The organism is Curtobacterium pusillum (assembly GCF_013359865.1).
Lineage (GTDB): Bacteria > Actinomycetota > Actinomycetes > Actinomycetales > Microbacteriaceae > Curtobacterium > Curtobacterium pusillum.
In genome coordinates this window covers 1-57,671 of record NZ_JABMCE010000048.1, presented here as the reverse complement: position 1 = coordinate 57,671, position 57,671 = coordinate 1, and the positions used below count along the sequence as shown (strand labels likewise).

Sequence of the window (57,671 nt, the reverse complement as noted above, 5' to 3'; positions counted from 1 at the left end):
TGCTCAGGTCGATGGTGTCGAGGTAGATGTGGATGTCGGTCGGCCCGGGGCGTTCGTGGAGCTGGTTCGGTGTCAGCTGCCACAACACGTACGTCACGACGAGGACGATGATCGCGATCACCAGCGCCGCTGACACGACCGCGACGCGGAGCGCAATCCCGACCACCGACCGTCGGTAGGTCAACCGGTCCGGGTCGGTCTCAGGACTCGACCGGAACGACCATCGAGCCAGCTTGTCTGCGACCGTTGACCGCCATCCTGCCGACATGAGACCCCTTCCGGACAAGCGACGCCGGAACGCGAGGGGGTGCGTTCCGGCGTCGCCGTGTTGGCTCGATCCTGCCTCACTCATGGCAACACCGGTGCACGGATCCTCACCGCCGCTGGTCAAGGAACGGCCAAGAAACCGATCTCCCCACCAGTCAGGCGTGATTCTTGGTGGAGTCTTGCGCGCCGCTTTCTACCGTCGGAGCATCGCCGGTCCCGCACACCGCGGCACGGCCCGTCCCGACGAGGAGAACGCCATGTCCCACTCGCCCGCAGCGCCGATGCCAACCCGGAGCCGCTCGAACAAGGTGCCTGATCCGACCGCGTCGTTCTGGATCATCAAGGTCCTCGCGACCACCGTCGGCGAGACCGCGGCGGACCTCCTCAGCGACACCGTCGGTCTGGGCTTACCGCTGACAACGCTGATCATGGCGGCCGCGCTGGCCGTGTTCCTGGTGCTGCAGTTCCGTGCCCGCAGCTACCGGCCGCCGCTGTACTGGATCACCGTGGTGCTGATCAGCATCGTTGGCACCTGCGTCACCGACAACCTCACCGACGGCCTCGGCATCCCCCTGGCCGTCAGCACCACCGTCTTCGGCGTCGCCCTGCTGGTCGTGTTCGCGATCTGGTACCGCGTCGAGGGCACCCTGTCGATCCACAGCATCGACACGGTCCGCCGCGAAGCGTTCTACTGGCTCGCGATCCTGTTCACGTTCGCACTCGGTACCGCTGCCGGTGACCTGATCGCCGAGCAGACCGGCCTGGGGTACTTCCCGTCCCTGCTGCTCTTCGCCGGCGCTATCGCCCTGACCGCTGCGGTCTGGTTCATCGGCCGTCGCGGTCCTGTCCTGTGCTTCTGGATCGCATACATCCTCACCCGTCCCCTCGGGCGCGTCCACCGGTGACCTGCTGTCCGCGTCCACGAAGGACGGCGGACTCGGGATCGGGACCGTCACCACGAGCGTCGTGTTCTTCGTCGTCATCGCCGCGATCATCAGCTTCCTCGTGATCCGGCTCCGCCGCGAGGAACCCGCGCAGCGGAGCCGACTCACCGTCTGACCCCGTTCGCTGGTGCCGCCGTCGACTCGAACGGCGGCTGCACCAGCCCGTCCCGTGAAAGGCACCTCGTGCTCCACACCGTTCCGCTCGCAGTGAGCGTCGTTCGACGCAGCCTCCGTGCTGCATGCGTTCGGCCCGTTCGTCCTCGCCGGGATCGCGCTGCTGATCTTCATCGAGTCCGGGGTCCTGTTCCCCTTCCTGCCCGGAGACTCGCTCCTCGTCACCGCAGCGATCATCAGCAGCACGCTCGGTGTGACACCGTGGCAGGTCGCCATCGTCGCCGCGATCGCCGCGATCGCCGGCGACCAGGTCGGCTACTGGATCGGGAAGCGCTTCGGGCGACGCCTGTTCAAGGAAGACGCCCGCATCCTCACCACCGCTCGACTCGACGAAGCGGAGGCGTTCTTCACCAAGTGGGGCGGCCTCAGCCTGGTCCTCGGCCGGTTCGTCCCGATCGTCCGCACCTACGTCCCCCTCGCCGCCGGCACCGCGCAGATGCACTACCGCCGGTTCCTGCTCTTCAACCTCATCGGCGCGATCTCCTGGGCCTGCGGCCTGACCGTTGTCGGTGTGCTCCTCGGCGGCATCCCGCTCATCGCTCACAACATCGACGCGCTGATGTTCGTCATCATCCTGGTCTCGATCCTCCCGATCGTCATCGGCGCACTCCGCCGCCACGTCGCTCGGAAGAACCGAGACACGTCCGCATCCGCGCCCGCATCCGCTGAGCGGACGGCTCGCGAGCAGTGAACACCACGCGAGGCGAGCTGAACCGGGTGCCGAAACCCACCGCATCGTTCTGGCTGATCAAGGTCCTCACCACCGGGATGGGTGAAGCACTCTCCGACTTCCTCGTCACACGCTTCGCCCCCGTCCCGACCGTGCTGATCACCGCGGTCCTCTTCGCGGTGATCCTCATCGTCCAGCTGCGGGCGGACCGATACCGGCCCTGGTTGTACTGGGGCACCGTTTCCATGGTGGGAGTCTTTGGCACGATGGTCGCCGACGTCACCCACGTCGCGCTCGGCGTCCCCTACGCGGTGTCGACGCCCGTGTTCCTCGCCGGGCTCGTCGCCGTCTTTGTCTTGTGGCGTCGCGTCGAGGGAACGGTCGACGTGCACACCATCACCAGCATCCCCCGGCAACTGTTCTACTGGGCCGCCGTGATCACCACGTTCGCAATGGGGACCGCCGCCGGAGACCTCGCCGCCAGCACCTTCCACCTCGGCTACCTCAGCGGCGGCCTCGTGTTCGTTGCCGCGATGATCGTCGTCGTCCTCGCACGGGCAACAGCGGTCCTCGGCCCTGTCACAGCGTTCTGGACCGCGTACGTCCTCACCCGACCGATCGGCGCATCCTTCGCCGACTACATCGCCGTCCCACACTCTCGAGGCGGCCTCGACGCGGGCACCGGACTCGTCAGCGCGGTCCTCCTCATTGCCATTGCCATTGCCTTCACGGTGAGTTGGAAGAACTCGACGCAGCCAGCACCATCCGCCGGAACTGTCCGCTGATTCACCAGCTACCGGGACGCGGTCACGACACAAAGCGAAGGCAGAAGGACGACACAAAGCGAAGCTGCTCACATGACTGGTCCCGGGGATGTTCTCGATGAGGGCCCGGGATGCGAACGTAGGTGCGGCCTCCTACTGTCGCGGTCATGGGTCGTCTCCGTTCGGATCGTTGGTTGCCCGGCTCGCCGTTCTCGCTCAAGGAGGATGCCCGTGGCACGGAGATGCGCGAACTGCCGAAGTCGTTGCCGGTGCATGCGTGGTTCCAGTTGCCCGACCGCCTGATTCGTCGAAGTGACGCCCATGCGTACCGCCTGACTCGGGACGCCGTCTGGGTGGAAGCCGGTCGCGGCGAGACCAAGCTCGCCGCCTGGGTGTGGCGCAGTTCGGGGAAGCACCGACGGCAAGGTGATGTGACTTCCACCTAATCGATTGGTCTTCGTCAGCTGGGCAGGTTGTAGCGGAGGTCGTAGCTGGTGTCGGCGGCGAACAGCAGCCAGTTCCGTACTTCTTCGAGCGAGGCCGCGTCGTCGCCGCTGCGGGAGTCGGCTCGGGGGAGCGTGTGATGGCCAGACCGCAGATGCGCCAGTCGGCGCTGCTGCATCGGAGCGCACTCCTCGGGTAGACGATTGGCCCGCAGAGCGTGAACCTTCAGACGGGCGGCTGACAAGTGGCCCACGGTGACCTACCGCGGTCGGGCGCTGCTGGCGATCTCGCCGATGATGTCCATGTGGATGTCCTTGATGTCGTGTGGTTCGCGGCCACGTCTCTGTAGACACCGAACGGTCTCGACTCTGAGGAGTCGAGACCGTTCGGTACTTGACAGTTACAGCCCGACGCCGTAGCGGATAGCCACGTAGGCTGCAACCGCGAACTTCATCAAGTCGATGATCGCTCGCAGGTCAGGCGACACAGAGATCACGGATCGCGAGGGCTTCAAGATCCGCAACTCGACACGCCCAAGGCGCGCACGGATGTTGGCCAAAGTGGGCAGTTGGGGCCTAAACTGATAGCCATGAGGGGCGGGAGTTGACATGTTCCTGACTTTCGTGGTAAGGGCTGATTTCCGATCCGTGCCGGCAAGCTAGATCCGGAATGCAGTCCCGCTGGCGCCTCCAGTCGGAATCGACTGGAGGTTCTTGCGTTACGAGGCTCGAAACTGTGTTCGGCCTCAACTCGATCCTACGACGGACCACTGCCCTGCCGCACTTGTGCCTGATGGAAGTGTTACAGCCGTGTAGTTCTCCACAACGTCTTCCACAGTCTGAACAGTTCGGGTAATCCGGAACATCAAGCATCCACGGCCGACCACCGACTCTTCCCCACACCCGTGGACGCGCTCGATCCACAAGTGTGGAATCTTCGTCTCGGCGTGTCGGATCCACTCAAAGTCGCGTGTCGGACTTGTCTGCGGGCGCGCAGAAGTGAGACGGTGCTCGGTTGCTGACCGAGGAGCACTCCCCTGCGTCCTCGTCAGTTGGGCAGGTTGTGGCGGAGGTCGTAGTCGATGTCGGCGAGGAACTGCAGCCGGTTCCGCACCTCCTCGAGGGACGCTGTGTCGTCGGCGTTGCGGAAGTCGGCGCGGAGAATCGTGTTCGCGGTGATGATGTCGTCGGTGCGGTCCGTGTAGCCGGCGGCGGCCGCGGTGAGGAAGATCGCGGGGTCCGCTGGCCGGATGAGTTCGGTGCCGGCGAAGCCGATCGTGTCGGGTTCGAACCCGAGCGCGGCCATGTCAACTTCTTCCTCGGTGAACGCGACGAGCCGGTACGGCATCTCCCGTCTACTGATGGCGGGGTAGCCGGGCCGGGCGGAGATGGCGCGCCCGGAGATGCGACAGCCCGCACCTATGAGCCGTTCCGCCTGCTCGGCCAGCGGCAGGTCGGACGTCCATCGTGTCCTGACGCCGCCCGGTCCTGGATAGCAGGCGATAGCGAAGTCCACGAGGCCACCGACCTGCCGTGACTCCCACCCGATGTCCGTGCGGTGCACGCGTTTCCCGAGGCGTGCGAGCGCGTCATCTACCTGTCCGGCAGTGAGTCCGGCCTGCACGAGCTTGTCGAAGGTGGAGCCGTTGACGGCGAGCAGCCGTGCGACGGCGAAGGTGACGTAGATGGGGGCGGCGTCCTTCCATCGTTCCTTCGTCCCGAGGGCTTGACTGCCGTCGATCCAGACGCGGCGCCGGTCGACGTCGACCAGCAGCACCGTCGCCGTCTGCTCCGCGAGCGCGATCTGCGTCGCAGTCACGGTCCGCGGGGCCAGCAGGAGCAGTTCCGCATCAGTCGGGTCGTCGTTGCGGGGGCGTTGGGTGAGGGTCGGGAAGCGTGCTCGGCGGCCGTCGGGGAGGCGGATCGTGTCGTGCGTCTCCACGACCGCGCGAAGCCCAGCGAGTTTCAGGACGGTGAGGGTGTCGGTGAGGTCGGTGGTGTCACCGAGCCCATACGGCATCGTGATCCGCGGCCGGCCGGCGTATGCGGCGGCGACCCATTCGAGCCTCAGTCCCATCAGCTTTGTTCTCCCGGGGTGTCGGGCCGGGTGATGGCGATCAGCCAGCGGGTTTCTTCGAGGAACGGTTCCCACCCGTCGCGGGTGTCCCCGTGTACTGGTTCGCAGATGTTGCCGGTGTCGGTGCTGCGGATGATGACCTGCCGCAGCTCGCTGCTAGGCGGGTCGCGGAAGAACACGTGCCCGTGCACCCCGGTGACGTCGTAGGAGACGTTGAGGAGGAACAGGTCCGGCCGGTTGGTCATGGTCGCCACCGTCGTCCGCGGAACAGGGCGATGATCGTCGTCAGCGGTCGGCCTTCCCGCATCCAGTCGAGCGGGGTCAGGATCCGGTCGTCGACGGCGAGGAAGTCCAAGGGTGTGGTGATGAACTCCGTCATTGCTGCCGCGTCGAGGAGCGGCTGCGGGGCTGCCGCGTAGAGGACGTCAAGGCCTGGCAGCAGCGAGGACGGGTCGCCGAACTCGGGGAGGGCGGGCTTCACGAGTTGCCAGTCCGGGATGCGTTCTTCGCCATCGAGGTCGAAGCTCGTCAGCCGGCACGACTCGAACAGCTCCCCGACCTCGTCAATGCTGACCTGCAGGGCCGCAGCGACTTCGGGTTCGGTGAGGGTCGTGTTCAGGAGGTTCCGGCGGATTCGGGCCTGTGTGGTCTGCCACCAGTCCTCGGGAACGTCCGCCGGACCAACAGCACCGTGGTCGGGGGCACGGGGGATCTGTCTGCCTTCGTCGGCGTAGGCGCTGAGCTGCTCGCGGGTGACTTCCCCGCGGGCGTACATCCACAGCTGCGACTGCCAGGGCATGTCGTCGGGGGACCCTTCCAAGTAGCCGGAGTGGATCACCGCCCGAACGGCTTTCTCCCGCTTCGCGATCTCGGAGGCGGGGATGAGGAGGGTCTGCACGATACGGTTCGCTTCCCGCACCGCCGGCACCGTCAGGTCCGACAGGACCGTGTTGGTCCTGTCGTAGAGCTCATACCCCGGCTCGACATCCACGGCGCGGACAAGGATCTGCGCCAGGTGTGCGTCCGGGTTCTCGGTGTCCTCGAGGAGGACATGCCCCGAGAGGATCCGGTCGTTCGAGAGATGCAGGGACACCAGATGCATCATCAGCAACTACCTCCAAAGGGACGGGCGTGAGCAGAGCGGATCAGGGCTGGGGGAAGTCGGCGGGAGTGCGGCCGATGCGTTCGGGCGTGTAGCGGAGGAGGAACCGCATGATGCGTTCCGCCTCGACCATCGCCGGGACCGAACGATCCTGCCCGTCCGGGTCCACGTTGGTGAGCCGGAACCAGGGCGGTTCATCCGTGTGGTCCACCAGGACCGCGGCGGGATTGTCGTCCGGGTGGGTGGGGTCGGTGAACATGACGGAGCCGAAGAATCGGGTGTCGTCGTACGCCAACGTCAGTGACAGCAGTTGCAGCATCAGCCCTCCCTGCCCTCACCGCTGCCGGGGTGCCAGCGAAGGTCATGGGCAAGGTCCGACTTGAAGTGCAGCAGCTGCCGCAGCCCGTTCACCGCATCCGTGTTCGCGGCCACCCAGCTGTCTTCGTAGAGAACGTGCGCGGTGATGAAGTCGTCCGCGCAGCACCCCTCAGCGCCGGTCAGGACGGTGGTGTCCTGCGGGATGACGACCGACACTGTCGCCTCATTCATAGTGGCGGGCTCGTAGCCGAGCGCCTGCATGTCGGGATGCTCGGCGAAGAACGCGGTCAATCGGTCTGGCGGGACGAGTACGCCGGACTGCTGCGCCGCCCACCGGTCCGACATCACCCCACCCAACGCAATCAGCTGGTCCGCCTGCTCGTCGATGGTGGTGTCGCGGCGCCAGCAGGTCCGGATTCCACCGACACCGGGGTAGGCCGCCAGCGCCCAATCGCACAGGGCGGCGCGATCGGCTGCTTCCCACCCGATCGGCGTGAAGAACACGTGTGTCCCGAGAGCAGGCATCGCGGCACGCACAACATCAAGTGGAATGCCGATGCGGTCCGCGATTGACTGAGAACCCCCGCCGTGGATGGCGATGGCGCGGGCGATCGCGAACACGGTCCGCCACCCTGGGGTCGCTTCCCGTTGCATCGACGTGCCGGACAGCTGCCGCCCGTCAGCCCACACCCGCCCGCGTTTCCCGTTCACGACCACCAGGTCGGGGTATCGGCGCACCAGTGACAGCACCCCGCCCTCGGACCCGCCGGGCAGGAGGATCACATCATCCACCCGGCCCTCGCCGCCGTCGCCGTCGGTGACGGTGGTGGTCGGGTCCGGGGTGGCGAGAAGCGCCGTGCGGCCGTCGTCGAATCGGAGCCGGTCGAACGTCTCCACGCGTGCGGTCAGCCCGGCAGCAGCGAGGGCGGTGAGGGTCTCGGTGATGTCGATCGTGTAGCCAAGCCCGAACGGCAGCGACAGCATCGACTGCTCATGCCGGATGGTCCGCACCCACTGCCGGTCAGACATCAGCCGCACCAGCCGCTTCAGGACCACGCCCCACCGCACGAAGCTTCGACAGTGCGTCCATCACTTGAGTCGCTGCCTCACGCAGCGGGTCCGCAGGATCCGACAATGGTGTTCCGTTCAGGAGCGTGAACACCCACCCGTCTTCGCTGGTGCGGACGTTGACGGTCCGCTGCAGGATCTTCGGCCCGGTGGAGTTCGTGAACGTCATTCCGGCCAACGTCGGCCAGATCCCGGCGTCGAACTGCGCCGACAACGACAGCAGCCGCAACGGCACCGGCTCGAATCGCAGCGCCGCCCCACGCTCAGGCATCGCCAGCCAACCGTGGGTCGTCTTCGGAGAGCCGCTCGAGCCCGAGCCCTGATGCGTCGAGGATGGCGTTCTCTGACTCTTCGGTGGCTACGAACGACCCGATTTGCGCGTTGATCGCGACAAGAGTCCCGATCCGACTCCGCGCGTCCAACACGACCGCGGCGACCTCCTCAGCCGTGCAGTCAGACGTGAGCTCCGGCTTCGATGGGTGCAGGGCAGGGAACTCGAGTTGCTGCACCGGCGGGTGCCACTTCACACCGATGCGCAGCACACGGCCGTCGGTGTCGTTGCGGTAGAACATCGACCCGAACGGGTGCCCCATGTCGAGCGTGAGGTCCGCACCGTACAGCGTCCAACCCTTGGCCGCGTAAGCGGGATCCCAACGCTGGACGGTGAGAGCACCGAGCCCCATCTTCAGGCCCGGGATCAGCGCCTGGCCGTCCTGCAGTTCGGCGTAGAGGGCCTGGAGGTTCGGGGGACTCTGGTCGCGCAGGTCCGATAACGGGATGCGCGCGATGCCACGAATCGCGGCGAGCTGCTGACGCTGCTTCGCGGTCAGCGCCGTCTCGTCGGGGCTGCCATTCACGAAGCAGACCCGTCACCGGTCTCGGCAGTCCTCTCGGGACGCCCGGTCGGACTGGTGATGGCACTCCTGGTGTGACTCGCGATGCGACGCATGTTGCGCACGCTACGAGGCCCGCGCCACTCATGGGGCCGTTCGAACGGCGCCGAGTCCACCAGCAGGAAAACCCGTCGCCGCCATGCGCTTCAGCGACTCCTGAGTCCCAGTCCGAACTCCCAGCCCGGACTCCCCACTCCGGGGGTCAGAAAACGCCGAACAGGCAACATTCTGGCCCACGAACGAGGGTCAAAACGGCTCCTAGAGTCCCAAATCAGGTCCGCGAACAGTGTCGGCGCCCCGCTCGCAAGCACGAGCTCGCATAGGGGTGGCACAAGCGAGCAACCGCCTCGCTCCGACCTGAAGGACACCACCATGGACCGCAACCTCACCATCAGCAACACCCCCATCACGACCTGCACGCAGACGACGCACCACATCCACAGCGTCGAGGAGCTGCAGCAGCTGCGCATCGCCCTCCGCCGAGCCGACCGCCGAGGCCGGCAGGAGTTCACCTGCCCGATGATCCGTGCCTGGCGCCGCCAGTTCGTCGACACCTACGCGGTGGACGCCACGTTCACCCCGACCGATGCGTCGCAGTCGGACAAGACGGAGCTGCACCGCAGCCGCGTGCTGGAGGCCGACATCCAGGTCGGCAACGTCCTGGTGCGCTGGCACTGCGACGGATGGCCCGTCGCCACGCCCCGCACCGCGGGGGAGACCAACCTGGACGGAGATGCGCTGCAGCCGGCCCCGACGCCTGCGCCGAACGACCCGAACTGCTTCGGGTACGCGCACCGTGTCCCCGCCGCGATGCTTCCGCCCACCCGCAAGGACGACCACCTCGAGGGTGCCCAGCGGCGCTCCACGCGGAACCTCAGCGAGCAGCAGAACGCCGACCAGCAGAGCGTTGACCACTGGGCTGCGGACGCGTCTACGCCGAGTCAGTGGAGCTACCTGCCGGGTGTCAGCCAGCGCGTCGAGCTCGACGCGACCCCGTCGCACGCTGCGGACAACTCGGCCGGCTCCCGCGAGTCGAACTACGAGCCCGGCTGGTACGACGAGCGACCGGCGACGGCGTTCCGACACGCGCCCTGGGTCATCGAGCTGATCGTCATGAAGCGTGACGCGTCCGAGTCTGAGCCGAGCCTCCTCGACCCTGATCTCCTCGACTGAGTCTCGTCGGCAGCGACGTCCGCCTGCGGTAACGGTGTGGCCGCTGTCGGCCAGCCGCGCCGGGCCGTCGAAGCGCCGCTCACCATTGGTGAGCGGCGCTTCGTCATGCCGGCGAAGCGTTACGGCCTGGTCCTGGTTCCTCCAGCTGAGAGTGCAAAATTGAAAGGAGGGGACGTCTGCTCTCGTGGTGATCTTCCGGCTGCTGCATCGACCTCGGCTGCTGCATCGACCTCGGTTCCAATGGCGGTGAGATCGACCAGAGATCGCCAGCTTGCGACGTCCCGCGTCGAGCGCACTCAGTTGAAGGATCCACCCGCGGCCGGCAGGTCGCTGCCCATCACCCTGACGCAGCATCTCGCTGACATGCTGTGGCTCACCGGCACCACGAGCCCCCGGATCCTCCGGGAGCAGCGAGACCGCTTCGAGAGCGACCCCGCCCTACCTGACCCGGACGACCCGATCTTCGCCCAGTCGTCTATGCGCTGGTGCCGCACCGCCGCCGACGCGGTCCTCCTCCTCGCCTACGAGCAAGCCGCAGGTCATACCGCGACCATGCTCTGGGATCTCGACCAAGACGAGCGCGTCGTCCTCAGCACCCGCGTCGACGAGTAGCCGCCAACGACGGACCGGGAAAGGCTGCGCCTCGAACCGTCCCACGCTCGACGAACCCGATTGCCGGTGTGGGCGCGCTGGACCCTGTGCATGCGGCCACTGTCCGGTTGAACGAATGAGCGTTATCGGCGCGAGCAGCGGCCGACCGATTGCGTTGGCTAACGGCCGTGGTTGAGCCGCAAGTTCGATCTGGCCGCCGATGGAGTAACGGGCTGACTACCCTGAGGCCGCGGTTCCGGGCCGTGCATGATTGTGCACGTCGTGCAGAATCTGCACGATCGCTGCGACGTCGCTTTCGTCGAACAGGTAGTCGATGCCGCTTGGGGCCCGATCTGTGTACGGCGACTCGTAGAGGCGCCCTGCTTCCATCAGCCCGTTCGCGGTGAGCTCGTCAACGATGAGATGAATGAATCGGATCTGTTCGACGGAGAATCGCGAGCCGTCGAGGAAGCGTTCGAAGGACTCGAGCGCCGCTTCCCGGTCAAGGCCCACGAGCGACCGGATGAACGATCCAAGCCCTTGGGCCTCCTCGGCCGCCAAGTCGATATCGGCCTTCGACCCTGCGCCGCTCGCCAAGAGCATCTGCTCCAGTGCGTCCAGGTCTTCCGACGTGAGCTGACGATTACGGCGCAGCCGCTGCAGCGCGAGGTGGTCCTCGTGCTGCCGTAGGTATGCGGTTGCCTTCACGCGGAATCGTTCGAGGTCGGTGCCCGGTGTCGTGTGCTGCAGCACGATTTCAGTGGCGTCGCCGAGTTCGTCGATGAAGTCGGTGTAGACGCGGGGGCGGGTGACGTTCGGTACGAATCGGACCAGCGCTCGGAGGCGAAGGCGTGCGATTTCGAGCATGCCGAGGGTCACGTCGAGCCACCAGTTGTCGCCGGCGACCTCCTCCAGAAGCACGACTTGTTCCGCGACGGACGGGATCGCGGTTTTCGCCAGGAGTGCGGTTGCGATGGCTTGCACGGTTTGACGGACCCGCTCGGAAGCGGTGGCGTCGCCGTCGAGCTGCGCAAGCTGTCGGCGCAGGATCAGCAGGTCGAAGCGCTTCGCGTCAGTGTCGTCGTCCACCACGCTCGACGGAAGACCGGCGAGGTGCTCGAGCGCTTCCGAAGCGCCCTCGGGCGTGAGCGCGTCCCACGCCGCCAGGTCGGCGTACTGCTCGACCCAGCGCCGCTCGGGACGGACGAGAAAGTTGTCGAGGTTCATGCCCGCGACCACCTCGTGCAGCGTGCCCGCGGCCGAGGCGCGAAGGTCCGCGTCGCCATGCGTTCGGTCGAGGGCGGTGATCAGTCCGAGCCGGGCTTCGAACAGCCGTTGGGTGAGGGACTTCTGCGTCGACCCTTCGGCGCCGGGAAGGTCCTGGCTGAAGAACTCGAGGTTGCCGCAGAAATCGAAGACCAGGAAGTCCTTCTTGGGGCGGCCTTCTCCGAACAGGTCGGGGCTGAGGCGGGTGCCGCGGCCGATCATCTGCCAGAACTTCGACTTTGATCGAACGGTCTTGAAGAACACGAGGTTCACGACTTCGGGCACGTCGATGCCGGTGTCGAGCATGTCGACGGAGATCGCGATGTGCGGCGCGTGGTCGGCGATGGAGAACTCGTCGATGAGGTTCTGGGCGTACGGGGTGCCGTGGGTGATGACGCGCGCGAAGTGTCCCGCGTGTTCGGGGTACTGCTCGTCGAATCGCTGCTGAATGAACTCGGCGTGGTCCTTGTTCTTCGCGAACACGATTGTCTTGCCGAGGCGGTCGCCGCCGGCGACTTTGTACCCGTCCGTCATCAGCGTCGCCAGCACCTTGTCGACGGTGTCCTCGTTGAACAGGAACCGGTTCACTTCTTCGGCGTCGACGGCGGTCGGCGTGCCGCCGTCGCCCCAGTCGAGGGCGTCCCAGTCGTCCTTCTCGGCCTCGCTGAGGTCGTCGTAGCGGATGCCCTGACGCAGGAAACGGGTGCCGACCGACACGCCGTACGGCGGGACGAGAAATCCCTCGGCAACGGCTTCGTCCAAGCCGTACGCGTCGGTGGGCACGCCGTCTTCGAGGTGGAATCGTCGGTAGGTGTTGTGGTCGACCTCGTCCTTCGGTGTGGCAGTCAGCCCGACCAGCATCGCGTCGAACCAGTCGAAGATCGCCCCGTACTTCTGGTAGATCGACCGGTGCGCTTCGTCGACCACGATGAGGTCGAAGAATCCCGGCCCGAATTGACGCGTCGGCCCGTCGTCGCCGTCGTCGGTGTGATTGATAAGGTTCATCATTGTCGGGTACGTCGAGACGTAGACGCGTCCTTCGGCGGAGCGCTCAGTGACCAGGTTCACCGTCGCGACGCTGGGCAGGTGCGCCTTGAATGCGTTCGCCGCCTGCTTCACAAGCGCGGTGCGATCGGCGAGAAACAGAATGCGCTTCGCCCAGTTCGCCTTCATCAGCTGATCAACTAACGCGATGACGGTTCGGGTCTTCCCCGAGCCGGTTGCCATGACGAGTAGCGCTTGCCGTTGCCGCCGATCGAACGTGTCGCCGACGGCCTTGATGGCGCGCACCTGGTAGTGCCGGCCAGCGATGTCCGTGCTTACGGGAGCGGCTGACAGCGGCAGACGGGAGGAGCGACGCTGGATCATGAGCTCGAGCTCACTGCGGGTGAAGAATCCTGCTACCTGCCGCGGCGGGTATCCGGCTGCGTCGTCCCAGAGCCAGTGCTCGTATCCGTTGGTGTAAAACACGACCGGCCGACGCCCGTACATCGCCTCGAGGCAGTCGGCGTAGAGCTTTGCCTGCTGCTGCCCGACAAGGGCGCTCTTAGTCGTACGCTTCGCCTCGACGACCGCGAGCGGCAGCCCGTCCGCTCCCCACAGCACATAGTCGACGAACCCAACGCCCGGTCCGTTCGGCATGCCCGAGACCTCGTACTCGCGATCCCGCGTCTCGGTGAGCGGCCATCCTGCCTCGGCCAGCAATACGTCGATGAACAGGTCGCGGGTCTCGGCTTCGGAGTAGTCGTGATCGTCGGTGGCGTGATTCGCCGCCTGCGCCACGGCTACCTGCGCGCGCAACTGCTCGATCTCGGCGGCCTGCGCCGCCGCGACCTCGTCGCGCTCGGCGAGAGCCTTGGCATGTGCTTCGTCTTGTGCGGCGAACTTCGCCGCGAGCCGCTGCACGTCCTCCCGCGTGAGCGGCGCTGCCTTGGCTGCGAGCGTGGAATCGAACGTCGCGCCAGTGGGTACACCTTCCGGATGCGCCGAATGCCGGAACACTGCCCACACCAGCACGTGATGCAACTCACGAAGCGCGGCCAGCGCCATGTCGGGCCGCACCGGTTGCTGCGCGTGCACCGCCTGATTGCCAAGCTTCCGGATCAAGTTCAGCTTCTGCTGAATCCCGAGCCCTGCGATTCGCGCGAAACCGGCGTCGTTGATACGCGCGGCGAGATCGTTCTGGTACGGGACCGGCAAGTCGAGGACCTCGTAGAGGCGGCCGACGAGCTGCTCTACCGCCCGGCGACTGTAGAAACACGCCGACCGCGGGTCGCTCGACAGGTGAGATTCCGCGTGGGACGCATCCGCGAACACTTCCGGCCACGCCGCGCGCACAAAGGCAAAGTTCGCGCTCACAGCTGTCCCTGGAACGCTCGCAATTGGAGGGCAGCGAAGAGCTCGTCCTCCAAGGCAAGGGCGTGCTCGACTTTGGCTCGCTGGAGCTCAATCCTGTCCACGTGGGCAGCAAATTTCCGCTGTGCAGTAGGACTCACGGCAGGAAGCCTCAAAGTCGCCAGCTTTGCCTTGGATACGTTCTTCATCGATCCCCCCGTTCCGCTTGACATTCGACTTATCCGGCGACGAATCGTGGGGGTTTGAAGCAGGATGCGATAGAAAGTTGGATTACTTGCCGTGTCGCGCCACTCGAATCGCCAGATCTTGTCGGGTAGAACCAGATTGTCAGCGACCTGACTAACGTAAGCGACCGCACCGACTAGTTCAGAAGTATTGGCGCGACTCATAAGCAGATCGCCTTCGCGAACGAAGTGAGCAGCCGGTGGCTGATAGTTAGAGGGCAGCGGCTTTGACTCGCTTGGGCGGAATTGCCCGCTTGTCACCGAGCTGATCTTGAGCACTCGATATGGCGTTTCGGCGCTCAAATCTTCAGCTACCAGATTTCGACCGCCAGTGAGAGACGCAATCTCGCCGAGTGACACCGTGTCCCCGGCATTGGCGGGGTCGCCAAACATGCTCATGAACACGCTTTGACTCAATGAGTTCATTTGTGCGAGGAGGTGACGGCGCTGGGTGCGCATCGCGTCCGCCTGGTTGAGGATCGCAGCAATCCGCCGCTGCTCCTCAACCGGCGGCAGGGGAATCTCGAATTCCTTCAGAGCCGTTGGGCTCAATCTGGGCAAGTTGGCCCCAGCAGCTCGGGACGCGGCGAATTCGATCATGCGCGTCTGTGCCAAGAAGTGCGCCAGGTAGTCGCGGTCCAGCCGAGGTCCGGGAAGTATCGGAAGGATGTCAGTACTGCAGACCCCACTGAACGTCGGCCGGCTGATCTTGCCGAGATTGGGGCGAAGCTTGCTGTACAGAAGGTGTTGAGCGGTGAAGGAGAATTTCGAGCTCGCTAGTGCCGCGCGGCCAACGGTGTCATGACCAAGGATTCTGCCACCTCGTTCGAGATGCTCAAGACCGAGGTATCTCGTGTTCGGATCGATTCGCGTTGGATCAACCGATCGGCGATCAACAAGCGCGACATCGCCGAGCCGTTCGACCTTCACGAAAGCATCGCCTTCAGCTCGGCCAGGCCATCCGCGATCTCGGCTTCCAGGGCCTCGATGTCGGCAATGATGTCGACTGGCGGCCGGTGCTTGACCTCGTCGTGGATGACTTCCTTGTATCGGTTCAGGGAGAGGTCGTAGCCCTGAGCCGCGATGTCCGCCTTGGGAACGGTGAATGACTGCTCGGTACGCGCCCTCTTGAGTTCGCTCGTGCGGCGGTCCGCCCAGCGAGCGAGCACATCCGGTAGGTCGTTCGCCTCGATCGGGTTCCGTTTGTCGTCGAGGGAGAAACCGTCGGCGTGCACATCGTAGAACCAGACGTCGTCAGTGCCGCCGGAGTTCGTCTTGGTGAAGAACAAAATCGCGGTCGACACGCCTGCGTAGGGGCGGAAGACGCCGGAAGGCAGCTTGACGACTGCGTCGAGCTTCTGGTCCTCCACGAGCACGCGCCGCAACGTCTTGTGCGCGGACGACGACCCGAACAGCACGCCGTCGGGTACGATCACGGCCGCTCGGCCGCCGGGCTTTAAGAGCTTCAGGAACAAGGCGACGAAGAGCAGCTCGGTCTTCTTCGTCTTCACGACGCGCTGCAGGTCCTTCGATGTTGACTCGTAGTCGAGCGACCCGGCAAAGGGTGGATTCGCGAGGATCAGCGTGTACCGCCCGGCGTCGTCGCTGGCACCTTCAGAGAGGGAATCGCGGTAGCGGATGTCGGGGGCTTCGATGCCGTGCAGGAGCATGTTCATGCTGCCGATTCGCAGCATGGTCGAGTCGAAGTCGAACCCGTGGAACATGCTTGTGTGGAAGTGCGAGCGCTGCGCGGCGTTGGTCAGCACACTTGGGTGCTGTCGCCGCACGTACTCGGATGCGGCGACCAAGAACCCGGCGGTGCCGGCCGCAGGATCGCAGATCTCGTCCGCTGGCTGCGGGGCCATCATGGCGACCATGAGGTCGATGATGTGGCGGGGTGTACGGAACTGCCCGTTCACGCCGGCCGATGCGATCTTCGACAGCAAGTACTCGTAGAGGTCGCCGTTGGTGTCGCGTTCGGCCATGGGGATGTCGTCGAGCATGTCGACGACCCGCGACAGCAACGCGGGTGTCGGGATGGTAAAGCGGGCGTCGCGCATTTGCTCGCCGTACGTGGAGCCATCACCGCCAAGAGCACGGAGGAATGGGAAGACCCCTTCCCCGACGATCCGCCACATCGCCTCAGGCCCATCGTTCTTGAACCGGCTCCACCGCAACTGCTCCTGGCCGGGCCCGTAGATCTCTCGGTCGATGCTGCCGCCGGTGACGCGCGCCTTCTTTTCCGCGAGTGTCTGGAGGTCGTCGAGCCGACGGACGAACAGCAGGTAGGTGATCTGCTCGATCACCTCAAGCGGGTTCGAGATGCCTCCGGACCAGAACGCGTCCCAGACTCGATCGATCTTGCTCTTGAGTTCTCCGGCTATCACTGTCTCACGATATCGGCTGCTCGCGCCGTCGCCACTGCCCACGTTCGTGGCACGTTGCTGCTCAGTGAGTGGACGGTCGGGTTGATGACCCGTCGCGAAGCGAGTAAGGCTCGCTCTAGTCTGTGCAGGTGACCAGCATGCCCCTCGGCGAAGACGACTCGACGCCAGAGCACCGACGCAACCTCCTCACCGCGGCGCTGGACAAAGCGCTCAGCGTCCAGGGCACCGTGGTTGCAGGAAACATCGCCCGTGCTCGGCAACGCAACCCGGAAGCGACTCCCCAGCAAGTCGTGCACACGCTCGAGAGCATGTATCGCACCGCCCTAGCCGGCACCGGCGCCGCCGTCGGCGCCGTCGCAGCCGCCCCCGGAGTCGGTACTGCCGCGGGACTGGCTCTCGCAGGAGGGGAGGTCCTATCTTCACTTGAACTGAGCGCGCTGTTTGCGCTCTCCGTCGCGGAAGTGCACGGCGTCCGTGTCGACGAGCTCGAGCGCCGTCGCACGCTAGTCCTAGGCGTTGTCCTCGGAGGCGGTGCTTCGCAGACGATCGAGAAGGTCGCGGGGCGGACCGGACCGCACTGGGCGAAAGCCATCGTCAACGCAATACCCGTGTCGCAACTCAAGCAGATCAACAAGGTCCTCGGCCAGAACTTTGTGACGAAATGGGGAACGAAGCAGGGGATCATCGTGCTCGGCAACGTTGTCCCGTTCGGTATTGGCGCCGTCATCGGGGGCGGCGCGAACCTGGGCATGGCCGAGTTGACGGTCCGCGCAGCTCGACGCGCTTTCGGGCCGGCACCCACCGCCTGGCCGGGCTCGTACGACACGTCGTCCGTTTCTGGGGTCGATCCCATGGGCGAAGAATGACCTGGGCATCGAATCTCCGCCGGAGCTCGTGAATTGGACGCGTGCAGAAGAGTCCTGGGCGTCTGAAGCGGCATCGTCAAGCAACCCCGACAACGAGCTTCAACATGAAGCCTTAATGCAGATCGCGGAACGATTTAAACTCACCCAGGCGTGGTGGGTGTCTAGCGAGCTCGCTCACCGACACAGCCACTTCAAGATCGCCGAGACATGGCCAATGGATGGCTTCTACCATGGTCTTGAAACTTTCGACCCGCGTTCAGGCAGCTCGGTGTTCATGAACCTCAACGGCAGCATTCACCTGACGCGCGGAGACGACCGAGCCGTCGACGGCATCGGCTGGCAGGCACTCTTCGAGGCTGAGGATCCCCACGAGGTGGTGAAGCTCATTGAAACCGCGGTGGGATGGACGACGGCCTCTGCCGACCCCACTACACCTCGATCTCTGACCTATCGAATCATCGCCGCCGTCCTGGGCCGCACGATCAACGACCGAATCAGGTTCACTGTTGGCACGCACTGGTATGGCGCGTCGTACTTGACTCCTGAGGCGACGCCGGCGTGGGTCAGCGAGTTCGAGGGCCTCGAATCGGCTGTCCGGGCATGCCCGGACGAATCTGGCCTGCCGTTACGACACTTTTAGATGATCCGTCGGGGCGATCAGCCGTCAGCGGTGCTCGCTGACGACGCCACCCTCTACGCAGCCCACGATGGCCCGACCTCGCTGATGCCCTCGTACCGAAAGACCCGATCACTTGAGGACCCGGTCAACGTCGTTCTGGGTGCCACCGCCTCCTAGCCCGGGAAGCAAGCAGGCGCAAACGATCCTTCACGCCAGAACCTGGTACTCGTAGGCCTGCCGGACGAGGCCGAGTACGTAGCTGAAGTCCGTCGTGTCATCGAAAGCGACCTGTGTGTTGCCGACTCCCCAGTGGCCGATCCCGCTGACGTCGCGAACGACTCGGCGCTCGTCGCGGAGCGCCATGATCGGGATGTTCAGCACGAGGAGGAGCCGCGACGCCTGCGGCACGACGTCGAGGAACGTCGTCTCCGTTCGGAAGGCCACGCGCACCTTCAGGAAATCAAGGGAGACGGAGGGATCGAACGACATGACTTCGTTGCGAAGCCGCTCAAAGTCCCTACGGCGCTCCGGCCGGAACAGATTCGGGTGGTCAGCGATCGTGTACTGCGACTCTGTCCGGCTCTCCTGGTACGTCGCGAGCACCTCGGGCGGAAGCGCGGGCCGAGGCCAGATTCGCAGCGCCTGCTGAGCCAGCCGCGCGGCGCGGGTCCGGATCGCGGACTCGTCCCAGATGTCGAGCTGCCCAATGCCTTGATTGAGGCGAAGCGGGCTCTCCCTGAAGCCACCTTCCATGTCCCTCTTCTCACGGAACGCCCGGTCTGAGTGTTCGGAGTTGTATCCGGTCAGAGTGAGATTGCCGAGGGTGTGCAGGTACGCCGACTGGATCTCCTGCCATCTCTCGCCGAGGTCGGCTCGCCACTCCGGACGGAGTGACTCGTTCTGCGGAAGGATGTGCTCGATTGTGTACTCGTCCGTCGCGACGGGTTCCTTCCGGCCGTGATTCTCCAACGACCGGAAGAAGTATGAGCGCCGCTTGAAGTGGTACGCGTCGAAGGACTGCAGCTTCTCCTCGAACTCGGCGTCGGTCGGGAACGTCCGGTATCCCTGCAGGCGCAGGAAGTGTGCTTTGACGCTTTCGACGTAGCGGTCCTTCCGGAGGGCGCGCGCCAGGCTCTGGAACGTGGTGGTCAGCGAGTTAGTGGCCCAGCCAGTGACGGCGCGTCGCACGACGTACGAGGTCACCATGTGGACGATCTCGAGCAGCTCGTCCTTGTTGATCACCTCGAAGTCGTAGTCCGTGTATGCCTCGAGGAGGAAGGGGTAGACCACGTCCGCGCGGATCTGGACGAGATCGTCGAACGCTGCCCGTAGTGCTTTGTCGGGTTCGCGGCCGAGCGCGATGGCGCTGTACCGGCGGGAGTACTCGCGCAGCTCATGGACGAGGACATCGATCAATTCGCCGCGCTGCATTCGAACGGCTGCGTAGTCCTTGAACGCGTCGTAGATGTCCCCGAGTCGCGGGATGCTGCCGGTGACGGCGGCAAGGTAGTGCCGTACGAAGTCATCGAACGCCGACTCGGAACCGGCGCCGGTGAAATCGAGCTCCATTGGCCGCCAGTAACCAGTCCAAAGCCGTTCCTGCGCGTCCGTCGTCAGCCCCATCAGCACAAAGTTGCGGATGAGATCCGCCTGCGAGAGCCGCTTGCCGGTTGAGTTCATCGCCTCGAACACGAGCTGCGGGTGATCGATCCCGAGCTGCAGGTGCACGTCGACCACCTGCAACTTCGCCAACCCGCGGCACACCGTCGCCAGATCGGTGGACGACGCCCCGACCTGGGCACGGAAGAACTCGAAGTTGTCGAACACGCGGCTAGTCGACCCTGCCGCAGGCTGGGTGCGATCAATGACCGATTTCAGTGCGCCCCGATCGTCCTGCGAGAGCAGGAGTTTGTATCGCCGTTCGTCGATCTTAAACCGATTCGTGAGGTAGGAGTCGCGGATCTCCTCAGCGGAAAAGCCTTCAAGTGGTTCGCGATCCTCGGCCGCTGGGCCCTCCAGGTGGGAGACGAGCGCTGCAAGGATCAGGCTGACGGTTGTGACGCGTTGTTGACCGTCGATGATGAGGCTCGGCGCCTGGTTGGTCTGCGTGCCCGCGGCCTTCTCCACGTACACGACCGAGCCCGTGAAGTGAGCGCCGAGCTCTTCGTTGCCGCCAGCCCGAAGGATGTCCTTCCAGAGCTGCTCACACTCGGCACGACCCCATGCATACGCCCGTTGATAGATGGGGACCTCGAACTGACTCGTCACCTTGAGTAGATCGAGGAGATTCGCGTCGACGGCCTTCACGGCTTTCAACCTACCGGCATCCCGCCCCCTCGCAACACCCGCTCGACCACCCCTCGAAATGCTGCGAGCCGTCAGTGCAGTTGGGACACGGGATGAGCCTCGATGCCGCGTGGAGATCCGATCCTGCCGGTGGTGCTGCCTACGTGGCAGCTACGTCTCTTGCCGATAGAAGGCCCTATCGTGGGCCTATGGAGTTCGACGCCGACGCCCAGTTCCTCGCTTCCGACGTCTCGTGGGCTTGGAAGAGCTTGGTCGCCGATGCGAAAGAGAACGTCCGTGTGTACACCCCGTACTTCGATTTTCTCCTCGTGCGCCTCTTAACGGGCGCTGATCTTCCGACCTCCGCCATTTGCGTCGTCACCGACTTGTCACCCCGGTCTGGTAACCAGCAGTACCGTGCGCAGCTCCTCGCGACCCGCGCTCTTCTTCGAATTGGTATCACTGTGCGTTCGCTCGGCCGCTTACACGCGAAGGTGCTCCTCGCCGACGACCGAGTAGCGACAATCGGCTCGCAGAACTTCACCAGATACGCAACCGAAAGCCACGAGACCACTGTTGCCGGCCTGCAGCATTTCGGGAAAGGCGACTTCCTCTCGACGCTTGATGCTTGGCTTGAAACGGCAATTCCAGTCAGTGAGGAGTTCGTCGAGAGCCTCCTGACGGAACTTGATGAAGAGATGGCAGCCGCTGCCGCAGCCAATGGCCGGCTAGTCGACGCATTCGATGAGCGCTGGAAAGTGTACGTACACGCACTCGAGGAGGCGGCGGAGGCGGATCGGCTGCGCGCGCAGCGCCAGCAGGAGTTGGAAGCCGCGCAGCGGGAACGCGCTCAACGTCCGCAAGCGTCGAAGGACGTGGATCGCCGCGACAACCACGCTGACCTGGCTGCAACGCGGGACGCGTTCCGGCGTCGGCTCGGTCAGGCCGTTGCTAAGCAGCGTCAGGCGCAGCAGTCCGTCTGGGCAGCCGTTCGCCACACCGGGGGCTGGATGGGCTACAGCTCGTTCCTACCGGACGATCCGCAGGCGGACTTCACGAATTGGATCGTTCAGGGCAGTGGGGGCACCGGCACTCTGGTGTCGCTCACTCGATACCGCATGTATCCGCTTATCCTCAACCCGTCTGGGCGCATTGCATTCGCCCGGGTCGTGAAGACGCGTATCAGCTACCTCCGGTTCGCGGTCGGTCCACTGGCGATCGGTGTTCTGGGTGGCTACTCGCTTCAGGCACAGGTCGAGCTTCCGGAAACCGATACCGAAGAGGCGAACTTGCACATCACGGTGTTCCCGTTGCATCTGCCAGTCGTCGACGGTGTTCGCCTCCGAATCCAGTTTGACGGTGCCGCGGGCAGGCTTCGGGGCTGGGAGCCAGCAGGTCGCCGAACGGAGGGCGAACGTCGCTGGGACCCGTCGCCGGTGCTGAGCGCACTCGACGACCCCGACGCAGTCGACCAGCTCACAGCCCGCGTACTCGAGTCCTTCAGGTACAAGACGCTCGACGTAGGGAAGCTGAACGCGGCAGAGTTCTTTCCAGCAGGAGGGTCGCGGGTGTCACTCCTGCAGTTTGCAGGGCTTCCTGTCCTGAGCATCGGATGATCCCACCTGGACATCAGGGCTTCGACGACGGACGTAACGTGAGTGCAGCCACTGGTTCTAAGGTCTCAGACTCTTCGAGCTGACGACTCCGACCAGCCTGGACCTGCGGGTCCCGTTCCGCCGTCCCCGTCCCGCTCTCAACGTCCACCCAACTGGTTAAGCTCCGGGGCCCTAGTCGGAGCTAGAAGACCGTAGAAGGGCTCCCTACGCGTGGGAACGCATCGCTGATTGTTGCGACTAGCGCGGTCGTGGCTGGTGCGACGGTCGGAGTAGGGGGTGGCTTGTCGCACGTCCGACCGCAACGCGCCCGGAGACGTATCGGGGCGCAGCCTCCCAGAGGCGTGGAACAGAACCCCGAAACCCGTGGAACGCCCGTCGTTGCTGGGATCCGCGATCCGCGCCATCACTGGCATCCGCGAATAGACCGAACACCTCGCCCGCAGAGACGTGTTACCGAGGCGAGTCGCTCGGACGTAGGGGTGCCACGGATCGGCGGAGCTTCCCGAGCCCGAGCCCGAGCCCGAGCCCGAGCCCGAGACAACGAGGACGTCGGGGAGATCACCGTGCGACTGCGCTGATCATGCCGAGGCCGACGCTGACCCGGTCGGCGACCTCGATGAGGTCCTCGGCGAGCGACGTCATGTCCCTGGTGCGCAGGACCGTGAGTCGCCCGGAGATGGAGATGGCGGCGGCGATGCGTCCCGTGGCGTTCCGGACCGGAGCAGCGATGCAGAACCGCCCGAGGGCGAGTTCCTGGTTCTCGATGCACCAGCCCCGCGCCTCTGCCTCTGCGAGATCCGCCGTGAGCGCATCGTGGTCGATGATTGTGTGTTCCGTGTACCGCGCGAGCTCGGCACCGAGCAGGGACGTCCGCTCCGCCTGCGTCATGTCGAGCATCAGGCACTTGCCGAGCGCCGAGGCGTGCAGCGGCTGCCGCATGCCGATCATCGTGTGCGACTTCGGCGCGAGACGGCCCTCGAAGTGACACAGGTAGATGCAGGTCGCCCCGTCCTGCACACCGACGTTCGCCGTCAGCTCGACGCGCTGCGCAAGTTCCTGCGCGGCAGCCCGCGACTCGCGGTGGACCGGGTTGTGGTTCAGCCCTTGGCTGGCGAGTTCGAGCACCGCACGACCGACGGAGTAGCCCTGCGTCTCCGCGTCGCGGCGCACGTACTCCAGCGATTCGAGCGTGTTGAGGAGACGGCCCGTGGTCGACGTCCCGAGTCCGATCGCCCGCGCGATGTCGGATGCGCGCATGGCGCCGTTCTCGGAAGCGCCGAGCGCGCCGAGGACGGCAGCCGCCCGTTCGACGCTCTGGTTCGGGGGTGTGCTCGCCATGTGGACATTCTGCCCGTCGGTTTCGGGGTCGATCGTTCAGTACACCTTCACCGCGCAGGCCGTCACGTGCGGGGACCCGTTGGTCGCGGTCACGACGATGCGCAGTGCGTCGGTGGAGACCGGGTCGATCGAGTGCACCCGGTGCCGGTGCCGGTTGCCCTCCACGGTCGCCACCGCCCGCCACACGCCGTCGAGACGGGCCTCGATCCGGTAGTCGCGGACGAGATCGGGGACAACGTCCCACGGTGTCCGATGGTGGTGCAGGTTGATGAGGTCGGCGTCGACGTCGTCGTTCCACACGATCCGGACCTCGTGGACCGACATCGGTGTCGGCCACGCCAGTTCGAGTGTCACGGATCCGTCGTCGAGCGCATGCGGCGCCGACGACCAAAGGTGCGGACCACCGTACGGGCGCTGGAATCCGTCAGACACCCTGGAGGCCCGCCACGCGTCGGTCCCGCTGGCGGCGGGCGAGGCGGCCGCGCCCGATACGGGTGCGGCTGGTTCCGCCGTGAATGCGAACGCTCGTCCGCGAAGTGGCCGCGCCTCCCAATCGGTGACCGGTTGACCGCTCTCCGCGGGGATGTGGTCGTCGAACGCGGTGTCGCCGGCTGTGCGGGCCCGCAGGGCCAGCACGCCGTACGGGTGGCCGTCGGTGAGCTGGAGGCGGACGCCGTCCACCGCCCGGACCACGATGACGGCGTTCGCGGGCGCGGCCGGCGTCCAGTCGAACAACGCCCGCACCTCGCCTGCGCCCGTCGGCACCGGAACGGTTGTCGACGCGACGTGCTCGATGGGTGCGTAGTTCTGCGGCTTCCCCGTGGTCCAGAGCTCGACCGTCAGCGGGGTGGCCGCGTCTGCGATCGTCCGGAGACGCACCGCGCCGAGCGACGGGTCGACCGGCAGGACGATCGCCAGGTCGCGATCGAGCACGGCGCACTCCGGCACGGGCGGCAGGTACGGCACGGTGTCGAGGGCGCGGAGCTCACTTGACGCGGTGATCATGGCGCTCCGCGCGAGGTCGGATTCTTCGTCCGCACGCACTCCGATGAGCGGGGCGTCCTCCCTGAGGAGCGTCTGCTGCAGCATCGCGATGTGCTCGGCACCGAGTTGTCGCGGCGTGAACCGGTGTCGGGACACGAGATGCGCGGCGGTGCCGGCCGCCTGTCCCTGCGTCGCGCACGTGGCCATCACCCGCGTGGAACCGAACGCGATGTGCGATGCGGAGATGTTCCGGCCCGCGAACAGCAGGTTCGACACCGTTGCGGAGTACAGCGATCGGAACGGGATGTCGTAGGTTCCGTCGGTGTAGCGCTGACGAGCTCCTGCCTCCTGCGCGTAGACGCCTTCCACCGGGTGCAGGTCGATGGACCAGCCGCCGAACGCCACGGCGTCGGGGAAGGTGCGCTGTTCGAGCAGGTCTTGCTGGGTCAGGGTGTGGTCGCCGACGAAGCGTCGGTACTCGCGCTTGCCGGGGATGGCTCCCACCCAGTCCAACGTGAGGGTGTCGGCGTCGAACGACCCGGAGTTCTTGATGTGGTCCCAGATGCCGTACACGACGCCCCAGAGCTCGTCGCGGATCCGTTCGTTGTCTGCGACCGTGTCGAGTTCACCGCCCCATTCGATCCACCAGTAGTTGCATCCGTTGTCGCCCGTGCGGATCGCCCGGTTTGCGAGGATCGGTGTCGTCTGCAGGTCGATCGCGATCGATGGCGGGACGAACTTCTCCGGCTTCCCTGTGTCGTGCGTCGAGAAGAAGATCGAGCTGCCGAGCAGCTCGCCGTCCGGCTCGGTCGGCGCCCACGCCTCTCCGTATTCGTCGCGGCCCTCGCGACCGATGCGGTGCTCGGCGCCGGCGAGCGCGCCGACCAGCCCGTCGCCGGTGCAGTCGAGGAACACCGGGGCGGTGAAGGTCGTCTCGATCTCCGAACCCATGGTCCACCCGGTCACGCTCGTGATCTTGGGGTGCCCGTCGTCGTCGGCGGTGTGCACCGTGCGGACGTCGGTGTTGAGGTGCAGGTGCACGTTCGGCTCTGCGCGGACGAGGTCGAGCACCACCTGGTCCCAGTAGATCGGGTTGCCCTGCGGGTTCCGGTACTGGTTCTCGAGGAAGAGCTCGCCCATGATCCCGGTCTCGCGTGCGAACCGCTGCGTGCCGTGCGCCGTTGCTCCGACGACCCACACACGGATCTCGCTCGATGAGTTGCCGCCGAGCACGGGCCGGTTCGTCACGAGGGCCACGCTCGACCCGAGCCGAGCGGCCGCCACGGCGGCGCTCACCCCGGCGAGCCCGCCCCCGACGACCACGATGTCGTGCGTGAATTCTCGTCGCTGCATGGTCCGACGCTACCATCAACCGATTCCTCATTCCCACTCAGTGGTACAGGTGAGCCAGTAGGTGCTATGGTCGACCAACTCTCGACAACGAAGTGTGAGGTCAGCCCATGAGTAAAACGACCGCCGGTGCCGCAGCCCCGACGACTGCTGCAGCGCCGCTCGACGACGCGGCACGCCGTGCCCGCATGCGGAAGGTGATCGCCGCCGCCGGCGCCGGTCATTTCGTCGAGTGGTTCGACTTCGGCCTGTACGGCACGCTCGCGACCGTCATCTCCCTGCACTTCTTCCGTCAGGGAGACGCGCAGGCGGCCCTCCTCTCGGCGTTCGCCGTGTTCGGTGCCGGATTCGTGATGCGCCCCCTCGGCGGCCTGTTCTGGGGGTCGATGGGTGACCGCATCGGCCGCAAGACGACGCTCGCGGCCGTGATACTCGTCACGAGCGGTGCGACGTTCGTCATGGGCCTGCTGCCGACCTACCAGTCGGTCGGGTTGTTCGCCCCGCTCCTCCTCGTCATCGTCCGGCTCGTGCAGGGGTTCGCTGCGGGCGGCGAGAGCTCGGGCGCCACGACCCTGCTGGCCGAGTACGCCCCGTCGAATCGGCGCGGATTCGTCTCAAGCTTCGTCGACGTGTTCGGGTTCATCGCGTTCGTCGTCGGTGGCGGTCTCGTGTTCCTGTTCACCTCGCTCGCCGGCGACGACGCACTGAACACCTGGGGCTGGCGTGTCCTGTTCATGGTCGCGCTGCCCCTCGGACTCGCCGGCCTGTACCTGCGATCCCGACTCGAAGACACTCCCGAGTTCCAGGCCGTCAAGGCGCGCGGTGAGGTGGCGGCGAACCCCCTCCGCCGGTCCTTCGCCACATCGTGGCGGGCGCTCCTGTTCTGCGTCGGCTTCGTCGTGATCAAGGCCGTCGGCCACTGGATCCTGCAGACGTTCATGCCGAGCTACCTGCAGACCGATCTCCACTACAGCGCGACCGTCTCGTACGGCGTGACCGTCATCGGCTTCGTCGTCATCGCGGCCCTTGTGCCGTGCTTCGGGCTGCTCAGCGACCGCATCGGCCGCAAACCCGTGATGCTCGTCGGGTGCGGTGGATTCGTGGTGCTGACATACCCGACGCTCGTGCTCATGAACGCCGGGAACTTCTGGGCGGCGACCGCCGCGATGGTGGTCCTCGGGATCTTCATGGCCGCGTTCGACGGCGCGATGAGCGCGGCGATGGCCGAGCTCTTCCCGACCAACATCCGCTACGGCTCGATGTCGATCGCGTACAACGTGTGCGTCGCGATCTTCGGCGGGATCACCCCGTACTTCGCGACGTTCCTCATCACGTCGACCGGCAACACGTTCGCGCCCGCCTTCTACGTCATGGGCGCGGCACTCGTCAGCGGGATCGTCGTACTCCGAGCCCGCGAGACCCATCGCGCCCCGCTCCGCGCCGAATGACCACACCCTGCGAAGCACTCGACCCACAGGAGAACGAGCACATGCACATCGCCGTCACCGGCGCTTCCGGGCGGGTGGGACGCTCCGTCGTCAGCGCGCTCGCTGAACGCGGACACCACGTCATCGGTCTCGACCTCGTTCCGCCGAAGCACCCCGTGCCCGGCGCCGAGTACATCGTCGGAGACCTCGCGGACCTGCCGGACGCGGACCCGCGGCTCCACGACGTTGAAGCGGTCGCCCACCTCGGTGCGCTCATGTCCTGGGATCCAGTCGATGCGGACCGGCTCTTCGCTGCCAACGTCATGGCGACCGAACGTCTGGTCCGCGCAGTCGACGGCTCCGCTGTCCGCCGGTTCGTGCTCGGCAGCTCCGGCGAGGTCTACCCCGAGAACGACCCCGTCCGACAGCCGATCGACGAGCGACACCCGCGTCTCCCGCAGACTTGGTACGGACTCAGCAAGGTCCTGGCCGAGGAGATCGTGGCGTTCGCGGGTCGCACGAACGACTGGGCGACCGTGGTGCTGCGGTTTGCGCACACCCAGGACCCGGGCGAGCTGCTCGACCCGGAATCGTTCTTCTCAGGGCCGCGCTTCTTCGCCTCGCGGAGGATCGCCAAGGAGCGCGCGGCGGGGCACGACGGTGTCGTCGCCGCGCTCGAGTCGTACGCGGACGACGACGAGACACTGCTGATCGCCCATCGTGAGGACGGGGCCCCGGTGCAGATGGGCATCCTTGCCACTGCCGACCTCACTGCCGGGATCGTGCTCGCGCTCGAGGCGTCGACGACCGGGCACGAGGTCATTGGGCTCGGACCCGACGAGTCGACCGACCTGGGAGTGCTGGCTTCGGAACTGGCGGCCGCCGCGGGACTCGGAACCGTCGACGTGACGCTGCCCGTCACGGCACCGAGCTACACCACCTCAAATGACCGGGCGCGAGAGCTGCTCGGCTTCCGCCCCACGATCGACCGTGGCGAGTTCGTCCGGCAAGCGGTGGCCGCACGCGAGGCCCGGCGCGCAGGGGTTTGACCACCGGTCCGACGGTCTCGGCTTCCTTTCGTCCGCTCAGGCCGGCGGAGCTCCGACGCGCCGGTCGAGTTCCGCATGTGTATTTCGGGGAGCAGCCGGATGCGCTGCACAGGGAACGAACAGGTGGTGGCTCCAAGGAGCGTTTGGGAACTGCTGCGTTGTCCGACCCCCGTCTCAGGCGATGGATCGGGGTCGCTTTTTCGGGGGATGCTCCACCACGCCTGGGCGAGGGCTGTACAGCCTCGTCATCATCGGTGCCAAGCGCTTTCACGATCGCACGGAACCATTCAGACACAGGTCCGCGATCCGGAGCCGTTCTTCCTGACCGAGGTCCCGCTCGGATCCCCAGAACGTGCCTCTCGAGCACGATGCTCCGGCCTCGATCCGATTTGCAGCACTCCGATTCATCGTGGTGTTGCGACGACCGGTTGAACCCGAGAACTGGCTGTCGAGACCGCGAGGAGCATACCGGGGGCCGTATCGCGCGGACTGCTGCAGCAGCCCCCACGGGAAGGTAGTTCGCTGTTTCTTAGGTCCCGTCGTGTGCGACGCGTTCGACCGCTCCGACGGTGCCATAGCTCACGCAGCCCGACACGGTCGCTGCGAAGCGGCGAGTTCGTCGGGCTGTCCTCGAAGGAGACCCGTAGGTGGAGTGCGGAGGCCCTAGGTGCTCGGGCTCCAACCGCCGCATCTGCTGAAGCAGGCGCGAAGACTGCGACTCTCATTCGGCTGGACGCCGTGTCTTCGCAGGAGCAACGTTGACTTTTGCTTGTCACCAACTAAACTGGGTTTGATAGTCGGGATCAGCGATGGCGCTGGTGCAGTGCAGTGCAGCCGAAGACCGTACTGACGCGGAGCGCCCGTCCCCGCAGCGAAGGAGAAGGATGAGCGAGATCAAGACGTCCGTCAGTCTGTACAGCCTGCAGGACTCGTACGCGCGAGGACGGCTCGACGTACCCGGTGCTCTGCAGTTCGTAGCCAGCACTGGCGCGACCGGCGTCGAGCTGATCAGTGACCAGATGATCACCGGGACCCCGTTCCCATCGGACGAAACGGTGAAGCGGTGGCGTGCGGCGTTGGAGGCATCCGGACTCGCGCCCGTCTGCAACGACATCTTCATCAACTCGACGATCTACCGGAACCGGACGCTCCGCGTGGATGAGCAGGTCGAGCTACTCAAGCGCGAAGTCTGCGTCAGCAAACAGTTGGGGTTCGACCTCGTTCGACTGGTGTCCGACACCTCGCCGGAAGTGACCGAAGCAACCCTTCCCTACGCCGAATCGATCGGTGTGACGATGGCCCTTGAAGTGCACGCTGGGATGAGCTTCACGAGCCCGCTCACTCGTCGCTGGATCGAGATGATGCGACGCGCTCAATCGGACCGCCTCGGTCTCGTCATCGACTTCGGGATCTTCTGCGACCGTGTCCCGCGGGTGTCGAAGGACTACTTCCTGAGCATCGGGTTGAACCCGCAGGTGGGGGAGAAGGTTGACGAACTCTACGCACGCGAGGGCGACACGCTGCACGCGTTCGGAAGTGGCTTCGGCGGCGAGGGCAGTATGTTCCCCGCCGAGCTCAGTGATCTGTTCCGGGGCGAAGTGGACAGCGAGTACTCGTTCTTCTCGACCGGCTACGAGAACACTCCCCTCGAGGTGCTCGACGAGTACCTGCCCTACGTGAAGCACTTCCACGGCAAGTTCTACGAGATGACCGACGCCGGCTCCGAGTACTCCATCGATTACGACAAGATCCTCGGCTTCCTGGACGCACGCGGCTACGACCGGTACGTCTCGTCCGAGTACGAGGGAAACCGCTTCACGCCCGAGGGTAAGGCAGTGCACGACCAAGAGCAGGTCCGTGCGCACCAGGCCATGCTGCTCGCCCACATTGACCAGGAGGTCGCCGATGTTTGACACCTACGTGTTCACGGAGGGTTCGGCTCGCAACGTCCTGACGGGCAGCGGCACGGACGCCTTTCAGGTCGAGACGCTGATCACCTACTACCGAGGCATCCCGCTGTCGATGGTCCACGCGATCGAACTCGTGGTCGACGGCGTCGACGTCCCCCAGGGCGAGATCCTGATCTCGCCCAACAACCAGGACTGGTTCACGCTGGACGAGGCGACCACGGTCACGACGTACCGATGGGAGTACGGCACTCCGCTGTTCATCCGGTGGCTGAACGGGGGGCTGAGTGGCGGGGAGCACGAGGTCACACTCCGGTTGAAGATTCGTGTGGCGTACATTCCCATCCCCTTCGGGGGAGAGCGCACGAGAACGGTCACCGTCTAACGCGCCGCGCCGTGATCCCCCGGATGCAGCTCACGCTGTCCGGGGGATCGTTTTGTCGCAACCAGATGAAACACGGTGAGGTCTGTCAGGTACGGGACCCCATTAGTGGCCACCGGGTCTGGACTCTTCTGACGATTACGTCTAAAGTTGACTTGTCCGATTCTGTTCCCGAGGAGACTCAAAGATGAGCGTTCGAACTACTGACCCGTCGGCCCCTCACGGGTCGGCGACTGACAGCGGCACTACGGTCCCACTCCGCGAGCGGATCAGCTTCGGGCTCGGAGATCTCGCGTCCAACCTCACGTGGACGACGATCACGAGCTACCTGCTGTTCTTCTACACGGACGTCGCGCTGATCTCAGCAGCGGCCGCAGGCACGCTCCTGCTCGTAGGGCGCCTGCTCGACGCCGTGTTTGACCCGCTGGTCGGCATCGTGCTCGACCGGACGAACACGCGCTTCGGCCGTGCCCGGCCGTACCTGATCTTCGGTGCACCAGTCCTCGCCGTACTGACGGTGTTGACGTTCTTCACCCCGTCGGCGGAGGGCGCTCGCATCGGGTGGGCGTACGTGACCTTCATCCTGGTCGGCCTCGCGTACTCGGCCGTCAACATCCCGTACGGCGCGCTGATGCCGATGATGACCCGGGACTCAGCGACTCGCGTCACCCTGGGGAGCTTCCGCTTCGCTTTCGCAGCGGTTGGTCTCGTCATCGTGTCTGTGGCCACGACGCCACTCGTCGCGGCATTCGGTGGCGGCGATCAGCGTCGTGGGTTCCTCCTGACCGCTGTCCTCTTCGCGGCGATCGGTTGCGTCGTGTTCTGGATCACGGCTCGGGGCACCAAGGAACGCGTCCCCGTCGTACCGCTGGCTCAGCAGAAGCACGCGCTTCGGACGTCGCTGAAGACGCTGGCCACGAACGGTCCCTGGCTCATCGTGATCCTGTTCTCGGTGCTGCTGTTCGCCCGCCTCGGTGTGATCACGGGTGGAGCCGTGTACTTCGCGATCCACGTGCTCGGGTCGGCGGGCGCTGTGGCAGTCGTTCTCCTTGCCTTCTCGCTGTCCGCCCTCAGCGGCGCGCTGATCACGCCGTGGATGCTGAAGCGGTTCGGTCACCGCCGCGCTCTGATCATCGGGAACGTGATCGGCATCGCGCTCTCCCTCCTGCAGATCCCGTTCCGCCACGACCTGGTTGTCTTCACCCTCGTGTTCTTCCTCGCGGCGACCATCGGCGGCATGGGCTTCGTTGCCGTGCCGGCGCTGATCTCGGACACGATCGAGTACCAGGAGTACAAGTCGGACATCCGCAACGAGGGCCTGCTGTACGCCGGTTACAGCTTCGCCACGAAGGTCGGTACTGCCATCGGCGGTGCTGTGCTGGCCTGGGGGCTTGCTGCGATCGGGTACACGGCGAGTTCGAAGGCTGGTTCCCTCGACACCGGCATCTCGTGGATCTACATCGGAATTCCGATACTGCTGATGGTGCTTCAGACGGTCGTGATCGCCTTCTACAAGCTGCAGCGCGAGTTGCCTCGGATCACCGCTTCAATCGCGACCCGTCGGTCGGGCACAGGCAGCTAGCTTTCATGCCCCAGTCACACTTCGAGGTGTACTCGCCGCCCGGTTGGTGACACTCGGGCTGCGGCGTTGGTCCGCAGCTCGAGTGCCGTCCGCACTTCGGGTCTTGGGACGTGACGAGGCCTCCTGGCTTGATGGAGTTGTCTAGTTCTGCCTCCGCCAGGAGCCCGCTATGGTCCACGCCAACGCCCGAACAACGCTGCACGGGAGGCGATTGCTCGTCGCTCGAGTCGTGGGTGGTTTCCGCCCCGTCGCACGTCGCGAAGGAGCTCGGATCTCCGGTCAGTGCGCCCGGCGGTGGGTGCGACGCTTCCAGTGACCTTGGGGATCGCGGTCTGCTGGATCGTTCGAGCGGTCTCCGCATCGATCACCGACGAGAACCCGGCCCGGAACGCGAATGAGCGGTGTTGGAGGCGCAGGGCGGTCCACCATTCGCAGGCCACGGCATCACGAAGATCGAACGAGTGGCCTCCGACAGGTATTCACCTACCGGCACTCGGTCCCGATCAAGAACGCGGTCGCGCTCGGCGCGACGCAGAAGTTCATCAAGCCGCACTGCCCGTCGCAGTGAACGGCAAGGTTGAACGGTTCAACGGGATTCTCGCGACCGAGTGGGCCTACCGGCAACCCTTCATCAGTAACCAAGACCGCGCCGACGTGCTCGCGCCCTGGACCGCGCACTACAACACTGGCCGGATCCGCTCGAGCCAGGGCTCACGCCCGCAGCCCGAGCGTCACAACCTGATGGCTCAGCACAGTTAGGGGCGAAGCGGCAGTGCCAGGCCGCCGGAGGCGGTCGTCACAGACGACATCAGTTCGGCTCGAGCAGCTGGGCTCAGCACCTCCCGGAAGAGAGCGGCTCCGTGGACGCGGAGCTGTTGCGGCGTGCCATCGGCCCACCAGCTACCGAGGTTGGCGGCGCTGAAGATCTCGTCGAGAGCGAGCATCGCGGCTCCGATGACCCCTTCGAAGTGATTGAGCGGCACCTCGGCGATGAGGAGATCGTCGGTCGCCAGGGCGAGCGAACGCGCGGTCACTCCGGACCGGATCGCGTCTATGAAGACATCGCCCACGCGAACCAGAGACCCCCCGATGAAGACCGTCGACGGGTTGAAGAAACTCACCAGCGTCGCGAGGTGGGCGCCGATGAGTTCGCCCGCGTGGTGGATGAGCTCGGCGCAGAACGAGTCACCGTCGAGCGCTCCTTCGACCACGTCCTCGACGTGGATCTGGCGACCGTCCTGCAGCATCCGACCGAGGTAGGCGCCTGCATCGAGGGCTGCGGCGGCAGACGCGTCACGCGCCAGTGCCCACCCGCCGGCATTCGCCTCCAGGCAGCCGAACTTGCCGCAACGACACCTGACGCTCGAGCCGGACACGAACGCGCCGTGACCGAAGTCGCCAGCTGCTCCGCGCGCACCCCGGTGGAGACGGCCACGCGAGATGAGACCCGCGCCGATTCCGGTCCCGGCCTTCACGAGGATGACGTTGTCACCCGCAGCGAGACGCGTCTCCCTCCACGTGCCCAGAGCCATGAGGTTCGCGTCGTTGTCGACCCACACGGGCACGCCGAACAACCGCTCCAGGCGGCTGCGAACCGGGAACTTGTCCCATCCGCTCATGATCGGCGGGGAAACAAGGGTTCCGGATTCGAAGTCCACCGGGCCCGGAACGCCGATCCCGGCAGCCCAGAGGGTGCCGTCCACCTGCTCGAGCAACTCGGTCACGACGCAATGGAGATGGTCCATCGACGAATCCGGACCGGCGTTGACGTCCCAGACGTCCAACTGGTCACGCAGGATGCGACCCTGCAGGTCGGTGATCGCAACGTGCAGTCGAGACACGCCGAACACGGCTGCGAGCACCAGCCCGCGGTCAGCGTTGATGCGGAGCACATGAGAGGGACGCCCTCCTGTGGACACCACCTCATCGGTCTCGACAACCAGCCCGGCGTTGATGGCCTGCTCGATGCGCTGGTTGACGACTGCCCGACCCAGATCCGTCTGCCGGATCAGCTCCGGTCGTGTCATCTGGTCGGACGATCGAATGAGGGCGAGAAGCAGAGCGACCGTGTTCACGTTGTCAGGCATGGATCCTCCAGAAGCAGCCTAGGGCCACCCGTCGACACAGCGATGGTGCAGCCGCCTCAGACGCGCGACACCCTGGCCGCGATGTGGCGCGCGCCCCGAACCGCCAGGGCAACGGACGTCAGCGTCGGGTTGCACGCGGTGGCCGTGGGGATGACGCCGTTGCCGGCGACGTAGAGACCGTTCACGTCCCACACTTGTGAATCGGGGTCGCAGACACTCCGACCGTCGTTCCGTTCCCCCATACGAACCGAGCCTTGGTAATGGAGCGAACTGCCCAGAGGAAGCAGGACGGGTTCGTCTCCGATCGCGTCGCCGAGCGACTCAGCGGCCTCCCGCACCGCGCGCTTCGCTTCCTCGATCCGCTGCAGATCGACGTTCGTCAGCCGGTAGTGGATCCGCATCTTCGGCAGCCCGTAGCCGTCCACCTCGGTCTCGGAGAACTCGACGCGGTCGAACTCGTTGATGTCCTTCGCGCAGAACCAGCCGAGTCCGACGATGCTTCCGGGCTCCGGTTCGCCCCCCGCCAGCTGCACCGGTGAAGCGTCGAGCTGCATCACTTGGCCGTGGAACGGGTGCTCATCGGTGAACGGTACCCAGCTCACGCCGGTCTGGGCGGCGACACTGCCGTCATCCGGGACGGCTGAGGCGGCGCCCCGCAACTCAGCAGGTGCGTCGCGGAGGCGTACGGCGAAGACGATCTGGGCCTGATCGTTGAGGAATCGTCCCAGCGCCTGCGGACGTACTCCAGAAGCCCAGAGGAGCTGCGGGGTCCGCAGCGAGTCGGCGGCCACCACCACGTAGCGCGCCGCGACCGTCCTGGCAGTTCCGCTGCCGCCGACCCGCACGCGGACCCCGGACACTCGCCCATGCTCGCGAATGACTTCGGTGACGGCCGCCTCTGAGACCATCGTGAAGTTTGGATTGGCCGACGTCACGTCCCCGAAGACGACCTCGGAGCCGGACCAGCGGCTTCGGCCCTCCATGGTCGAGACCGCGAGAGGCATCGGCTGGACCTGTCTGCCCGGCACGCGGTCGTCGTCGAGCGCGTTACCCAATCGACGCCGCACTTCCGAGGAGAACGGGGCATCGGGGAACGGATCCTGCGAGACGCCGAGGAGGCGCTCTCCATCCTCGAGAAGGTCGTCGAGGTCGGCGAGGAAGTCGATGCGCTCGCTGTCGCCCGGGCGCGGACACGCGCAGGTCCAGTGCGCTCCCATACCTCCGACGTTCGCGGACATCGCTGCAGCAGGCAAGCCGTCCTCACCGGGAAGCATCGATCCTTCGCCCAGCAGGAAGGTCCCGGGCCGGGCTCGGACCTCGCCTGCCGGCGCCGAGAAGGTGCGGTCAGACACTTTGCCGGGGCCCTGCGACATCTGCTGCGCGGTGTGCCGCGCATCGGCGTCGATGATGTTCTTCACGTGGCCACCGAGCGGACCCGCCAGTCGTGGCCCAGCCTCGAACATGAGCACGCGAGCGTACGGCGCTTCCTCGGAGAGGATCCGCGCGTAAGCAGCCCCTGTCGGGCCACTTCCGACGATGATCACGTCTGCCTGGGAGGGGAAGTCGGTCATGAAAACACCTTCGTTACTATTGCATGGGCACGACAAAAGTATCACGTCGTGTTAGCGTTCGGGCAGTCACTGCCCCCGCCCGGGGTGCACTTTTGAGTAACTGAAGCGAGGGTCTATGTTGGACAAGCCGTTGCGGGTAGTCGTCATCGGCACCGGGATGATCGCGGCCGTGCATGTTCGGGCCGCCCGCGCAGCCGGCGCCGAGATCCTCGGGGTCCTCGGCCGTACAGCCGACCGGTCGGTGCAGGTCGCCGCCGAGCTCGGCGTGCCCCGGGGCTATGCCGATCTCGACGCTGTCCTCGCGGATCGGCCGGATGTCGTGCACGTGTGCACGCCCAACGACCAGCATCACGGGCAGGCGCTGGCGATGATCCGCGCCGGCATCAACGTCGTGTGTGAGAAACCCCTGACGACGTCAGCGGCGGACGCCGACGAGCTCGTTGCCGCCGCGATCAGCGCGAGCGTCGTCGCGACGGTTCCGTTCGTGTACCGGTTCCACCCGATGGTGCGAGAGATCCGTGACCGGGTCGTCGCCGGTGACCTCGGCCGGGTTCTTGCCGTGCATGGTTCCTACCTGCAGGACTGGATGCTCGACGAGGACACCTCGAGTTGGCGCGTCGACGCGGCGGCGGGAGGACCTTCAAGAGCGTTCGCAGACATCGGTTCGCATTGGTGCGACCTGGTCGAGTTCGTCACCGGGGAGCGTCTCGTCAGCGTCCGTGCATTGACGGACGTCGTGTACCTGACCCGGCCGACGCCGTCGGGCTCGTCGTTCGATCACCGACGCCCGAAAGGTGGCGATCGGATTCCGCGTACACCGGTGACCACCGAGGACACCGCGATCGCCTCGTTCCGGACCGAGTCCGGGCGACTGGTCAACGTGGTGGTGTCGCAGGTAGCCGCAGGGCGGAAGAATCGACTCTGGTTCGAGATCGACGGGTCGCGCGGCAGTGCTGCGTTCGACCAGGAGAACCCTGAACAGGCATGGTTCGGAACCGACCGAGGTGCGCAGATCGTCGTCCGGGACCCGTCGCAGGGCGCGACCGAACAGCGTCGACTCGGGGTCGTCCCGGCGGGACACCCTCAGGGCTACCTCGACGCGTTCGCCGCTTTCGTCGGCGACACCTACACCGCCGTGCGTGCCGTCCGTTGCGGTGGCGGAGGACCCGACGGACTGCCCACGTTCGCCGACGGGGCGCGGTCGGCGAGGATCGTGGAAGCAGTCGTCGCCTCCGCAGCAACCGACCAGTGGGTCGCCATCGCCGGCCGGGAGGTGCTGGTGCCGTGACCAAGACCAGTGTCGAAGCACGCAGCGTGCCGGCGCTCGAGCCCCGCGGCGGCATCGAGAAGCAAGCGAAAGCGAGTTCCGCCGGAATGCCGGGCACGCACCCCGTGACGCTGTTCACCGGGCAGTGGGTGGACCTGCCCCTTGAGGACGTGGCGGGACGCGCAGCCGCGTGGGGGTTCGACGGACTCGAACTCGCGTGCTCGGGTGAGCACCTCGACGTCTGGCGCGCCGTGGAGGACCCCGCCTACCTGGCTGGGCGGAAGCGAATCTTCGATGAGCACGGCCTCCAGCTGCACGCGATCTCGAACCATCTCACAGGGCAGGCGGTGTGCGACGAACCGATCGACTTCCGGCACCGCGGCATCGTCCGCGACCGGGTGTGGGGCGACGGCGACGCAGAGGGCGTCCGGCAGCGGGCGGCTGAGGAGCTGCGGCTTACCGCGCAGGTCGCCCGGCAGCTCGGGGTGGACACCGTCGTCGGGTTCACCGGGTCGAGGATCTGGCCGTACGTAGCGATGTTCCCGCCCGTGCCGGACAGCGTCATCGATGCCGGCTACGAGGACTTCGCGGCGCGGTGGAACCCGATCCTCAACGTGTTCGACGGTGAGGGGGTGCGGTTCGCGCTCGAGGTGCACCCATCCGAGATCGCGTACGACCACTGGACCGCGGTCCGTGCCCTCGACGCGATCGAGCACCGGGACGCGTTCGGATTCAACTGGGACCCGTCCCACATGCTCTGGCAGGGTATCGACCCGGTGGGTTTCATCACCGACTTCGCGGACCGGATCTTCCACGTCGACTGCAAGGACACCCGGCTGCACGCTCGGAACGGCCGGAACGGGATCCTGTCCTCGCATCTGCCGTGGGGCGACCCCCGGCGGGCGTGGGACTTCGTGTCCACCGGGCACGGCGACGTACCGTGGGAAGACTGCTTCCGTGCGCTGCGATCCATCGGGTACGACGGACCCATCAGCGTCGAGTGGGAAGACGCCGGCATGGACCGGCTCCACGGGGCCGCAGAAGCGGTTACGTTCGTCCGCTCCATGCTCTGGTCGCGGCCCGACCGGCGGTTCGACGACGCCTTCGGAAGCAACTCCTGATCGCCGGCGCCGAACTCCTTCTCCGTCCCCGGAAGTGATGCAGCCAGAACCGCCGCCGGAGCAGGATTCCCGTGCGAGCTCGTTCTGCTCGTGCTCTCCGTGCCCCTGCTCATTCGGACCGCTTCGGCACTCGCTCGTCACCTGCCCTCGTCGCGTTCAGCGATCCGCGAACGGGAACGCACTCACGCCGGCGGCCCGGCTGGCACCTCATCGCTGAATCTTCGAGAGAGAGTGGGCGCGCCGAGCGGGAGGCGTTGGATACCGCCCACGTCGTCGTCCCGAAATGCAGGAAGGGCGTCGGGGGACCACCCCATGGCTGAGCGGCCCCGGTGCGGTTGGGCGAGCAGGAGCGCAACCCGATGTGCACCTTGTGGATCCTCATCGGCGCTCGCGATAGCGATGGATCGATACCGATGCCCACATGGAGTGCTCCAGCTTCGGGCTATCTGGAGCCTGTGGATCGACAGCGCCCCTCGGATGCTCAGTGCGGACGAGATCGTCGCAGCGCTCGGCCTGAACGGCCCGCGGGACATCCCAGGACGGCAGGCTGCGCGTCGTGGACGCTCGACTGCCGGGCTGCACGGGATTCGCCGTGCAGTCTCGGCTCATCGGTCGGTTCGGCGCTCGATCCGCAGTTCGTCGTCGATCGCTCCTGCGGCGCCACCGAACTCGTCGGCGACCTCGCCCGCGATGTCCGTCTCTTGTACTGCGTCGGGTTCATCGTCGGCGTGGGCGTCTGCCGCGGCGAGCATGCGGTGTCCGGTTGCCAGTACGGCGATGCCGACCGCGACGGTCACGGCGGCGAGGATGAAGGGCACGTGGATGTCGAAGTGGTTGACGAGGATCCCCGCGACGAACGGCGCGAGGCCACCGCCGAGGAACCGCACGAAGCCGTAGGCGGACGAGGCGACGGGCCGCTCGACCGGTGAGACGAGCATGACTGCCTGGGTGGTGAGCGTGTTGTTGATGCCAACGACGATGCCGGACGCGATCACGCAGGTGATCACGACCCAGCGGGTCTCCGTGAAGACGCCGATGAGCAGCAGCAGGATCGCGAAGAACGCGAGCGCCCCGTAGAGGGACTGCGCGGTGCCGAAGCGTCGCTGGAGCCGGGGCGCACCGGTGATCGAGAAGATCGCGACGAGGATGCCCCAGGCGAAGAAGACCCATCCGAGCTGGATCACGCTGAGCTTCATCGGGTAGGGCGCGTACCCGAGCATGGTGAAGAAGCCCCAGTTGTAGAGCAGGGCGGTGATGCTCATCGTCAGGAGGGACCGGTGTCGCAGCGCGAACAGCGGGGCCGACAGGCGGACCTTCTGAGCCGGCTTCGGTGTCTTGTCGACCAGCGTGATCGTCGCGAGGAGCGCGATCGCCATGAGCACCGCGACACCAAAGAACGGGCCGCGCCAGCTGATGTTGCCGAGGAGCCCGCCGATGAGTGGCCCGACCGCGATGCCGAGCCCGAGCGAGGCCTCGTAGAGGACGATGGCGCCCGCGAACCCGCCGGAGGCGGACGCGACGATGACCGCGAGCGACGTGGAGATGAAGAGCGCGTTCCCGAGGCCCCAGCCGGCTCGGAAGCCGACGATCTCGTTGATCGAACCCGAGAACCCGGCCAACGCCGAGAACACCACGATGACGACCAGGCCGGCGATGAGGGTGCGCTTCGCCCCGATCCGGCTCGACACCCAGTTCACGCCGAGCATCGCGACCGCGGTGATCACCAGGTAGCTCGTGAACAGCAGGCTGACCTGGCTCGGCGATGCGTCCAGCTGGTCGGACAGCACCGGCAGGATCGGGTCCACCAGACCGATGCCCATGAAGCTCACGACGCAGGCGAACCCCACGGCGAAGACGGCTTTGGGTTGTTTGAACAGACTGGGACCTGCGGATGCGGTCACCGAGTCACCTCCTCGGTTGCGGGTTTCGGTCAGACGATGTGAGGGCTTGCCCTCATCTGCACCGACGATAGTATATAACGACCTTATGGAAAACGACAGCGCCACTCCGAGGGCTCTTGCCCTCGTGATCCTCCGTCTTGTCCGCGGCCTCCGTGAAGAAACCAGTGAGACCGGCCTGAGTCCGGCTGCCGCCTCTGCGCTCCGACGCCTCGCCGACGACGGGCCGATGCGTCTGACCGAACTGGCGAGGCGCGAGAACGCGTCGCAACCGGCGACCACCCAGTTGGTCGGACGGCTCGAAAAGAGTGGTCTCGTGGGGCGCGCTGCCGCACCAGAAGATGGTCGGGCAGTCGTGGTCTCGATCACAGCGAAGGGTGCGGACACGCTCGAGCGCCGCGTCGTCACGCAAGAGCGGGCACTCGAGCGGGCACTCGACGGGCTGCCCTCCAGGGATCGTGAGCTCGTCGCCGAAGCCGTCCCGGCGCTCGGACGACTGGCGCGCGAGATCAACCGCTCGTCACTCGAAGCCGCGCAGGGTCAGACCCAGGGCCACGGGGCTGACGACCCCGGGCGATCCGAGGAGTGAGCTGGCCTGCCCCTGCGGCGCCTGTTGCGATCGATCGCAGCTCACGCCGTGAGAGGCGCGGGACCCGGCAGGGTCCCGCGCCTCTCCACTCCTCGCTCAGGCTGCGAGGTGCTTGCGGAAGAAGCTCGTGAGCTCCTCGACCGCCTGCGCGACGTACGGGTCGCGGTCGTAGAGGTCGACGTGCGTTGCACCGTCGATGAGGACGAGCTGGCCGGTCTCGCCCACGTCCGCGATCGCCTTCTCGCTGAAGCCCCGAGTGACCGCTTCCGTTCCGGCGATCATCATGAGGGGTCGCGGAGCGATCTTGGCGACGTCTGCGAACGAGTCGAACTGGTCGAGCATGTCGGCGCTCCGCAGCACGTACGCGCCGATCGAGTTCGGGTGCTGGCCGCGCGGCGTCTTGTAGTAGTCGAAGAACTCGGCGGTCGGCGCGGGGGTGTTCTCGTCGACCGAGTCGGGGAGGACCGGGACCATCCGGGCGGGCTTGCCCTGCGCCTCCTCGGTCCGGGCGTTGCCGGACTCCACGACCTGTTCGTGCCATGCCTTCGGGTCGGCGTCCCGGAAGAAGCTGGGGACATCGGTTCCGCTGACACCGGCGACGGCTTTCATGCGGTGGTCGGTCTGTGCCGCGTAGGGGACGTAGGCGCCCGAGCCGCAGATGCCGAGGGCACCGATCCGCTCCGGGTCGACGTCGTCGCGAGTCGCGAGGTAGGAGACGGCGTTGCGGAAGTCATCGGCGCGCTGGAACGGGTTCTCGAGGCCGCGGGGGTCGCCCTCGCTCGCGCCCTGGTAGGCGGCATCGAACGTCAGGCAGACGAAGCCCTGCTCGACCAGCCGCGACGCATAGACAGCCGGCGACTGCTCCTTCACTCCGGTGGTCTGGTGACCGATGACGATCGCGGGGAACGGCGCCTCTCCGGTCGCGGGGACGTAGACCTGCGCTGCGAGCATCAGGCCGTCGCTCGGGAAGCGCACATCGGTTTGCTGGAAAGACATGGTGTCTGCTCCTCCTTGTTGCCGAGGTAGGGATCTCCTACCCGATCGGACGCGCCGTCCATGCTCGTCCGATGCGATCGGTGGCGGGAGAGCAGGATCCTGCATAGGAAGATTCGTTCCCACGACAACCGACGGCGACGCTCCTATCGTTGGTGCCATGTCACCCGGTCCGGTCGAACTCCGAGAACTCGGGCAGTTCCTGCGGACCCGCCGTGAAGAACTGCAACCGGACCACGTCGGGTTGGTCCCCAGGATCGGCGATGGCCGCCGCCGGGTGAGCGGGCTCCGGCGTGAGGAAGTCGCGCAGCTCGTGTCGATCAGCACGGACTATTACATCCGCATCGAGCAGGGCAGGCTCGCACCGTCGGACTCGATCCTCCCCGCGCTGGAACGTGCCCTCCGGCTCAGCGACGAGCAGCGCGACTACGTCCGCACCCTCCTGCGGACGGTGAACACGGTCGACACCACGGCGGCCTCCCGGCGCAGGCGTTCCCAACCGGTCGCGGTGCGGCCGCAGCTCCGACGGCTCTTGGCGCGACTCGACGACGTCCCAGCCATGGTCCTCGGCTCGGAACTCGACATCCTCGCCTGGAACGACCTGGCATCAGCGCTGCTCATCGACTTCTCGACGGTCCCGCGCCGCGACCGGAACTACGCCCGGCTCGTCTTCACCGACGACACGATGCGCGGCCGCTACCCGGACTGGGAGCAGGTCGCGCGGACGTGTGTCGCCGTTCTGCGGATGAACGCCGCCGAGGACCCGACGAACCCCGAGCTGTCCCGGCTCGTCGGGGACCTCTCGATCGGCAGTGCTGAGTTCCGCCAGTGGTGGGCGGAGCGCCGCGTCGCGCACCTGAACTTCGGCGTGAAGCGGATCCGTCACCCACAGGTCGGTGAGATGTCCCTGAACTGGGACGGTTTCCAGCAGGCCACCCATCTCGACCAGCAGCTCGTCATGTGGTCCGCCGATCCGGACACGGATTCCGCAGCGCGCCTCGACGCTCTTCACCGCATGTGACAGATGCGCCCTCAGGCGTCGTACAGCGGTACCGTGAGCAGCTCCTCGATGCGGCGGCGGATCGCGGCGGACATGTCGACGGAGGTCGGGTCGAGCAGCCACTGCACCTGGAGACCGTCCATGATCGCGGTGAGCTCGACGGCCGCCGCGTCCTGGTCCACTCCGGCGCGGAGGTAGCCCCTGTCGGCGGCGCGACGCAGCGCGCTGGCGGTGCCGCGTCGGATGCGCTCGTAGCGGGAGATGAAGTACGCGTGCGCCGGGTGGTCCGGTGAGCCGGCTTCTGCGGAGAGCACCGCGTAGAGCCCGATGATGCCGGGTACCGCAGAGTTGTGGGCGGCCAGGTCCACCATGCCGCGCAGGATCCCCAGGCCGTCGGTGCCCTGCGACCCGTTGCGTCGGAACCGTTCCAGGTCTTCCTTGTCCCTCGTCTCGAGCACGGCTTCGAGGAGCGACTCCTTCGTCGGGAAGTGATGCGACAGGCCGGCGCGCGAGATCGAGCAGGCCGACGCCACCTCGAGCATCGTGGCGCCGTTGAAGCCCACCCGCCCGAAGAGCTCGGTCGCTGCAGCGATGATCCGTTCGCGGCGCGCTCGTCCGGTGGCGTACCCCTGCTCGGTCGTGGTGCTCATCGGCTCCATTCTGCCGTCGCCCGATGGGAGGAGCGGGACTGCCCTGCCCTCCGGGCAAAACCGGCACTTGTGTCGGTATTCTGTGTTAGCGTTCCCTCGCGCCGCACCGATGGAGCGGCGATGGTTCTTCACCGTCGAATGAATCCAAGGACACGACATGACCACCCACCCCGCCCAGCCCACGCAGGACGTCGTCGAGCACCTCATCACCCAGGCGGACCCGCCGCCACCGGTCAAGGGCGGTCTGAACCGGCTCCTCGTCTGGATCTTCCCGGCCAACTTCTTCATCTTCGCGATGTGGGGAGCGATCCCCGGCGTCCTGCTCACCGCCCAGGTGCAGGCGATCGACCCGAAGCTGACGGTCCAGCACATGATGATCGTGTCGGTCATCGGCGCGGTCTGCGCGATGATCGCCCAGCCGATCGCCGGTCAGGTCAGCGACCGCACGCGGTCCCGGCTCGGGCGCCGTGCGCCCTGGATGATCGGTGGCGTCGTCGTCGGCGCCGTCGGTCTCGTCGCGCTCGCGTTCGCAAGCGGCAGCCTGGTCGTCATCACGATCGCCTGGTGCATCGTCCAGATCGGGTACAACTTCGTCCAGGGGCCGGTGTCCGCGATCCTGCCCGATCGGGTGCCGCTGAACCGGCGGGGGACGTTCTCCGCGATCTTCGGCTTCGCCCTGATGGGCGGTTCCACCGTCGGCGGCATCTTCGCCGCCGTCTTCATCCACATGATCCCGGTTGCCTACATCGCGTTCGCCATCGTGGTCGGCGTCGTCATCCTGCTGTTCGTGCTCTTCAACCCGGACCACTCGAACAAGGGGGAACCCCGCCCGTCGTTCGATCTCCGCGCGTTCCTGCACACGTTCTGGGTCAGTCCCATCAAGCACCCGGACTTCTTCTGGGCGTTCACGGGGCGGCTGCTCCTGTACATCGGGTACTTCGCGATCAGCGGCTACCAGCTGCTCATCCTCGAGAACTACGTGCACCTGAGCGAGACCGAGGCGGCCGGCCTGATCGCGCTCGCCGGCGTCATCATCCTCGTGTGCATCCTGCTCACCACGGCCATCTCGGGCCCGCTCTCCGACCGGTTCGGCCGCCGGAAGCCGTTCGTATTCGCGTCGTCCGTGCTCATGGCCGTGGCGATGATCATCCCGTTCTTCGCACCGACGGTGGCGGGCTGGATCGCCTACACGATCGTGATGGGACTCGGCTTCGGCATGTTCCAGTCCGTCGACACCGCGCTGATGAGCCAGGTGCTGCCGTCGTCGGAGTCGTTCGGCAAGGACCTCGGCGTGGTGAACATCGCCGCGACGCTGCCGCAGGTGCTCGCGCCGTTCATCGCCGGTGCGATCGTGCTGATCGGCGGGTACCAGCTGATGTTCCCCGTCGGCTTCGGGGTCGCGATCCTCGGCGCGGTCTGCGTCTGGTTCATCAAGTCGAGCAGGTGACCGGACAAGTGACCGGACAGGTGACCGAACAAGTGACCGAACAAGAAGGACTGAAGTGACGACTACAGGCACGCAGGTGCACGCACGGTTCCCCTACCAGGACGCGACGCTGTCGATCGACCAGCGCGTCGACGACCTGATCGCACGGATGGATCCGGCCGACAAGGCCGGGATGCTCTTCCACATGATGGTCGCGGTCGGAGAGCACTCGAGTGGCAACTCCGCCTTCGGCATCCCGTCGCTCGTGGCGATGGTGCGCAACCGCCGGATGAGCCACTTCAACCTGCTCGGCGAGGCGCCCTCCGGCCGGGAGTTCGCAGCGTGGCACAACGAGGCGCAGCGGATCGCGGCGGAGACCGGGCTCGGCATCCCGCTCACGTTCTCGACCGATCCCCGGCACGCGTTCACCGACAACCCCGGTGCGTCGATCCTCGCCGGTCAGTTCTCCCAGTGGCCGGAGACGCTCGGCTTCGCCGCGATCGGATCGCCCGAGCGCCTCGAGCGCTTCGCCGACGTCGCTCGGCAGGAGTACACGGCCGTCGGACTGCGGATCGCCCTGCATCCCCAGATCGACCTCGCCACGGAGCCGCGCTGGTCGCGCATCAGCGGCACCTTCGGCGAGGATGCCGACCTCACCTCGCGACTCGTGGTCGGGTACATCCGAGGCTTCCAGGGCGACGAGCTCGGCACGGACTCCGTGGCGACGATGGTCAAGCACTTCCCGGGCGGAGGGCCGCAGAAGGACGGCGAGGACCCGCACTTCGCATACGGTCGGGAGCAGGTGTACCCGGGCGGCGCGTTCGACTACCACCTGAAGCCGTTCCGGGCCGCGATCGAGGCCGGTGCCACGCAGATGATGCCCTACTACGGCATGCCGGTGGGTACCGACATGGAGGAGGTCGGCTTCGGCTTCAACAAGGGCGTCATCACCGATCTGCTCCGTGAGGAGCTGGGTTTCGACGGCATCGTCTGCACCGACTGGGGCCTCCTCACCGACGTGACGATCCTCGGCACGCCCATGCCGGCACGCGCGTGGGGTGTCGAGTCGCTCAGCCGGGAGGAGCGGATGCTCAAGGCACTGGAGGCCGGGGTCGACCAGTTCGGCGGCGAACTGTGCACCGACGTCCTGCTGGACCTCGTCGCGGAAGGCCGCGTCACCGAGGACCGGCTCGACCAGTCGGTGCGCCGGCTGCTCCGTGAGAAGTTCACGATGGGGCTCTTCGACGATCCGTTCGTCGACGAGGAGCGCGCCGAAGCAGTCGTGGGCGCGGCGGACTTCCTCGCCGAGGGGCTCGCCGCCCAGAGCGACTCGTTGACCCTGCTCACGAACACGGACTCGCTGCTGCCCCTCTCGCGGGGTGTCCGGCTGTACGCCGAGGGCATCGACGTCGACAAGCTGGGTGCGTACGCCACCGTGGTCGAGTCGCCGGACGAGGCCGACGTCGCGATCCTCCGCATCAAGGCGCCCTTCGAAGAGCGCTCCGGCGGCTTCGAGGCGTTCTTCCACGCCGGTTCGCTCGAGTTCCCGGCCGTGGAGCTGGAACGTCTGACCGCGATCGCCGAGCAGGTGCCGACCGTGATCGACGTCTACCTCGACCGGCCGGCCGTGCTCGGCGGGCTGGAGGAGTCGGCGGCGGCACTCATGGCGGACTTCGGCGCGTCCGACGACGCCGTGCTCCCCGTGCTCTTCGGGGAGCGCGCGCCCCAGGGCAACCTGCCGTTCGACCTGCCGCGATCCATGCGGGCGGTCGAGGAGAGCCGGTCGGACGTGGCGTTCGACACGGCGGATCCGACGTTCCGCTTCGGTCACGGTCTGCGGTACTGACCCTTCCCCGCCCCGAGCAGGACGGGAGGCTCTGTGCCGGTCGTGCACCGCGCCTCCCGTCCGCCCATCAAAGGAGATGAACGTGACCGACCTGACCCGCCGCACCGTGCTCACCACCGGCGCCCTGGCCGTGGGGACCTCCGTCCTCGCCTCCGCCGAACCGGCCGCCGCGAACCCGACGAGCGGCGCCGGCCGCGGCCGCGCCCCGGACACCCGGACCGCCACCGTGTACCTCGTCCGTCACGGGCAGACCTGGCTGAACAAGGCAGGCCTCGCGCAGGGGTGGAGCGACGCGCCGCTCACCACCACGTGGGCGCCGACGGCCCAGACGATCGGCCGGAACATCGCCCAGCGTCACGGCAGACTCACGGCGGCCTACAGCGCCGACATGGTGCGGCACTTCCAGACGGCGTCCGGCATCCTGCAGGGCGCGCGGTCATCGCTGCAGGTGACGCGCGACGAGCGACTCCGCGAGGTCGCGTTCGGCGGGTTCGAGGGCTCGGCGGGCACGACCATGTGGGACGCCGCAGCGGCGCTGCTCGGCTACTCGGGGATGGCCGCGGCGCTCGCAGCGGGGCGTTCCGTCTTCGACCTCGTCGATGCCATCCCGAACGCCAACCCGTACCCGGCGGACACCATCGCCGAGAAGTCGGCGACCGTCGCAGCCCGGATGCTCGCCGCGCTCGAGGACGTCGTGAGTCACGTGTCGAACGTGGCGAGCCCCGCGATCCTCGTCGTCTCGAGCGGCCTGTCCATCAGCTGTCTGTTCGACGCGTGGGGCCAGGCGAGCCGGCTGCCGGCCGCGGGGATCGGCAACGGAGCGGTCAACCAGCTCACCCACTCGCGCGGGCGGTGGACCGTCGACAGCGTCAACGACCTCAGCTACACGAGCTGACCCGCGGCCGCCCGACATGGTGTCCGATCAGGGCTTCAACGTGCTCGCTGTCGCGAGCGGCCCTCCGGCGTCCAGTTCGCTGCGGTCCGGAGATCGTCCACGAGCGCCCGGAACGCGGCTTCTCGGTCAGCGGGCTCCGGAACACGGAGCAGGGCGGACGGATGCGTCGTCACGAGCACCGGGGTCCCGGTCTCCTCGGTCGCGTCGAGGACCTCGCCGCGAACGGAGCCGACCGTCACCGGGTGACCGAGCAGCGCCCTGGCTGCTGTCGCGCCGAGGGCGATGATGATCTCCGGGCGGACCGCCTGGACCTCGGCCCGGAGCCAGGGGTGGCATGCGACGACGTTGCCGACCGCGGGCTTCTGGTGGAGGCGACGTTTCCCGCGCTCCACGAAGCGGAAGTGCTTGACGGCGTTGGTCAGGTAGGCGTCCCGACGGTCGATCCCGGCCTGTTCCATGGCCTCGTCGAGCAGCTTGCCGGCCGGGCCGACGAACGGCTTCCCCGTGCGGTCCTCCTGATCCCCGGGTTGTTCGCCGACGAGCACGAGCCGGGATCGTGCCCGTCCCCGGCCGAAGACGGTCTGCGTGGCGTCGCGGTGGAGCTCGCAGCCACGACACGCTTCCGCGGCCTCCCGCAGCCTCGGGAGGCTGCGTGAGCCCGGAACCCACTCGTCCGCGCCAGGTCGTTGCACCATTGCCATGGTTCGAGCATGCACTCCTCGCGCCAGCGGCGTGGTCGTCCCTACTCGCCGCCCGCGCCAGGTCTCGGCTGCATCAGGAGTTCGGCGAGGACCACGGCCTGATTGTGTTCCTCGTCCCTGGCGCCGTACACGAGCGTCACGATCGGATGCTCGTGTACGACGCGGCGAAGATGCTCGAGCGCCTCGGAACCGTCCAACTCCGCACGGTAGCGCTCGCGGAACGAGTCGAACCGGTCGGCATCGTGGCCGAACCACTTCCGGAGGTCGGCGCTCGGCGCCACGTCCTTGCTCCATTCGGCGATTCGAGCATCGTCCTTGGAGACACCGCGCGGCCAGAGGCGGTCGACGAGCACTCGGTACCCGTCGCCTTCCTCGGCCGGTTCGTACGCACGCTTCACCCGAACGGTCATGAGATGAACGGTACGGACCGAGGGCGACGCGCGTCAGCACCGGGATACCCGATCCGAGACGTTCACGATTCGTGCCGAGGGCTTGCGCGATCCTCGACGGGACTGTATACAGAATACACCCCCCTCAGAGTTGAGGAACGAGAAGAGGAACAGATGTCCCGCGTCGACTCGAAGTTGAAGAAGGTGCTGGCAGTCGCCGTCACCGCCGCACTCGCCCTCGGAATGTCCGCCTGCTCGGGATCGAGCTCCGGTTCCGCGACGAAGACCATCGTCTGGTCGACTTGGGGCACGCCTCAAGAACTCACCAGCTTCAAGGCCTTCGACAAGAAGTTCATGACGGAGCACCCCGACATCAAGGTCGTCCTGCAGCCGGTGGCCGACTACGGCGACTACCACACGAAGCTCCTCGCGGAACTCGCCTCCGGCACGGCTCCGGACCTCTTCTACATCGGGGACGACAAGATCGGTCAGTTCGTCAACTCGAACGCGCTCATGCCGCTGACCGAGCTGATGGAGTCGAAGGACAGCAAGACGAAGCCGAGCGACTTCGCGGAAGGGCTCTACGGCGCAGCGAAGAGCGGCGGAAAGATCTACGCGGCTCCCAACGACTCGAATCCCGACGCGTTCTGGTACGACAAGGTCGCGTTGAAGCAGGCCGGCATCACGGAGGACCCGGCAACCCTCGCGGCCGAGGGGAAGTGGACGACGAAGACCTTCCTGGAGATGAACAAGAAGCTGCACGACGCGGGACTCACCGGAACCATGTTCTGGAACTACTGGTCGACGCACTACAGCTGGATCTCATCGCAGGGCGGGAAGGCCTTCACGAAGTCCGGCAAGTTCGTGGCGAATACCGACCGAACGAGCATCGACGCCGTCGACACCCTTGCGCAGAACTTCCAGGACAAGACCTTCGTCGTCGCGGACACCCTGCCCGAAGGCGCTGGCGCGGACAGCATCTTCGTCTCCCACAAGGCCGGCTTCTTCGTGCAGGGGCGGTACACGATCGGGACGGTCAAGGCCGCCGGAGATCCTCAGGACTACGACGTCGCGCCCTGGCCGACCCCGACCGGCAAAGCGGCGCCCACCGGGGTCGCGGCCAGCTACCTCGCGATCAACGCGAAGACCAAGAACAAGGACGCAGCGTTCGAGTTCTTCACGTCGTACCTCTCCAAGGCAGGGCAGCAGGACCGGCTGAAGAGCGGAGGCAACGCCGTCCCGTCCATCAAGGGCGCCGACTCGGTCGTGCTCGACGGCTACCCGGCGCACGCGCAGACGCTGATCGACATGCGCGACATCGGCTTCGAGGACTACGCGGCCGAAGCGTCGGTCCCGGGTCTCTCGAGCGACATCAGCGACAAGATGCTCGCGCTGTACCAGGGCAAGGCGACCACGAAGCGCACCCTGGACGACATCGCCCAGTTGATCGCCAAGAAGAAGACCGGCAAGTGAGGCGACGACGGTGACTGCCATCAACGACGCCACGGCCACGGCTCAGGTACGGCCAGCCCCTCCGACGGTCGAAGCGCCGCGACCCGAGGCGGGCTGGCGGCGCCGAGACCGCCGCTGGGGATACGTCTTCGTCGGACCGCAACTGGTCGGGATGGCGCTCTTCGTCGTGCTGCCGTTCGTCGCCAGCATCGTCCTCGCGTTCGCCCAGTGGGACGGCCTGACCGCTCCGAGCTGGGTCGGTCTGGACAACTTCCGCGCGGAGCTGTCCGACCCGCTGTTCGGACGGTCCATCGTGAACACGCTGCTGATCTCGGTGATCACCGTTCCGATCGGCCTCGGACTGGCCGTGGTCCTCGCCGTGGCGTTGGAACGCTTGCGCACCCGGACCCTCTACCTCGTCCTGTTCTTCGCCCCTGTGGTGACCTCGTCGGTCGCGGTCGCCATGATCTGGCAGCAGCTGTTCCGGAAGGACGGAGTGCTCAGCGGACTGATCTCGACGGTCTTCCGGGTGCCGCCGCCGGACTGGCTGCAGGATCCGCACCTCGCACTGATCGCCGTCTGCATCGTGACCATCTGGTCGTCCGTCGGGCTGAACGTGATCATCTTCCTGGCGGGCTTGCAGAACATCTCGCCGACGGTGATCGAGGCGGCCCGCCTCGACGGCGCGGGAGCGTTCGCACTGTTCTTCCGGGTGCGGCTGCCGCTCCTGTCGCCGATCGTCTTCTTCTCGACCGTCATCGCGTTCATCAGCTCGCTGCAGACGTTCGACACCGTGTTCATCCTCACCGCGAACGCGGGCCCCGACAACGCGACACGAACGATCGTCTACCACATCTACGACCTCGGCTTCGGGAAGTTCCAGTTCGGCCCGGCGAGCGCGGCGTCGATCATCCTGCTCGTGATCACCCTGGTGATCACCGGCATCCAGTTCACCGCGCAGAAGCGGTTCGTGCACTACGAGGACGATGCAGCATGACGACCACTGTCCGGAACGTGTCCGCGCCGGCGCACAGCCGGATCGGCTCGAGGGCCCGTGCCGGGGTCCTCCACATCGTGCTCCTCGCCGGCGGCCTGGTGATGGTCTTCCCGTTCCTGTGGATGCTCATCACCTCGTTCAAGTCGCTTCCGCAGTTGTTGCACGATCCCCTGAGCGTCTGGCCGCACCCGTTCACGTTGCAGAACTACGTCGACGCGTGGAACGACGTGCCGTTCGGCATCGCCTACTGGAACACCATCTACATCGCGATCCTGGTCGTCGTCGGAACCCTGGTCACGGCGGCGATGGCCGGGTACGCGTTCGCCCGTATACCGTTCCGCGGTTCCCGCCCGCTGTTCGTCCTGTTCCTGGCGACGCAGATGATCCCGATGCAGGTCACGCTCATCCCCTTCTACTTCCTCATGGCGAAGCTCGGTTGGGTGGACTCGCACCTCGCGCTGATCGTGCCGGCGGCGTTGGCCAACCCCTTCGCCGTCTTCCTGATGCGGCAGTTCGTGCTCTCGCTGCCGCGCGAACTCGAAGAGGCCGCGTTGGTGGACGGCGCCGGCCGGTGGCGCATCTTCTGGAGCATCATCCTGCCCAACCTCCGACCGGGGCTCGGCGCGTTGGCGATCATCGTCGCGCTCAGCACGTGGAACAACTTCCTGCTCCCGCTCGTGATCCTCAACTCCGAGGGCAAGTTCACCGTCCCGCTCCTGCTGCAGAGCTTCCGTGGGCAGTTCGGATCGGTGAACTACGGGTTGATCATGGCGGCCTCGGCTGTCGCGACCATCCCCATGCTCGTCGCGTTCATCATCGGACAGCGCAAGATCATCGGGAGCATGGCGGCGTCCGGGCTCGGTGGCCGTTGACCGGCCCGAGCGCAGCGGTCGATGCGGTCGCAGCGCGAGTCGAGCCGTACCTCGACCTCGTGACGGCACCGTTCACGCTGCCGGGATCTCGGCTCCTGGTCCTTCGTGCCGGCGAGGCGCTCACCGTCAGGTCGGCCGAGTACGAGAGGCCGCTGTCGGAGTGTGGTGTCGTCGAACGATTCCGTGTCTTCGGCGCCGACGGTCGTCCTGCCGCGGTCTCGAGCGTGCGCCCCGAGCGGATCGCTTTCGGCGCCACCGGGGTGTCGCTGACCTTCGACGGGCCGGACGCGATCAGCATCGGGGCCGATGGGGCATGGGAGATCGAGTTCGAGATCCCCGCGTCCGATGGTGGCGCGCCGGATGCGGGACGATGGCGGATCGGCCTGCCGTCTGCGGAGACAGCTCGCTGGCACACGTCGGCCGCGCACGGGGTCCGGGTGACCCGGGACGCCACCGGATCCTCCGACGTCGTCCGTGTCGGGTTCTCCGCAGGCGGGTCCATCCGGATCGGCACCGACGACGGAGTGCCGACGTCCCATGCCGCCGCCCTGGACTCGACGACCCGGTCGTGGCGGGAGTGGTTCGCTCGGATCCCGCGGGTGCGTGAGGACCTGGCGGACATGACGGCGTTCTGCTGGTGGGTGCTCGGGGCGAACACCATCCGTCTCCGCGGCCGAGGTGTTCGAGCCGTCGTGCCGTCGAAGATCGGGTACGTCGGACTCTGGCAGTGGGACGCCTACTTCATCGCCGCCGGTCTCCGTCATGGCGCTCCCGAGCTCGCACGGGAGCAGCTCGACATCGCGTTCGCGTACCCGACCCCGGAGGGGCAGCTCCCTGACGTCGTGCACGAGGAGGGTGTGCTCGCGAGCAGTGAGGACCTACCGCCGCAGGACCGCGAGAACCTCAGGCGCGCCGGCTCCGCCATCGCCGATCCGGACGCGGCGATCCCGCTGACGAAGCCACCGCTGTCCGCCTGGGCCCTGACCCGTCTGGAGGGTCTGGTCGATGACCCCGCCTGGTTCGATTCGGCGTGGGGGACGGTCGCGCGGAGTCAGGAATGGTGGTTCCGGTGCTCCGACCTGGACGATGACGGGATGCCCGAGTACGGGCATCCGTACTCGTCCGGCCTCGACGACAGTCCGGTGTTCGATGCGGCCCTGCCGGTGAGCTCGCCGGACCTGGCCGCGTACCTCGTCGTCCAGGACGACCTGCTGGCCGCCCGCGCGCGCGCCCTCGGCGACTCCGCGAGTGCGACCAGGTACTCCCTCCGCGCGGATCGGACGATGACGCTCCTCGAGACCATGTGGAACGAGGAGGGCGGGTACTACCAGTCGCGCGGCGCCGGTGTGCCGATCCCCGCGGAGACGGCCGTCAGCCTGCTTCCCCTGCTGACCGGGCGACTCCCCGCGGCGCGGGTGCAGGCGATCCTCCTCGCGCTCTCGGACCCGGAGCGTTTCGCGACTCCGTGGCCGGTGCCGACGGTCGCGCGGAACGCGGCGGCGTACTCGAGCGAGCGGATGTGGCGCGGCCCCGTGTGGATCAACGTCAATGCGCTCCTCGTCGAGGGGCTCCGCGCGTCCGGGCACCCTGCGGAGGCCCGAGAACTCGCCGAACGGACGCTGCGGCTGGTGCAGCACGCGGGGGGTCCGCACGAGTACTTCAACCCGCTGACGGGCCTGAAGGCGTCGAGGGCGACGACGGCGTTCGCGTGGTCCGCAGCCCTGTACATCGACCTCGCGGTCGGCTCCTCACGGTAGGCCGGCATGCGGGCAGCAGTCAGCCGGTCACGTGACCGGCATCGTCACGAGAGCCGTTCCCAGCTGATCCCGGCTTCGGAGAGGAGCCGTCGGGTACCGTTCGTCCAGTTCGCGGCCAGCGCAGCCTTCGCCGCCGTGACGTCGCCGCCGACGAGGCACCGGGCGATCGCCGTGTGCTCTTCGGCCGAGCGCTGCACCAGCGCCTCGTTCGGGACGAGCAGGGACTCGTACCGGTGGATCGCGGCGCGTACGGACTCGATCTGCTCGAGCAGTCGTTCGTTCGGGCACGCCCGCAGCATCGCATGGTGCCATTCGTCGTCCTTGGTGTTCACGACGGCGTGCTCGGCGACGTCGGCGGAGAAGCCCGCCGCCATGTCCGCGAGCTCGGCGCCGATCTCTCGGAGTCGGTCGATCGGAGTCAACTCGAGAGCGAGGCTCTCGAGAGCGACGATGATCGGGGCGAGCTCCTCGAACTCGCGGGCGCTCAAGGGGACGAAGCGGAAGCCCTTGCCGTTCTCGCTGTCGATCTGGCCCTCGCTCTCCAACGCGATCAGCGCCTCCCGAAGGGGTGTGCGGCTGACGCCCAGCTCAGCGGCGAGCTGTACCTCGTTGATGCTCTCACCTGGGCGCACGACGCCGGAGCGCATGCGGGTGAGCAGTTCTTCCCGCACCTGTGATCGCAGGTTCTTTCGCTCGATGGCCATGAGATCCTCTCCGATTCTCAGCAGCGTCAGCCTAGGGCTTGACCCCGGTTGCGCTCGCTCGATACGCTCACTGTATACTGAATACACATCGTCGAACAACGTCGTTCACTGAGAGGCAACCGTGACCGAGCCCTTCATCCATCCGTACATCCCGAACACCGCTCCCGCCGCCCGTCAGGCGATGCTGGAGGCGGTGGGGGCGGCGACGGTCGACGAGTTCTACGCCGACGTGCCCGACGATCTCCGTCTGCACCGTGAACTCGACCTGCCGGCGCCCCTCGTGGCGGAACAGGACCTCGCCCGACACGTCACCGGGCTCCTCCGGCGGAACCGTGCGGTGGAGCCCGGGAAGCTGTTCCTCGGGGCGGGCACCTACAACCACGCCGTCCCCGCGATCGTCGACGAGGTCATCAACCGCAGCGAGTTCCTCACCGCCTACGCCGGCGAGCCGTACGAGGACCACGGCCGGTTCCAGGCGCTCTTCGAGTACCAGTCCCTGATGGGCGCGCTCCTGGACCTCGACGTCGTGAACGTCCCGACCTACGACGGGTACCAGGCAGCGGCGACCGCCCTCGCCATGGCCACGCGCATCACGGGGCGCCGGCGCATCCTCGTCGTCAGCGACGTCCACCCCGACCGACTCAGCAAGGTCCGGGACTACGTTCGTCCGTACGCCGACGTCGTCATCGTGCCGTCGGTCGGCGGCATCGCCGACGTCGCCACGATCGGATCACTCGTCGACGAGCACACCGCCGCGGTGTGGGTCGAGACCCCCAGCCACCACGGTGCGCTCGAGCCCGCTCTCCGGGGGTTGTCCGAGATCGCCCACCGCGTCGACGCGCTGCTCGTGGTCGGCACCGAGCCACTCAGCCTCGGTGCAGTCACGCCGCCCGCCGACCTCGGCGCCGACATCGTGCACGGCGACATCCAGTCGCTCGGGCTGCACCCCTGGTTCGGCGGGGCGCACGCGGGCTTCATCGGGGTACGGGACGATCCCCGGTTCGTCATGGAGATGCCCTCCCGGCTCTTCGGCCTGGAGTCCACCGACGTCCCGGGCGAGTACGGATTCGGTGACGTCGCGTACGAGCGCACGTCGTTCGCGCTCCGGGAAGAGGGCAAGGAATGGGTCGGGACGGCGGCCGCGCTGTGGGGCATCGCCGCGGGCGTCTACCTCGCGCTGATGGGCCCGCGCGGCATGGAGGAGATCGGCGACACCATCCTGTCGCGCACCGCCTACGCCCGGTCCGTGCTGACGGCGCTCCCCGGCGTGACGGCGACCGATGACGCCTCGCACTTCCGCGAGTTCGTGCTCGACGTGAGCGGAACCGGTGTTCCGGCCGCCACGCTCGTGCGCGAGCTCCGCACTCGCGGGTACGAGCCCGGTCTCACGCTGGACGCCGACCGGCTGCTGGTGTGCGTCACCGAGCAGAACACGCAGACCGACATCGATGACTTCGCCGCGGCGCTCGCCGAGGTCCTGGAAGGAGTGAAGGCATGAGCCTCCCGATCGCACCGAAGCCCGCTGTCCGACGGTTCCATCAGGCCCGCTGGGACGAGCCGATCGTCTTCGAGCTGCACGCCCCGGGGGAGCGCGGGGTGCAGCCGTCCCGGACGGAGCCCGGCGTCCGCGACCTCGTCGGGGAGTCCGTCGACCTCCTGCCGTCGGACCTGCGCCGCCGGGCGGCCCCGGACCTGCCCGAGGTCGGGCAGATGCGCGTGCTGAAGCACTTCCTCCGCCTCAGCCAGGAGAACCTCGGCGCCGACCTCAACGTCGACGTCGGCCAGGGGACGTGCACGATGAAGTACGCGCCGAAGGTGAACGAAGCGCTGATCCGCACCCCGGACCTCGTCGACATGCACCCCCTGCAGGACCCCGCGACCGCGCAGGGCGTCCTCGAGATCATCTGGCGGACGCAGCGCATGCTCGCCGAGATCTCGGGCATGCACCAGGTGTCACTGCAGACCGGCGGCGGTTCCGAGGCAATCTGGGCGAACATCTCGATGATCCGGGCGTACCACGCCTCGCGGGGCGATGACGAGCAGCGCGACGAGGTGATCACCACGATCTTCTCGCACCCGTCCAACGCAGCGGCGGCGAAGGTCGCCGGGTACAAGGTCATCACCATCCACCCCGACGAGGACGGCTACCCCGATCTGGAGGCTCTCCGCGCGGCACTCTCGCCGCGGACGGCTGCCATCATGGTGACCAACCCGGAGGACACGGGCATCTACAACCCCCGCATCCGCGAGTGGGTGGAGCTGGCACACTCCGTCGGGGCACTCGCCTCGTACGACCAGGCGAACGCCAACGGCATCCTCGGCATCACCCGGGCGCGGGACGCGGGCTTCGACGTCTGCCACTTCAACCTGCACAAGACGTTCGGCACGCCCCACGGCTGCGGTGGTCCCGGCTCCGGCGCGAACGCGGTCTCGGAAGCGCTCGAACCGTTCCTCCCGGGACCGATCGTCGAGCGCGTCGACGGCCGTTTCGTCGTCGACGCGGACCGCCCGCACTCGATCGGTTCGGTGGCCCCGTTCTTCGGCGTCGTGCCGAACATCGTGCGCACCTACGCGTGGATCCGGGCGCTGGGGGCGCCGGGCCTCCGTGCGGTGGCGGAGACCGCCGTCCTCAACAACAACTACCTGATGCGGAAGGTCCTCGACATCCCGGGTGCCAGCGCTCCGTACGCGACCGGCCGGCGCCGCATCGAACAGGTCCGCTACTCGTGGCAGGAGCTGTTCGAAGGCACCGGCATCACGTCGGAGGAGATCGGTGTGCGCGCATCGGACTTCGGGATGCACTACTGGACGAGCCACCACCCGTACGTCGTGCCGCAGCCCTTCACCTTGGAGCCGACCGAGTCGTACTCGATGGCCGAACTCGACGAGTACGCGGCAGTGCTCGCCGAGGTCGCACGGGAGGCCCGTGAGACGCCGGAGGTGGTCCGTTCCGCTCCCCACAACCAGACGGTGCACCACACGCACCATGACGACCTCGACGACCCGGAGCGCTGGGCGGTGACCTGGCGGGCCTACCGTCGGAAGTACCCGGTGGCCGAGCTCGCGACGGTGCCGGAGTCGGAAGCGGTCGTCGCGTGACGATCGGCGTCCTCGTGAACCCCGTCGCCGGCATCGGTGGTCCCGCCGGCCTCGGGGGAAGCGACGGCGCCGACGTGCAGCAGCGAGCCCGACAGCGTGGCGGGCGAGCCCGGGCCGGCGAACGCGCCGCGCTCGCCCTGCGAACGCTCGCCGCCGCGCACCCCGACGCGGAGCTGCTCACCGTCGCCGGGGCGATGGGCGAGGACGCCGCCCGCGCCTCGGGTCTGCACGCCAG

General features: G+C 66.7%; 51 protein-coding genes and 2 pseudogenes (1 of these 53 running past the window's edge). 30 read left to right on the top strand and 23 right to left on the bottom strand.

Going from position 1 to position 57,671, the window contains the following annotated elements; genetic code table 11:
• On the bottom strand, positions 1–166 hold the 5' end (the start) of the coding sequence (locus HP507_RS02400; protein ID WP_158521906.1) for a sensor histidine kinase. It extends 815 nt beyond the left edge of the window; the window shows 166 of its 981 coding nt (coding positions 1–166); its start codon is at positions 164–166; its stop codon lies off the left edge, out of view.
• Between the two features lie 358 nt (positions 167–524).
• On the opposite strand from HP507_RS02400, the gene HP507_RS02395 reads away from it, so the two are divergent.
• The 5 genes and pseudogenes from HP507_RS02395 (at position 525) to HP507_RS02380 (ending at position 3,265) form a co-directional block, all read left to right on the top strand.
• Positions 525–1,172, top strand: coding sequence for a COG4705 family protein (locus HP507_RS02395; RefSeq protein WP_202818728.1), 648 nt, complete (start codon positions 525–527; stop codon positions 1,170–1,172).
• A 1-nt stretch (position 1,173) separates the two neighbouring features.
• Positions 1,174–1,227 (top strand): annotated as a pseudogene (locus HP507_RS18500) (hypothetical protein); the annotation flags it as partial.
• A gap of 216 nt (positions 1,228–1,443) precedes the next feature.
• Positions 1,444–2,076 carry a DedA family protein gene (locus HP507_RS02390; RefSeq protein WP_079238236.1) on the top strand — a complete coding sequence of 211 codons (633 nt, stop codon included), beginning with the start codon at positions 1,444–1,446 and terminating at the stop codon, positions 2,074–2,076.
• On the top strand, positions 2,073–2,840 hold the full coding sequence (locus HP507_RS02385) for a COG4705 family protein (protein ID WP_258369293.1): 768 nt from the start codon (positions 2,073–2,075) through the stop codon (positions 2,838–2,840). The genes HP507_RS02390 and HP507_RS02385 overlap by 4 nt, the downstream gene beginning before the upstream one ends.
• Before the next feature lie 146 nt (positions 2,841–2,986).
• Positions 2,987–3,265, top strand: coding sequence for a hypothetical protein (locus HP507_RS02380; protein ID WP_175350262.1), 279 nt, complete (start codon positions 2,987–2,989; stop codon positions 3,263–3,265).
• Between the two features lie 14 nt (positions 3,266–3,279).
• On the opposite strand, the gene HP507_RS02375 is transcribed toward HP507_RS02380, so the two are convergent.
• The 8 genes from HP507_RS02375 to HP507_RS02340 form a co-directional block, all read right to left on the bottom strand.
• A complete protein-coding gene (locus tag HP507_RS02375; protein WP_158521907.1) occupies positions 3,280–3,441 on the bottom strand; it encodes a hypothetical protein in 162 nt (53 codons plus the stop codon).
• Positions 3,442–4,310: 869 nt separating this feature from the next.
• A complete protein-coding gene (locus HP507_RS02370; protein WP_175350261.1) occupies positions 4,311–5,339 on the bottom strand; it encodes a hypothetical protein in 1,029 nt (342 codons plus the stop codon).
• Entirely contained in the window at positions 5,339–5,584 is a 246-nt protein-coding gene (locus HP507_RS02365; protein ID WP_141399070.1) for a hypothetical protein, read from the bottom strand. Before HP507_RS02365 ends, HP507_RS02370 begins: the two co-directional genes overlap by 1 nt.
• Complete coding sequence (locus HP507_RS02360) at positions 5,581–6,444, bottom strand: antitoxin VbhA family protein (RefSeq protein ID WP_079238240.1); 864 nt, start codon at positions 6,442–6,444, stop codon at positions 5,581–5,583. The genes HP507_RS02365 and HP507_RS02360 overlap by 4 nt, the downstream gene beginning before the upstream one ends.
• A gap of 40 nt (positions 6,445–6,484) precedes the next feature.
• Positions 6,485–6,760, bottom strand: a complete 276-nt coding sequence (locus tag HP507_RS02355; RefSeq protein ID WP_071295108.1) for a hypothetical protein — start codon at positions 6,758–6,760, stop codon at positions 6,485–6,487.
• Positions 6,760–7,815 (bottom strand): hypothetical protein, encoded by a 1,056-nt coding sequence (locus tag HP507_RS02350; RefSeq protein ID WP_079238241.1) that lies wholly within the window; start codon positions 7,813–7,815, stop codon positions 6,760–6,762. The genes HP507_RS02355 and HP507_RS02350 overlap by 1 nt, the downstream gene beginning before the upstream one ends.
• Positions 7,781–8,098 (bottom strand): hypothetical protein, encoded by a 318-nt coding sequence (locus tag HP507_RS02345; RefSeq protein ID WP_058741009.1) that lies wholly within the window; start codon positions 8,096–8,098, stop codon positions 7,781–7,783. The genes HP507_RS02350 and HP507_RS02345 overlap by 35 nt, the downstream gene beginning before the upstream one ends.
• Positions 8,091–8,684, bottom strand: coding sequence for a hypothetical protein (locus HP507_RS02340; protein ID WP_175350260.1), 594 nt, complete (start codon positions 8,682–8,684; stop codon positions 8,091–8,093). The genes HP507_RS02345 and HP507_RS02340 overlap by 8 nt, the downstream gene beginning before the upstream one ends.
• Positions 8,685–9,092: 408 nt before the next feature.
• Between HP507_RS02340 and HP507_RS02335 the strand changes: the two genes are divergently transcribed.
• Both HP507_RS02335 and HP507_RS02330 read left to right on the top strand, forming a co-directional pair.
• Positions 9,093–9,893 (top strand): hypothetical protein, encoded by an 801-nt coding sequence (locus tag HP507_RS02335; RefSeq protein WP_175350259.1) that lies wholly within the window; start codon positions 9,093–9,095, stop codon positions 9,891–9,893.
• Positions 9,894–9,929: 36 nt separating this feature from the next.
• Positions 9,930–10,505 carry a hypothetical protein gene (locus tag HP507_RS02330; RefSeq protein ID WP_175350258.1) on the top strand — a complete coding sequence of 192 codons (576 nt, stop codon included), beginning with the start codon at positions 9,930–9,932 and terminating at the stop codon, positions 10,503–10,505.
• A 216-nt stretch (positions 10,506–10,721) separates the two neighbouring features.
• On the opposite strand, the gene HP507_RS18265 is transcribed toward HP507_RS02330, so the two are convergent.
• From HP507_RS18265 to HP507_RS02315, 3 genes are read right to left on the bottom strand one after another with little or no spacing between them, the layout of a single operon-like run.
• A complete protein-coding gene (locus HP507_RS18265) occupies positions 10,722–14,108 on the bottom strand; it encodes a DEAD/DEAH box helicase family protein (RefSeq protein ID WP_175350257.1) in 3,387 nt (1,128 codons plus the stop codon).
• Positions 14,105–15,259 carry a restriction endonuclease subunit S gene (locus HP507_RS02320; RefSeq protein ID WP_175350256.1) on the bottom strand — a complete coding sequence of 385 codons (1,155 nt, stop codon included), beginning with the start codon at positions 15,257–15,259 and terminating at the stop codon, positions 14,105–14,107. Before HP507_RS02320 ends, HP507_RS18265 begins: the two co-directional genes overlap by 4 nt.
• The gene (locus tag HP507_RS02315) at positions 15,256–16,758 is read right to left on the bottom strand and encodes a type I restriction-modification system subunit M (RefSeq protein ID WP_333781370.1); all 1,503 of its coding nucleotides are present in this window, start codon (positions 16,756–16,758) and stop codon (positions 15,256–15,258) included. The genes HP507_RS02320 and HP507_RS02315 overlap by 4 nt, the downstream gene beginning before the upstream one ends.
• A gap of 86 nt (positions 16,759–16,844) precedes the next feature.
• On the opposite strand from HP507_RS02315, the gene HP507_RS02310 reads away from it, so the two are divergent.
• Together HP507_RS02310 and HP507_RS02305 are read left to right on the top strand one after the other, a co-directional pair.
• Positions 16,845–17,582, top strand: coding sequence for a hypothetical protein (locus HP507_RS02310; RefSeq protein WP_175350255.1), 738 nt, complete (start codon positions 16,845–16,847; stop codon positions 17,580–17,582).
• A gap of 115 nt (positions 17,583–17,697) precedes the next feature.
• Positions 17,698–18,222, top strand: a complete 525-nt coding sequence (locus tag HP507_RS02305) for a TY-Chap2 family putative peptide chaperone (RefSeq protein ID WP_175350254.1) — start codon at positions 17,698–17,700, stop codon at positions 18,220–18,222.
• Between the two features lie 186 nt (positions 18,223–18,408).
• Here HP507_RS02305 and HP507_RS02300 read toward each other — a convergent pair whose 3' ends face one another.
• Positions 18,409–20,508 (bottom strand): DUF262 and DUF1524 domain-containing protein, encoded by a 2,100-nt coding sequence (locus HP507_RS02300; protein ID WP_175350253.1) that lies wholly within the window; start codon positions 20,506–20,508, stop codon positions 18,409–18,411.
• A gap of 188 nt (positions 20,509–20,696) precedes the next feature.
• On the opposite strand from HP507_RS02300, the gene HP507_RS02295 reads away from it, so the two are divergent.
• Positions 20,697–22,103 carry a phospholipase D-like domain-containing protein gene (locus HP507_RS02295; protein WP_175350252.1) on the top strand — a complete coding sequence of 469 codons (1,407 nt, stop codon included), beginning with the start codon at positions 20,697–20,699 and terminating at the stop codon, positions 22,101–22,103.
• A gap of 558 nt (positions 22,104–22,661) precedes the next feature.
• Here HP507_RS02295 and HP507_RS02290 read toward each other — a convergent pair.
• Positions 22,662–23,441: an IclR family transcriptional regulator gene (locus tag HP507_RS02290; RefSeq protein WP_175350251.1), complete on the bottom strand. Its 780-nt coding sequence runs from the start codon at positions 23,439–23,441 to the stop codon at positions 22,662–22,664.
• A 36-nt stretch (positions 23,442–23,477) separates the two neighbouring features.
• Complete coding sequence (locus tag HP507_RS02285) at positions 23,478–25,778, bottom strand: FAD-dependent oxidoreductase (protein ID WP_175350250.1); 2,301 nt, start codon at positions 25,776–25,778, stop codon at positions 23,478–23,480.
• 107 nt (positions 25,779–25,885) lie between these two features.
• Between HP507_RS02285 and HP507_RS02280 the strand changes: the two genes are divergently transcribed.
• The 6 genes and pseudogenes from HP507_RS02280 to HP507_RS18495 all read left to right on the top strand — a co-directional run.
• Positions 25,886–27,223: an MFS transporter gene (locus HP507_RS02280; RefSeq protein WP_175350249.1), complete on the top strand. Its 1,338-nt coding sequence runs from the start codon at positions 25,886–25,888 to the stop codon at positions 27,221–27,223.
• A 41-nt stretch (positions 27,224–27,264) separates the two neighbouring features.
• Positions 27,265–28,251, top strand: a complete 987-nt coding sequence (locus tag HP507_RS02275) for an NAD-dependent epimerase/dehydratase family protein (protein ID WP_175350248.1) — start codon at positions 27,265–27,267, stop codon at positions 28,249–28,251.
• 884 nt (positions 28,252–29,135) lie between these two features.
• Positions 29,136–30,164: a sugar phosphate isomerase/epimerase family protein gene (locus HP507_RS02270; RefSeq protein ID WP_175350247.1), complete on the top strand. Its 1,029-nt coding sequence runs from the start codon at positions 29,136–29,138 to the stop codon at positions 30,162–30,164.
• Positions 30,157–30,543, top strand: a complete 387-nt coding sequence (locus HP507_RS02265) for a C-glycoside deglycosidase beta subunit domain-containing protein (RefSeq protein WP_175350246.1) — start codon at positions 30,157–30,159, stop codon at positions 30,541–30,543. The genes HP507_RS02270 and HP507_RS02265 overlap by 8 nt, the downstream gene beginning before the upstream one ends.
• Before the next feature lie 184 nt (positions 30,544–30,727).
• A complete protein-coding gene (locus HP507_RS02260) occupies positions 30,728–32,122 on the top strand; it encodes a glycoside-pentoside-hexuronide (GPH):cation symporter (protein ID WP_175350245.1) in 1,395 nt (464 codons plus the stop codon).
• 428 nt (positions 32,123–32,550) lie between these two features.
• Positions 32,551–32,856 (top strand): annotated as a pseudogene (locus tag HP507_RS18495) (integrase core domain-containing protein); the annotation flags it as partial.
• Positions 32,857–32,877: 21 nt separating this feature from the next.
• On the opposite strand, the gene HP507_RS02250 reads toward HP507_RS18495, so the two are convergent.
• Positions 32,878–34,197 (bottom strand): ROK family transcriptional regulator, encoded by a 1,320-nt coding sequence (locus HP507_RS02250; RefSeq protein WP_175350244.1) that lies wholly within the window; start codon positions 34,195–34,197, stop codon positions 32,878–32,880.
• A 68-nt stretch (positions 34,198–34,265) separates the two neighbouring features.
• Positions 34,266–35,780: a GMC oxidoreductase gene (locus HP507_RS02245; RefSeq protein ID WP_175350243.1), complete on the bottom strand. Its 1,515-nt coding sequence runs from the start codon at positions 35,778–35,780 to the stop codon at positions 34,266–34,268.
• Between the two features lie 115 nt (positions 35,781–35,895).
• Between HP507_RS02245 and HP507_RS02240 the strand changes: the two genes are divergently transcribed.
• Positions 35,896–37,068, top strand: coding sequence for a Gfo/Idh/MocA family protein (locus HP507_RS02240; protein ID WP_175350242.1), 1,173 nt, complete (start codon positions 35,896–35,898; stop codon positions 37,066–37,068).
• Between the two features lie 86 nt (positions 37,069–37,154).
• Positions 37,155–38,168: a sugar phosphate isomerase/epimerase family protein gene (locus HP507_RS02235; protein WP_175350265.1), complete on the top strand. Its 1,014-nt coding sequence runs from the start codon at positions 37,155–37,157 to the stop codon at positions 38,166–38,168.
• Between the two features lie 605 nt (positions 38,169–38,773).
• On the opposite strand, the gene HP507_RS02230 is transcribed toward HP507_RS02235, so the two are convergent.
• A complete protein-coding gene (locus HP507_RS02230) occupies positions 38,774–40,069 on the bottom strand; it encodes an MFS transporter (protein ID WP_175350241.1) in 1,296 nt (431 codons plus the stop codon).
• On the opposite strand from HP507_RS02230, the gene HP507_RS18100 reads away from it, so the two are divergent.
• Positions 39,981–40,655, top strand: coding sequence for a MarR family winged helix-turn-helix transcriptional regulator (locus tag HP507_RS18100; RefSeq protein ID WP_338085228.1), 675 nt, complete (start codon positions 39,981–39,983; stop codon positions 40,653–40,655). The two genes, HP507_RS02230 and HP507_RS18100, sit on opposite strands and share 89 nt — an antisense overlap.
• A 96-nt stretch (positions 40,656–40,751) precedes the next feature.
• Here HP507_RS18100 and HP507_RS02220 read toward each other — a convergent pair whose 3' ends face one another.
• A complete protein-coding gene (locus HP507_RS02220; RefSeq protein ID WP_175350239.1) occupies positions 40,752–41,651 on the bottom strand; it encodes an alpha/beta hydrolase in 900 nt (299 codons plus the stop codon).
• A gap of 157 nt (positions 41,652–41,808) precedes the next feature.
• Here HP507_RS02220 and HP507_RS02215 point away from each other — a divergent pair, with 157 nt between their 5' ends.
• Positions 41,809–42,669 (top strand): helix-turn-helix domain-containing protein, encoded by an 861-nt coding sequence (locus HP507_RS02215; RefSeq protein ID WP_175350238.1) that lies wholly within the window; start codon positions 41,809–41,811, stop codon positions 42,667–42,669.
• 11 nt (positions 42,670–42,680) lie between these two features.
• On the opposite strand, the gene HP507_RS02210 is transcribed toward HP507_RS02215, so the two are convergent.
• The gene (locus tag HP507_RS02210; protein ID WP_175350237.1) at positions 42,681–43,298 is read right to left on the bottom strand and encodes a TetR/AcrR family transcriptional regulator; all 618 of its coding nucleotides are present in this window, start codon (positions 43,296–43,298) and stop codon (positions 42,681–42,683) included.
• 157 nt (positions 43,299–43,455) lie between these two features.
• Here HP507_RS02210 and HP507_RS02205 point away from each other — a divergent pair, with 157 nt between their 5' ends.
• The 3 genes from HP507_RS02205 (at position 43,456) to HP507_RS02195 (ending at position 47,465) form a co-directional block, all read left to right on the top strand.
• Positions 43,456–44,745, top strand: a complete 1,290-nt coding sequence (locus tag HP507_RS02205) for an MFS transporter (RefSeq protein WP_175350236.1) — start codon at positions 43,456–43,458, stop codon at positions 44,743–44,745.
• A 55-nt stretch (positions 44,746–44,800) separates the two neighbouring features.
• On the top strand, positions 44,801–46,570 hold the full coding sequence (locus HP507_RS02200) for a glycoside hydrolase family 3 protein (protein WP_271207388.1): 1,770 nt from the start codon (positions 44,801–44,803) through the stop codon (positions 46,568–46,570).
• An 82-nt stretch (positions 46,571–46,652) separates the two neighbouring features.
• Positions 46,653–47,465 carry a histidine phosphatase family protein gene (locus tag HP507_RS02195; RefSeq protein ID WP_175350235.1) on the top strand — a complete coding sequence of 271 codons (813 nt, stop codon included), beginning with the start codon at positions 46,653–46,655 and terminating at the stop codon, positions 47,463–47,465.
• Between the two features lie 35 nt (positions 47,466–47,500).
• Here the strand turns inward: HP507_RS02195 and HP507_RS02190 are convergent, their stop codons facing one another.
• The gene (locus HP507_RS02190) at positions 47,501–48,160 is read right to left on the bottom strand and encodes a UdgX family uracil-DNA binding protein (protein ID WP_254700891.1); all 660 of its coding nucleotides are present in this window, start codon (positions 48,158–48,160) and stop codon (positions 47,501–47,503) included.
• 47 nt (positions 48,161–48,207) lie between these two features.
• Positions 48,208–48,576 carry a DUF488 domain-containing protein gene (locus HP507_RS02185; protein ID WP_175350233.1) on the bottom strand — a complete coding sequence of 123 codons (369 nt, stop codon included), beginning with the start codon at positions 48,574–48,576 and terminating at the stop codon, positions 48,208–48,210.
• 153 nt (positions 48,577–48,729) lie between these two features.
• On the opposite strand from HP507_RS02185, the gene HP507_RS02180 reads away from it, so the two are divergent.
• From HP507_RS02180 to HP507_RS02165, 4 genes are all read left to right on the top strand, one after another.
• On the top strand, positions 48,730–50,028 hold the full coding sequence (locus tag HP507_RS02180) for an ABC transporter substrate-binding protein (RefSeq protein WP_175350232.1): 1,299 nt from the start codon (positions 48,730–48,732) through the stop codon (positions 50,026–50,028).
• Between the two features lie 151 nt (positions 50,029–50,179).
• Positions 50,180–51,004: a carbohydrate ABC transporter permease gene (locus tag HP507_RS02175; RefSeq protein WP_175350231.1), complete on the top strand. Its 825-nt coding sequence runs from the start codon at positions 50,180–50,182 to the stop codon at positions 51,002–51,004.
• Positions 51,001–51,876: a carbohydrate ABC transporter permease gene (locus HP507_RS02170; RefSeq protein WP_175350230.1), complete on the top strand. Its 876-nt coding sequence runs from the start codon at positions 51,001–51,003 to the stop codon at positions 51,874–51,876. The genes HP507_RS02175 and HP507_RS02170 overlap by 4 nt, the downstream gene beginning before the upstream one ends.
• On the top strand, positions 51,873–53,633 hold the full coding sequence (locus HP507_RS02165) for an amylo-alpha-1,6-glucosidase (RefSeq protein WP_175350229.1): 1,761 nt from the start codon (positions 51,873–51,875) through the stop codon (positions 53,631–53,633). Before HP507_RS02170 ends, HP507_RS02165 begins: the two co-directional genes overlap by 4 nt.
• 44 nt (positions 53,634–53,677) lie before the next feature.
• Here the strand turns inward: HP507_RS02165 and HP507_RS02160 are convergent, their stop codons facing one another.
• Positions 53,678–54,337, bottom strand: coding sequence for a GntR family transcriptional regulator (locus tag HP507_RS02160; RefSeq protein ID WP_175350228.1), 660 nt, complete (start codon positions 54,335–54,337; stop codon positions 53,678–53,680).
• Between the two features lie 121 nt (positions 54,338–54,458).
• On the opposite strand from HP507_RS02160, the gene gcvPA reads away from it, so the two are divergent.
• The 3 genes from gcvPA to HP507_RS02145 form a co-directional block, all read left to right on the top strand.
• On the top strand, positions 54,459–55,835 hold the full coding sequence (gene gcvPA, locus HP507_RS02155) for an aminomethyl-transferring glycine dehydrogenase subunit GcvPA (protein ID WP_175350227.1): 1,377 nt from the start codon (positions 54,459–54,461) through the stop codon (positions 55,833–55,835).
• On the top strand, positions 55,832–57,436 hold the full coding sequence (gene gcvPB, locus HP507_RS02150) for an aminomethyl-transferring glycine dehydrogenase subunit GcvPB (protein ID WP_175350226.1): 1,605 nt from the start codon (positions 55,832–55,834) through the stop codon (positions 57,434–57,436). Before gcvPA ends, gcvPB begins: the two co-directional genes overlap by 4 nt.
• Positions 57,433–57,671: hypothetical protein (locus HP507_RS02145; protein ID WP_217508405.1), on the top strand; the 239-nt coding region annotated here is incomplete at its 3' end. The genes gcvPB and HP507_RS02145, both read left to right, overlap by 4 nt.

Coding starts and splice junctions, on each gene's coding strand:
- HP507_RS02295 (WP_175350252.1), top strand. CDS start 20,697: ATGGAGTTCGACGCCGACGCCCAGTTCCTCGCTTCCGACGTCTCGTGG.
- HP507_RS02305 (WP_175350254.1), top strand. CDS start 17,698: ATGCAGATCGCGGAACGATTTAAACTCACCCAGGCGTGGTGGGTGTCT.
- HP507_RS02175 (WP_175350231.1), top strand. CDS start 50,180: ATGGCGCTCTTCGTCGTGCTGCCGTTCGTCGCCAGCATCGTCCTCGCG.
- HP507_RS02275 (WP_175350248.1), top strand. CDS start 27,265: ATGCACATCGCCGTCACCGGCGCTTCCGGGCGGGTGGGACGCTCCGTC.
- HP507_RS02285 (WP_175350250.1), bottom strand. CDS start 25,778: ATGCAGCGACGAGAATTCACGCACGACATCGTGGTCGTCGGGGGCGGG.
- HP507_RS02265 (WP_175350246.1), top strand. CDS start 30,157: ATGTTTGACACCTACGTGTTCACGGAGGGTTCGGCTCGCAACGTCCTG.
- HP507_RS02290 (WP_175350251.1), bottom strand. CDS start 23,441: ATGGCGAGCACACCCCCGAACCAGAGCGTCGAACGGGCGGCTGCCGTC.
- HP507_RS02185 (WP_175350233.1), bottom strand. CDS start 48,576: ATGACCGTTCGGGTGAAGCGTGCGTACGAACCGGCCGAGGAAGGCGAC.
- HP507_RS18100 (WP_338085228.1), top strand. CDS start 39,981: ATGCCCATGAAGCTCACGACGCAGGCGAACCCCACGGCGAAGACGGCT.
- HP507_RS02270 (WP_175350247.1), top strand. CDS start 29,136: ATGAGCGAGATCAAGACGTCCGTCAGTCTGTACAGCCTGCAGGACTCG.
- HP507_RS02380 (WP_175350262.1), top strand. CDS start 2,987: ATGGGTCGTCTCCGTTCGGATCGTTGGTTGCCCGGCTCGCCGTTCTCG.
- HP507_RS02220 (WP_175350239.1), bottom strand. CDS start 41,651: ATGTCTTTCCAGCAAACCGATGTGCGCTTCCCGAGCGACGGCCTGATG.
- HP507_RS02245 (WP_175350243.1), bottom strand. CDS start 35,780: ATGACCGACTTCCCCTCCCAGGCAGACGTGATCATCGTCGGAAGTGGC.
- HP507_RS02215 (WP_175350238.1), top strand. CDS start 41,809: ATGTCACCCGGTCCGGTCGAACTCCGAGAACTCGGGCAGTTCCTGCGG.
- HP507_RS02370 (WP_175350261.1), bottom strand. CDS start 5,339: ATGGGACTGAGGCTCGAATGGGTCGCCGCCGCATACGCCGGCCGGCCG.
- HP507_RS02280 (WP_175350249.1), top strand. CDS start 25,886: ATGAGTAAAACGACCGCCGGTGCCGCAGCCCCGACGACTGCTGCAGCG.
- gcvPB (WP_175350226.1), top strand. CDS start 55,832: ATGAGCCTCCCGATCGCACCGAAGCCCGCTGTCCGACGGTTCCATCAG.
- HP507_RS02360 (WP_079238240.1), bottom strand. CDS start 6,444: ATGATGCATCTGGTGTCCCTGCATCTCTCGAACGACCGGATCCTCTCG.
- HP507_RS02345 (WP_058741009.1), bottom strand. CDS start 8,098: ATGCCTGAGCGTGGGGCGGCGCTGCGATTCGAGCCGGTGCCGTTGCGG.
- HP507_RS02170 (WP_175350230.1), top strand. CDS start 51,001: ATGACGACCACTGTCCGGAACGTGTCCGCGCCGGCGCACAGCCGGATC.
- HP507_RS02210 (WP_175350237.1), bottom strand. CDS start 43,298: ATGAGCACCACGACCGAGCAGGGGTACGCCACCGGACGAGCGCGCCGC.
- HP507_RS02160 (WP_175350228.1), bottom strand. CDS start 54,337: ATGGCCATCGAGCGAAAGAACCTGCGATCACAGGTGCGGGAAGAACTG.
- HP507_RS02365 (WP_141399070.1), bottom strand. CDS start 5,584: ATGACCAACCGGCCGGACCTGTTCCTCCTCAACGTCTCCTACGACGTC.
- HP507_RS02335 (WP_175350259.1), top strand. CDS start 9,093: ATGGACCGCAACCTCACCATCAGCAACACCCCCATCACGACCTGCACG.
- HP507_RS02205 (WP_175350236.1), top strand. CDS start 43,456: ATGACCACCCACCCCGCCCAGCCCACGCAGGACGTCGTCGAGCACCTC.
- HP507_RS02180 (WP_175350232.1), top strand. CDS start 48,730: ATGTCCCGCGTCGACTCGAAGTTGAAGAAGGTGCTGGCAGTCGCCGTC.
- HP507_RS02375 (WP_158521907.1), bottom strand. CDS start 3,441: ATGCAGCAGCGCCGACTGGCGCATCTGCGGTCTGGCCATCACACGCTC.
- HP507_RS02190 (WP_254700891.1), bottom strand. CDS start 48,160: ATGGTGCAACGACCTGGCGCGGACGAGTGGGTTCCGGGCTCACGCAGC.
- HP507_RS02235 (WP_175350265.1), top strand. CDS start 37,155: ATGCCGGGCACGCACCCCGTGACGCTGTTCACCGGGCAGTGGGTGGAC.
- HP507_RS02355 (WP_071295108.1), bottom strand. CDS start 6,760: ATGCTGCAACTGCTGTCACTGACGTTGGCGTACGACGACACCCGATTC.
- HP507_RS02260 (WP_175350245.1), top strand. CDS start 30,728: ATGAGCGTTCGAACTACTGACCCGTCGGCCCCTCACGGGTCGGCGACT.
- HP507_RS02395 (WP_202818728.1), top strand. CDS start 525: ATGTCCCACTCGCCCGCAGCGCCGATGCCAACCCGGAGCCGCTCGAAC.
- HP507_RS02240 (WP_175350242.1), top strand. CDS start 35,896: ATGTTGGACAAGCCGTTGCGGGTAGTCGTCATCGGCACCGGGATGATC.